Source organism: Parashewanella tropica (assembly GCF_004358445.1).
Classification (GTDB): domain Bacteria; phylum Pseudomonadota; class Gammaproteobacteria; order Enterobacterales; family Shewanellaceae; genus Parashewanella; species Parashewanella tropica.
This window is the reverse complement of sequence record NZ_CP037951.1, coordinates 2,488,801-2,546,471: the sequence shown is the minus strand read 5'-3', so window position 1 is coordinate 2,546,471 and position 57,671 is coordinate 2,488,801. Positions and strand designations below refer to the sequence as shown.

Annotated in this window: 49 protein-coding genes and 1 pseudogene (2 of these 50 only partly in view); 34 read left to right on the top strand and 16 right to left on the bottom strand. The window is 40.2% G+C overall.

Translation table 11 applies throughout. The features are described 5' to 3' along the window. On the bottom strand, positions 1-623 hold the 5' portion of the coding sequence (locus E2H97_RS11195; RefSeq protein ID WP_133407220.1) for an isopenicillin N synthase family dioxygenase. It extends 217 nt beyond the left edge of the window; the window shows 623 of its 840 coding nt (coding positions 1-623); it begins with the start codon at positions 621-623; its stop codon lies off the left edge, out of view. A 125-nt stretch (positions 624-748) separates the two neighbouring features. On the opposite strand from E2H97_RS11195, the gene E2H97_RS11190 reads away from it, so the two are divergent. Continuing rightward, positions 749-1,651 carry a bifunctional methionine sulfoxide reductase B/A protein gene (locus E2H97_RS11190; protein ID WP_133407219.1) on the top strand — a complete coding sequence of 301 codons (903 nt, stop codon included), beginning with the start codon at positions 749-751 and terminating at the stop codon, positions 1,649-1,651. 48 nt (positions 1,652-1,699) lie between these two features. Here E2H97_RS11190 and E2H97_RS11185 read toward each other — a convergent pair whose 3' ends face one another. From E2H97_RS11185 to rne, 3 genes are all read right to left on the bottom strand, one after another. Then, positions 1,700-2,761: a serine hydrolase domain-containing protein gene (locus tag E2H97_RS11185; RefSeq protein ID WP_133407218.1), complete on the bottom strand. Its 1,062-nt coding sequence runs from the start codon at positions 2,759-2,761 to the stop codon at positions 1,700-1,702. Between the two features lie 70 nt (positions 2,762-2,831). Further along, positions 2,832-4,388 (bottom strand): SulP family inorganic anion transporter, encoded by a 1,557-nt coding sequence (locus tag E2H97_RS11180; protein WP_133407217.1) that lies wholly within the window; start codon positions 4,386-4,388, stop codon positions 2,832-2,834. A 300-nt stretch (positions 4,389-4,688) separates the two neighbouring features. Then, a complete protein-coding gene (gene rne / locus E2H97_RS11175) occupies positions 4,689-7,880 on the bottom strand; it encodes a ribonuclease E (protein WP_133407216.1) in 3,192 nt (1,063 codons plus the stop codon). Between the two features lie 618 nt (positions 7,881-8,498). Here rne and rluC point away from each other — a divergent pair. After that, positions 8,499-9,454: pseudogene (rluC, locus tag E2H97_RS11170) on the top strand (23S rRNA pseudouridine(955/2504/2580) synthase RluC). A 100-nt stretch (positions 9,455-9,554) separates the two neighbouring features. Here rluC and E2H97_RS11165 read toward each other — a convergent pair. Continuing rightward, positions 9,555-10,136, bottom strand: coding sequence for a Maf family protein (locus E2H97_RS11165; protein ID WP_133407215.1), 582 nt, complete (start codon positions 10,134-10,136; stop codon positions 9,555-9,557). A 246-nt stretch (positions 10,137-10,382) separates the two neighbouring features. Between E2H97_RS11165 and yceD the strand changes: the two genes are divergently transcribed. The 8 genes from yceD to fabF all read left to right on the top strand — a co-directional run bounded on the left by yceD (position 10,383) and on the right by fabF (position 16,945). Then, positions 10,383-10,907, top strand: a complete 525-nt coding sequence (gene yceD / locus E2H97_RS11160; protein WP_133407214.1) for a 23S rRNA accumulation protein YceD — start codon at positions 10,383-10,385, stop codon at positions 10,905-10,907. A gap of 15 nt (positions 10,908-10,922) precedes the next feature. Further along, the gene (rpmF, locus tag E2H97_RS11155; protein ID WP_121839867.1) at positions 10,923-11,093 is read left to right on the top strand and encodes a 50S ribosomal protein L32; all 171 of its coding nucleotides are present in this window, start codon (positions 10,923-10,925) and stop codon (positions 11,091-11,093) included. A gap of 15 nt (positions 11,094-11,108) precedes the next feature. Continuing rightward, positions 11,109-12,134 carry a phosphate acyltransferase PlsX gene (plsX, locus tag E2H97_RS11150; protein WP_133407213.1) on the top strand — a complete coding sequence of 342 codons (1,026 nt, stop codon included), beginning with the start codon at positions 11,109-11,111 and terminating at the stop codon, positions 12,132-12,134. A gap of 150 nt (positions 12,135-12,284) precedes the next feature. Beyond that, positions 12,285-13,244 carry a beta-ketoacyl-ACP synthase III gene (locus tag E2H97_RS11145; protein ID WP_133407212.1) on the top strand — a complete coding sequence of 320 codons (960 nt, stop codon included), beginning with the start codon at positions 12,285-12,287 and terminating at the stop codon, positions 13,242-13,244. A 284-nt stretch (positions 13,245-13,528) separates the two neighbouring features. Beyond that, positions 13,529-14,455, top strand: a complete 927-nt coding sequence (gene fabD / locus E2H97_RS11140) for an ACP S-malonyltransferase (RefSeq protein WP_133407211.1) — start codon at positions 13,529-13,531, stop codon at positions 14,453-14,455. Between the two features lie 10 nt (positions 14,456-14,465). Further along, the gene (gene fabG, locus E2H97_RS11135) at positions 14,466-15,212 is read left to right on the top strand and encodes a 3-oxoacyl-ACP reductase FabG (RefSeq protein ID WP_133407210.1); all 747 of its coding nucleotides are present in this window, start codon (positions 14,466-14,468) and stop codon (positions 15,210-15,212) included. 168 nt (positions 15,213-15,380) lie between these two features. After that, a complete protein-coding gene (gene acpP, locus E2H97_RS11130) occupies positions 15,381-15,614 on the top strand; it encodes an acyl carrier protein (protein ID WP_121839872.1) in 234 nt (77 codons plus the stop codon). A gap of 92 nt (positions 15,615-15,706) precedes the next feature. Continuing rightward, complete coding sequence (gene fabF, locus E2H97_RS11125; protein ID WP_133407209.1) at positions 15,707-16,945, top strand: beta-ketoacyl-ACP synthase II; 1,239 nt, start codon at positions 15,707-15,709, stop codon at positions 16,943-16,945. On the opposite strand, the gene E2H97_RS11120 is transcribed toward fabF, so the two are convergent. From E2H97_RS11120 to E2H97_RS11100, 5 genes are all read right to left on the bottom strand, one after another. After that, a complete protein-coding gene (locus tag E2H97_RS11120; protein ID WP_133407208.1) occupies positions 16,942-17,790 on the bottom strand; it encodes a hypothetical protein in 849 nt (282 codons plus the stop codon). The two genes, fabF and E2H97_RS11120, sit on opposite strands and share 4 nt — an antisense overlap. A 135-nt stretch (positions 17,791-17,925) precedes the next feature. Then, complete coding sequence (locus E2H97_RS11115; RefSeq protein WP_133407207.1) at positions 17,926-19,161, bottom strand: ABC transporter permease; 1,236 nt, start codon at positions 19,159-19,161, stop codon at positions 17,926-17,928. Then, entirely contained in the window at positions 19,154-19,861 is a 708-nt protein-coding gene (locus E2H97_RS11110) for an ABC transporter ATP-binding protein (RefSeq protein ID WP_133407206.1), read from the bottom strand. Before E2H97_RS11110 ends, E2H97_RS11115 begins: the two co-directional genes overlap by 8 nt. Next, entirely contained in the window at positions 19,858-21,033 is a 1,176-nt protein-coding gene (locus tag E2H97_RS11105; protein WP_133407205.1) for an efflux RND transporter periplasmic adaptor subunit, read from the bottom strand. The genes E2H97_RS11110 and E2H97_RS11105 overlap by 4 nt, the downstream gene beginning before the upstream one ends. A gap of 51 nt (positions 21,034-21,084) precedes the next feature. Beyond that, positions 21,085-21,795 carry a YIP1 family protein gene (locus E2H97_RS11100; protein ID WP_170308292.1) on the bottom strand — a complete coding sequence of 237 codons (711 nt, stop codon included), beginning with the start codon at positions 21,793-21,795 and terminating at the stop codon, positions 21,085-21,087. A 277-nt stretch (positions 21,796-22,072) separates the two neighbouring features. On the opposite strand from E2H97_RS11100, the gene E2H97_RS11095 reads away from it, so the two are divergent. From E2H97_RS11095 to E2H97_RS11075, 5 genes are all read left to right on the top strand, one after another. Further along, the gene (locus E2H97_RS11095) at positions 22,073-23,449 is read left to right on the top strand and encodes a porin family protein (protein ID WP_133407203.1); all 1,377 of its coding nucleotides are present in this window, start codon (positions 22,073-22,075) and stop codon (positions 23,447-23,449) included. Between the two features lie 30 nt (positions 23,450-23,479). Further along, complete coding sequence (locus tag E2H97_RS11090; protein WP_133407202.1) at positions 23,480-24,625, top strand: imelysin family protein; 1,146 nt, start codon at positions 23,480-23,482, stop codon at positions 24,623-24,625. 97 nt (positions 24,626-24,722) lie between these two features. Next, a complete protein-coding gene (locus E2H97_RS11085; protein ID WP_133407201.1) occupies positions 24,723-26,324 on the top strand; it encodes a di-heme oxidoredictase family protein in 1,602 nt (533 codons plus the stop codon). 156 nt (positions 26,325-26,480) lie between these two features. Beyond that, on the top strand, positions 26,481-26,957 hold the full coding sequence (locus tag E2H97_RS11080; protein ID WP_133407200.1) for an acyl-CoA thioesterase: 477 nt from the start codon (positions 26,481-26,483) through the stop codon (positions 26,955-26,957). A gap of 12 nt (positions 26,958-26,969) precedes the next feature. Further along, positions 26,970-27,341, top strand: a complete 372-nt coding sequence (locus E2H97_RS11075; RefSeq protein ID WP_133407199.1) for a hypothetical protein — start codon at positions 26,970-26,972, stop codon at positions 27,339-27,341. Between the two features lie 31 nt (positions 27,342-27,372). On the opposite strand, the gene E2H97_RS11070 is transcribed toward E2H97_RS11075, so the two are convergent. Beyond that, entirely contained in the window at positions 27,373-27,678 is a 306-nt protein-coding gene (locus tag E2H97_RS11070; RefSeq protein ID WP_133407198.1) for a hypothetical protein, read from the bottom strand. A 107-nt stretch (positions 27,679-27,785) separates the two neighbouring features. Here E2H97_RS11070 and E2H97_RS11065 point away from each other — a divergent pair, with 107 nt between their 5' ends. After that, entirely contained in the window at positions 27,786-29,324 is a 1,539-nt protein-coding gene (locus E2H97_RS11065) for an FGGY-family carbohydrate kinase (protein WP_133407197.1), read from the top strand. An 11-nt stretch (positions 29,325-29,335) separates the two neighbouring features. Then, positions 29,336-30,217 (top strand): NAD(P)-dependent oxidoreductase, encoded by an 882-nt coding sequence (locus E2H97_RS11060; RefSeq protein WP_133407196.1) that lies wholly within the window; start codon positions 29,336-29,338, stop codon positions 30,215-30,217. Positions 30,218-30,292: 75 nt separating this feature from the next. Here the strand turns inward: E2H97_RS11060 and E2H97_RS11055 are convergent, their stop codons facing one another. From E2H97_RS11055 to E2H97_RS11035, 5 genes are all read right to left on the bottom strand, one after another. Then, on the bottom strand, positions 30,293-32,797 hold the full coding sequence (locus E2H97_RS11055) for an ankyrin repeat domain-containing protein (RefSeq protein ID WP_133407195.1): 2,505 nt from the start codon (positions 32,795-32,797) through the stop codon (positions 30,293-30,295). A gap of 144 nt (positions 32,798-32,941) precedes the next feature. Further along, complete coding sequence (gene cdd / locus E2H97_RS11050) at positions 32,942-33,844, bottom strand: cytidine deaminase (RefSeq protein ID WP_246029089.1); 903 nt, start codon at positions 33,842-33,844, stop codon at positions 32,942-32,944. Positions 33,845-34,436: 592 nt separating this feature from the next. Next, on the bottom strand, positions 34,437-35,327 hold the full coding sequence (gene cdd, locus E2H97_RS11045) for a cytidine deaminase (protein WP_133407194.1): 891 nt from the start codon (positions 35,325-35,327) through the stop codon (positions 34,437-34,439). Positions 35,328-35,461: 134 nt separating this feature from the next. Next, positions 35,462-36,877: an exodeoxyribonuclease I gene (gene sbcB / locus E2H97_RS11040; RefSeq protein ID WP_133407193.1), complete on the bottom strand. Its 1,416-nt coding sequence runs from the start codon at positions 36,875-36,877 to the stop codon at positions 35,462-35,464. A gap of 161 nt (positions 36,878-37,038) precedes the next feature. Beyond that, positions 37,039-37,809 carry an IclR family transcriptional regulator gene (locus tag E2H97_RS11035; RefSeq protein ID WP_133407192.1) on the bottom strand — a complete coding sequence of 257 codons (771 nt, stop codon included), beginning with the start codon at positions 37,807-37,809 and terminating at the stop codon, positions 37,039-37,041. Between the two features lie 241 nt (positions 37,810-38,050). Here E2H97_RS11035 and E2H97_RS11030 point away from each other — a divergent pair, with 241 nt between their 5' ends. From E2H97_RS11030 to E2H97_RS10950, 17 genes are all read left to right on the top strand, one after another. Continuing rightward, entirely contained in the window at positions 38,051-40,825 is a 2,775-nt protein-coding gene (locus E2H97_RS11030; RefSeq protein WP_133407191.1) for a TonB-dependent receptor, read from the top strand. A 138-nt stretch (positions 40,826-40,963) separates the two neighbouring features. Then, positions 40,964-42,103, top strand: a complete 1,140-nt coding sequence (locus E2H97_RS11025) for a Gfo/Idh/MocA family protein (RefSeq protein ID WP_133407190.1) — start codon at positions 40,964-40,966, stop codon at positions 42,101-42,103. A 71-nt stretch (positions 42,104-42,174) separates the two neighbouring features. Beyond that, the gene (locus E2H97_RS11020; RefSeq protein WP_133407189.1) at positions 42,175-43,944 is read left to right on the top strand and encodes a sodium:solute symporter family protein; all 1,770 of its coding nucleotides are present in this window, start codon (positions 42,175-42,177) and stop codon (positions 43,942-43,944) included. A gap of 180 nt (positions 43,945-44,124) precedes the next feature. Next, positions 44,125-44,664 (top strand): cytochrome b, encoded by a 540-nt coding sequence (locus E2H97_RS11015; protein WP_133407188.1) that lies wholly within the window; start codon positions 44,125-44,127, stop codon positions 44,662-44,664. Positions 44,665-45,141: 477 nt separating this feature from the next. Then, positions 45,142-46,449: an L-fuconate dehydratase gene (locus tag E2H97_RS11010; RefSeq protein ID WP_133407187.1), complete on the top strand. Its 1,308-nt coding sequence runs from the start codon at positions 45,142-45,144 to the stop codon at positions 46,447-46,449. A gap of 25 nt (positions 46,450-46,474) precedes the next feature. After that, the gene (locus tag E2H97_RS11005; RefSeq protein ID WP_133407186.1) at positions 46,475-47,638 is read left to right on the top strand and encodes an alpha-hydroxy acid oxidase; all 1,164 of its coding nucleotides are present in this window, start codon (positions 46,475-46,477) and stop codon (positions 47,636-47,638) included. Between the two features lie 9 nt (positions 47,639-47,647). Continuing rightward, positions 47,648-48,670, top strand: coding sequence for an aldo/keto reductase (locus E2H97_RS11000; protein ID WP_133407185.1), 1,023 nt, complete (start codon positions 47,648-47,650; stop codon positions 48,668-48,670). After that, positions 48,667-49,524 carry an amidohydrolase family protein gene (locus E2H97_RS10995; RefSeq protein ID WP_218938212.1) on the top strand — a complete coding sequence of 286 codons (858 nt, stop codon included), beginning with the start codon at positions 48,667-48,669 and terminating at the stop codon, positions 49,522-49,524. The genes E2H97_RS11000 and E2H97_RS10995 overlap by 4 nt, the downstream gene beginning before the upstream one ends. Next, positions 49,521-50,252 (top strand): SDR family oxidoreductase, encoded by a 732-nt coding sequence (locus E2H97_RS10990; protein WP_133407184.1) that lies wholly within the window; start codon positions 49,521-49,523, stop codon positions 50,250-50,252. Before E2H97_RS10995 ends, E2H97_RS10990 begins: the two co-directional genes overlap by 4 nt. A gap of 201 nt (positions 50,253-50,453) precedes the next feature. Continuing rightward, positions 50,454-51,299 (top strand): fumarylacetoacetate hydrolase family protein, encoded by an 846-nt coding sequence (locus E2H97_RS10985; RefSeq protein ID WP_133407183.1) that lies wholly within the window; start codon positions 50,454-50,456, stop codon positions 51,297-51,299. Between the two features lie 143 nt (positions 51,300-51,442). Then, on the top strand, positions 51,443-51,871 hold the full coding sequence (locus tag E2H97_RS10980) for an RbsD/FucU family protein (RefSeq protein ID WP_133407182.1): 429 nt from the start codon (positions 51,443-51,445) through the stop codon (positions 51,869-51,871). Between the two features lie 198 nt (positions 51,872-52,069). Further along, positions 52,070-52,849, top strand: coding sequence for a glucosamine-6-phosphate deaminase (gene nagB / locus E2H97_RS10975; protein WP_133407181.1), 780 nt, complete (start codon positions 52,070-52,072; stop codon positions 52,847-52,849). A gap of 61 nt (positions 52,850-52,910) precedes the next feature. After that, positions 52,911-53,822 carry an ROK family protein gene (locus E2H97_RS10970; RefSeq protein ID WP_133407180.1) on the top strand — a complete coding sequence of 304 codons (912 nt, stop codon included), beginning with the start codon at positions 52,911-52,913 and terminating at the stop codon, positions 53,820-53,822. Further along, positions 53,823-54,965: an N-acetylglucosamine-6-phosphate deacetylase gene (gene nagA, locus E2H97_RS10965; protein WP_133407179.1), complete on the top strand. Its 1,143-nt coding sequence runs from the start codon at positions 53,823-53,825 to the stop codon at positions 54,963-54,965. 45 nt (positions 54,966-55,010) lie between these two features. After that, positions 55,011-55,790, top strand: a complete 780-nt coding sequence (locus E2H97_RS10960) for an IclR family transcriptional regulator (protein WP_133407178.1) — start codon at positions 55,011-55,013, stop codon at positions 55,788-55,790. 212 nt (positions 55,791-56,002) lie between these two features. Further along, positions 56,003-57,133, top strand: a complete 1,131-nt coding sequence (locus tag E2H97_RS10955; protein WP_133407177.1) for a glycoside hydrolase family 172 protein — start codon at positions 56,003-56,005, stop codon at positions 57,131-57,133. A 171-nt stretch (positions 57,134-57,304) separates the two neighbouring features. Beyond that, positions 57,305-57,671 carry the 5' portion of an ion channel gene (locus E2H97_RS10950; protein ID WP_133407176.1) on the top strand. It continues 359 nt past the right edge of the window, so the window shows 367 of its 726 coding nt (coding positions 1-367); its start codon is at positions 57,305-57,307; the stop codon falls past the right edge of the window.

Below are 57,671 nucleotides of genomic sequence, written 5' to 3'. Positions count from 1 at the left end.
TTTCCAAAATCACTTGGTACATCTAACCATTCACCGCTCTTGTCTTTAACTTGTAAGCCTTTTTCGTTGGCCGCAGGCAAGATAGTGATTAAGTTAATGTCTTCATGTGCCGCTGCACGGATAGCACCAGACTCTTCATCACCTTTCATTGGTGGATAGTGAAGAACACGAAGCAGTGTTTGAGTGCTTTCATGAACCATCTTTGAAAGAGCAATAGAATAATGTTCAGCAACCTCTGGTGGAGAATACTTTTCAATCCAGCTTAGAAGTTCTTCCGCAAAAGCATTAGCTTTATTGTAATAAGCCATAATGTTTTCACGAAGTGAATCTGGGATCTGTCCCCAAGGATAAACATGGTAAAACTCTTTGATGTCTTTAACATCGTTACCTTTTGCTGTTTCAGATACTTCTGGAGGGAAAAAACCGTCTTGAGTATCTACATTAAAGCGAAAGTTATATTTTTCTTCGGTAGAGAAAAACGCATGCCATTCCTTATAAATGGTTTCTACTAAGTCTTGGCTAATTGGATGGTTTCTTAAAACACCGAAACCGATCTGGTGAAGTGATTCAACGAACTTTTCTGCTGCGTCCGGAGCAAGATAATCAATAGTTTCTAATTTCATTTTAATCTATATTGTAATTATGGATGACCCGGACGGGCATTCTACTTAAAACCTTATAAAACTGCAAAGAGTGTGTGGTTACTCACATTTATTAGTTATCACGGCTTGGAATATCGGAGCAAATCATGACGCCATTAACAGACTTCGAAAAATATGTAATAGAAGAAAAAGGTACCGAGCCACCCTTTAGTGGGGCGTTGGTAAATAATACGGCTCAGGGAGTGTATTTGTGTCGTAAGTGTCACGCTCCTTTGTATACTTCAGTACATAAATTTCACTCAAGCTGCGGTTGGCCGTCCTTTGATGATGAGATTGAGGGGGCAGTGAAACGTATGCCAGACGCCGATGGCATGAGAACCGAAATTGTTTGTAATGATTGTGGTGGGCATTTAGGGCATGTATTTGAAGGTGAGCATTTAACACCTAGAAATATTAGGCATTGTGTTAATTCGGTATCAATGGTTTTTGTACCTACTGAGGAAGAACTCGCTAGCAAAGTGAAACACGCAACCTTTGGGGCAGGGTGTTTCTGGTGCACAGAAGCAGTATTTAAACTGGTTAAAGGCGTTCAGAAAGTACAGTCTGGGTATAGCGGAGGGCTAGAGTCTGAGGCAAATTATAAAGCGGTTTGCTCAGGAAAAACAGGTCACGCAGAAGTCGCGCATATTGAATATGATCCTTCAGAGGTCGACTTCGTGACATTAGTTCAGGCTTTTTTCCAAAGTCACGACCCGACCACCTTAAATCAGCAAGGCCATGATATTGGACCGCAATACCGCAGTGTCATTTTTGCCCATGATTACGAGCAGATTCAAATTGCAAATAAAGTAATTGAGGAACTCAATAAAGCGTTAATTTATGAAAAACCAATTGTGACAGAAGTATCGATTTTTGATCAATTTTACCCAGCAGAAGATGTTCACAATGATTATTTTGAGCAAAATCCTGAGCAGAGATATTGTCAATTGGTTATCCAGCCTAAGGTAGATAAGTTTAAAGAGGTGTTTGAGGGTCTGATTACGAAGTGAGCAGCCCCTCAACAACCTCATCATTGAGTGAAGAGATTTACTATGAGCTTACTGTTCTGTTGTTCGTAAATGTTCACGTATACTCTTACGAATTTGATTATGTAATTGAAAAACGCGATCTATATCATCCAATCTTAGAGCAATATTTTCTAGCATCACCAAATCTAAATCGAATTGAGGGTAGTGGAGAGACATCGACATATACCCTGATACATAGCCAGTATGACTAAATTCCGTTAAACCGTTATCTTTGTTGACTCTTAACCCGTAACCATAATGCATGTTTGGCCAAAAGAATTTAATGTTGGTGTGAGGGGATGTCATAAGCTGATAGCTTTTATGGCTCAGAAGCTTCCCTGAATGTAATTGGTTCTGAAATGAAGCAAAAGTCTTTGCAGAGGCAATTATTCCACCACTAGGAAGCATTGGTTTACGAATATTCAAATTTGAAGGTGTGAGCTTATCCGTTTCATTATAACCCATCGCCAATAAAGGCAGCTTTTGCTGAATAGTATTAATTGTACCTACATCTGCGTGAAGGTCGGGTAACTGGTTATCTTTTGAAAATTGTTTAATCTGCTTCTCAAAAGGACGTTGATTAACTTTTTCAAGCACTTTTCCAAGTAGTGAGTAACCGAAATTAGAATATTTAAACTGGCTACCAGCTTTAAATAGGCTGGGTTTGCCTATCGGTTGAATACCTGAAGTATGGGTTAGAAGGTGATGAATGGTTATTGAATCATCATATCTGTTTCGATGTGAAGCTGTATCGTCATAAAGATAACTATTCAGTGAGCGATTTAACTCTATCTTTCCAGTATCAACAGCTTGTAATACTAAAGTGGTTGTAATTTGTTTAGACAGAGATGCTATAACGAATTTTGAATCTTTATTTATACCTTCGCCAACCGATAACTCAAGAACAGGCACCCCCCTTTTTTGTAAAATGACTGAGCCACTAAAGGGCTGTGGTGTATTGCTCACTATGGTTTTGATGGATGCAGTAAGCTCCTGTAGTTTAGGGCTAGAGCTCTCGTGTTTCCCAAAACTATTATTGCTTGTACAAAGCAAAAAAATGGCACAGATAAGAGAAAATATACGAATATACATGGTTATCCTTAACAACAATACCAATAAAAAGAGCGCGAAATCGCGCTCTTAAGTTACTAAAAAGATAACATTAATCCAGTTTATTATCAGCTACATGATAATGTGGATCTTCAATCAAGTTTACTTCAACCAAATCACCAGCTTTATTAAGTAGCTGTTTACAATCGCCGCTTAAGTGACGTAAATGCAGTTTTTTACCCGCTGCGATGTAACGCTCTGCAAGGGTATCGATTGCATCTAATGCTGAGTGATCCGCAACGCGTGAATTTTGGAAGTCGATAATCACGTCTTCAGGGTCATTTTTTGCGTCAAATAATTCAAGGAAGTGAGATACTGAACCGAAGAACAACGGACCATTTAGACGATATACTTTCCAACCATTAGCATCGGTTTCAGTGCTGACATTGATATGCTTAGCGTGCTCCCAAGCAAATACTAGAGCAGAAACAATGACACCAACAAATACTGCGAAAGCTAAGTCAGTAAATACAGTAACTGTGGTTACCAGTACAATTACAAAGGCATCATGCTTAGGTACTTTGCGCATTACTTTGAAACTTGCCCATTCGAAAGTGCCAAGTACAACCATGAACATCACACCAACAAGTGCTGCTAGTGGGATCATTTCGATAAAGCTTGCGCCAAATAGAATGAAAGCTAACAGAGCCAACGCTGCGGTAATACCTGACAGACGACCGCGACCACCAGAGTTAATGTTGATCATAGACTGACCAATCATGGCACAACCACCCATAGCACCAAAGAAGCCACTAGTGATGTTTGCAACACCTTGACCAACACATTCTTTATTACCTTTACCACGAGTCTCGGTCATTTCGTCGATAACAGTCAGTGTTAGTAGTGATTCAATCAAACCAACAGCCGCTAAGATGAACGAGTAAGGCAGGATGATCATCAAGGTTTCCATATTGAATGGAACCGATGGAATTGAGAATGTTGGTAGGCTACCTGCAATTGTCGCTGCTTCATCGCCACTCATTGAGCGCAAGAAGTCAAGAACAGTACGAGTATCTAGATTAAAACCAACTACGATAGCTGTTACCGTTAGAATCGCAGCCAATGACGATGGAATAGCCGTCGTTACCTTAGGAAGGAAGTGGATAATAAACATGGTCAATGCCACTAAACCTAGCATTAGGTAAAGTTGCTCACCTTGAAGCCACTGCATTACCCCATTGGCATCAGGCACTTGGAATTGACCTAGCTGAGCTAAGAAAATCACAATCGCAAGACCGTTCACAAAACCAATCATTACAGGGTAGGGAACGATACGAATAAACTTACCCAGTTTAAACACTCCCGCAAGCACTTGGATTAGACCAGCTAGAACCACAGCGGCAAATAAGTATTGAACACCGTGCTGAGCAACAAGAGCAACCATGACGACAGCCATCGCGCCTGTTGCACCAGAAATCATACCGGGGCGACCACCAATCACGGCAGTCACTAAGCCCATAATAAATGCAGCGTATAAACCTACCATAGGTTCTACACCGGCTACGAATGCGAATGCAACAGCTTCAGGGACTAAAGCAAGTGCGACAGTGAAACCAGAAAGCAAATCGGCTTTATGGCTAGCTGTTTTATGACGTATTAAGTCGAACATCTGACCTCTAAATTGAGTAGTTTTAACTTGATATTCCAGATATGTGACTAAATTAATAAAAGGAATAATAGTGTGAACAACAACTGAAGCGCACGTCCATGTGCTGACGACCGTGACATCCTGTCACGGACGGTTGTCTTATCACACTATTACTCCCATCTATATATACAGTTCAGTTATCACACATTTGGTAAATATGAATTTTTAGAAGCGGCGATTTTAGCAGAAAAAATCACCGCTGACACAAAAAAAGAAGCTGTCAAATGACAGCTCCTAATCATTGCATTGTTTATGAAGAACCTATGCTCTTGCAGTGTCCGAACCCGCTACGTTAGTCGGCTTCGTTTTGCTCGGCAGCTGTACTTCTACATCTGAGTAGTCACGGCCTTTAGGCGTTTCTACTGCGACGCGTTTAGTAACCGTTGGTTTAGTGGTTTGCGAACTTACCATGCCACCAAAACGACTTACCTTTTTTTCTATCGTTTGAGGTTTCACCTCAATGACAGCTTCTTCCTGAACTTCAGGTTCGTCAACATCAACAACAATCGGCGATGATAAGTCTGCAGCGACGGTTTCAGTTACCAAATCTTGAGAATCATCAGTTTGAGTAGATAGTTCTACCTCAACATTATCTTGTTGTGGTACAGAAGCCTCAACTTCAATATCGGTGCTTTCTGTCTCTACTTCAGCCACAGCATCTTCAGTATCGTCTGCTTGAGATTCTACACTTACTTGCTCAGTATCAGCTGGATTTTGTACCTCTGAAGCAGTAGGTGTTGTCTCAACTTGTTCAACAAACTCCATCACTTCTTGTTCAGGCTCTGAGTGTGTCTCAGTAACTTGTTCAGCTTGAACTTCAACAGCGACTTCAGCCTCAACGACATCAACAGTCGGTTCAGTTGATACAGTTGGAGCTTCTACATCAGCGGTAACTAAATCCAATTGTTCAGGAGCGGCTTCAGCATCGCTCTTTTTCTCGCCATCTTCCATTTGCGATAAGTCGTAAATCACAGGCATTTCATCATGTGATTCAAATGCTGGTGCAGCTTCAGACGCTGGCTTTTCATCGCGACGACGACGTTGACCTGCCGCGCGAAGGTGGCGAGGGCTACGACGACTGCGACGAGTACCAGACTCTTTATCATCAGCATTTACATCTGATTCAACAGCTTCAGTAGCGTCAATGATTTCCTTATCTTCAGTACTTTCAGCTTCAACTTTTTTAGCTTTAGCGTCTTTCTTAGGCGCTTTGGTGGTGTTTTGTTTGTCAGCTTCAGCAGAGTCTACAGCTTTTGCTTTTTTCTTAGTTTCAGCTTTTTCTTTCACTTCTTTTACTGGCTTTTCAGATTCAGAAGTTGAAGCTTCAACTTTTGCTCTTGGCTTACGTCGAGTTTGACGAGGTTTAGTTTCTTTGCTGTCTTTCTCTACTTTTACTTCAGGCGCTACTATTTGCTCAGCTTGTGCTTCAATTGCTGAAGTTTCTACAGTTTCTGCAACTTCAGTATTGATGCGCACTTTGCGTTGCATGTTACGACGCTGACGGCGCTCACGAACGACTTCTTGCTTAGGTTGCTCAGAAGCTTGTTTGTCAGACTTACGATTAGTGTTATCTGATTTATTGTTACGCTTATTGCGTTCTTTACGCTCTTGAGTTTCACCTGCAACAGAATCATTCTTATTGCGATTGTCACGGTCATTACGAGGGGTACGCTTGTCGTTTTTGCGGTTGCGGCGACGTTGAGCGTTACGTTCTTGATTAGAACGTTTTCTGTTTTGCTTTTTCTTCTCAGCTTCTTTTTCTTCTGGGCTAAATAACCCTTTGAAAGCCGAAACAATAGAAGCAATGATGCCTTTAGACTCTTTTTTAACTTCTTTGGCTTTGACAGGTGCTGGCGCTTTTTTCGGTGCGCTAAAACCTTTAAGCGCTGGCTGATCGTTTGTTGCTCGCTCAAGCTTACGCGGCTCGTATAATTGAGACTCTGGCTTTTCAGTGCGGTTATAGCTTGCTTCAACAGACTCTTCATCTTTGCGATGACGAACCACTTTGAAGTCTGGTGTTGTCATGTGAGCATCTGGGATCACATATACTTCTACGTCGTGGCGTTGTTCAGTAATGCGAATGGCTTTACGCTTTTCATTCAATAGGAAAGCCGCAACATCAACCGGAACAATCGCTTCAATTTGAGAGGTGTTTTCTTTGATAGCTTCCTCTTCCATCAAACGTAGAATAGAAAGTGCTAGCGATTCTGTGCCGCGGATTGTACCTTGACCATGACAGCGAGGACATAAGTTAGCGGCGGCTTCTTCAAGAGAAGGGCGCAGACGTTGGCGAGACATTTCCATCAGACCAAAGCGAGAAATACGACCCAATTGAACACGGGCGCGGTCATTAGCAACCGCTTCACGTAAGCGGTTTTCAACTTCACGTTGGTGCTTAGCTGGAGTCATATCGATGAAGTCGATAACGACTAGGCCACCTAAGTCACGTAGACGTAGTTGACGTGCAATTTCGTCAGCCGCTTCAAGGTTGGTATTCAGCGCTGTTTCTTCGATATCACCGCCTTTAGTGGCGCGAGAAGAGTTGATATCGATAGAAGTTAACGCTTCTGTTGGATCAATAACAATTGAGCCACCAGAAGGCAGACGTACTTCACGTTGGAAAGCCGATTCGATTTGCGATTCAATCTGGAAGTGAGTAAATAGTGGCACTTCAGATTTGTAGAATTTAACACGCTCAACAAAGTCAGGACGCACTAAAGCAATGTGCTGTTTAGCATCATCACAAATACGTTGATGATCGATTAGAATTTCACCTACATCACGGCGTAAATAGTCGCGAATTGCACGAACAATCACGTTGCTCTCTTGGTGAATTAAGAATGGTGCAGGCTTACTTGCTGCGGCTTCTTGAATTGCGGCCCAGTGATGTTGTAAAACTTGAAGATCCCATCTTAGTTCTTCCGCATCTTTACCCACACCAGCAGTACGAACAATTAGACCCATACCTTGAGGAACGCTTAATTGCGATAATGCCGCTTTGAGCTCAGTACGCTCATCACCTTCGATACGACGAGAAATACCGCCTGCACGAGGGTTATTTGGCATTAATACTAGGTAAGAACCAGCAAGACTAATGAAAGTCGTTAGAGCCGCACCTTTGTTACCACGTTCTTCTTTATCAATTTGGACAATAACTTCTTGGCCTTCAGAAACCACATCTTTGATGTTTGGACGACCTTGGAAGGTATAACCTTCAGGGAAGTAATCTCTGGCAATTTCTTTAAGGGGAAGGAAACCGTGACGTTCAGCACCGTAGTTTACGAATGCTGCTTCTAAAGAAGGCTCTACGCGGGTGATTGTACCTTTATAGATGTTGGCTTTTTTTTGTTCATGACCTGGGCTTTCAATGTCCAGATCATAAAGTTGCTGCCCGTCAACAAGGGCAACACGCAACTCTTCTGATTGAGTTGCATTAATTAACATGCGTTTCATGATTATTTGATTCTTCTTTATATCATCAAACAGCGTGTAGATTGCATTATGGGCCTGTTGATACAACGAACCTCACGGTTTGGTGCAGGCTAAATTATGTGGTACGCAAATTGTTAAGTATTTAATTTTACTTATTTTGTCAGACGCATTCACTGCGTGTCGTTACCGATTAATCATTGAATTTGCTTTTTTGTGCCAGCAAAAACGGCGATTAATTGTCAAAATTCTTTAGTATGTTTCCAATAATGCCAAATCGAACACAACTCTTTGATATTCAGTTAAAATAATGTTCTGTTTCTTTGTTTTTTCTCAAATAAAGCCAGCATTTCATGGCTTACGTCTTAGGTTTGGCTGTGAATCAATATTTTCTTAAGTTTGATTACTTTTCAGCTTGCAACTCAATGAATTGCTACCTTATCAATCGACTTCTTCTGTGGGAAAAACAAGCTTGGCTCAGCAACGAAATTAGTATTGTTACGATAATTTCTGCTTTCCAAAGATGAAATATAGCAATAATCAAAAACATCAGCAACGTTAAGTGAAAAAAGTTACATAAAACATCAATGAAACCCTTTCTCTGTTGTACAATGTGCGCAGATTAGATTGATAGAACGAACAATGAGTACGCAAGAAACAGCTGTTAAAGTCCAATTTGTTGAAATTGATGAAGGCAACGAAGGGCAACGTATTGATAATTTTTTGGTCACTAAATTAAAAGGTGTACCAAAAAGTATGATTTACCGAATTGTTCGCAAGGGCGAAGTTCGTGTAAATAAAAAACGCATTAAACCTGAGTATAAATTGCAGCATGGGGACTTGGTTCGTATTCCTCCTGTGAGGGTGTCTCAAAAAGAAACCGAAGCGCCATCACCCAAACTTGACAGAGTTGCTGTTTTAGAGCAGCGAATTGTTTACGAAGATAAGCATCTTATTGCGTTAAATAAGCCTTCTGGTATTGCTGTTCATGGTGGAAGTGGCGTTAACTATGGTGTCATTGAAGCGATGCGTAGTTTACGTCCACAGCAAAAGTTTATCGAGTTGGTTCATCGCTTGGATAAGGAAACTTCTGGTATCTTGCTGATTGCTAAAAAACGCAGTGCGTTAAAGCATCTGCAAGATCAGCTTCGTGAAAAGAAAATGCAAAAAGATTATCTTGCCCTTGTAAAAGGAGAGTGGGATAAAAAGATAAGCTCGTTAAAGCACCATTGTTAAAAATCACCCTTAAATCGGGTGAGCGTATTGTTCGAGTTAACGCTGAAGGTAAACCATCGCAAACTCGCTTTAAAATAGTGCAAAAGTATCAAGGTGCGACTTTAGTTAAAGCCAGCCCTCTGACAGGGCGTACTCACCAGATCCGTGTTCACTGCCAATATACAGGTCACCCGATTGCTTGTGATGAAAAGTACAGTGAGCAAGCGTTTGATGATTCAATGAGAAATCAGGGCTTGCGTCGCTTATTTTTACATGCTGCACAGCTTGAGTTTACTCACCCTGATTCAGAAGAACGCATGACAGTTGATGCGCCTTTAGATGATGATTTGCAGAAGTTGATTAGTAAGTTAAAAAGAGCCTAAATTTCGTCATGCCTGCGAAGGGCGGCATCCAGTGGCTTTTCAATTTTAACAACTCAAAGACGCTAGACACCTGCCTTTGCAGGTGTGACGATATTACTAATCAGATAACTTCAACACCATGCTCATTTAATAAGTCAATTAACTTAATCAATGGCAAACCAACCAAAGTATTTGGATCATCACCTTCTAGTCTCTCAAATAAAGCAATGCCTAACCCTTCACTCTTGAAGCTACCTGCGCACCAAAGTGGTTGCTCTTTTCGAACATAGTTTGTTATTTGTAGAGTCGTTAAGTCTCTAAAGTGAACGGTAAATGGCTCAACACAAGAGCTGAATTTTTGTAACTCACTGTCAAACACAGCTAATCCAGTATAGAAGGTAATACTTTTACCGCTGGCTGACTGTAACTGTTTTATGGCGTTCTCTTCAGTGTGGGGTTTTCCAATGATTTTACCTTCAATAACTGCTACTTGATCGGAACCAATGATTACAGGATTATCATTAACCAGCGCAGCCCCCGCTTTGGCTTTTTCTATAGCAAGACGTTCCACCAACTGAATAGCCGTTTCATTTTCCAATGGAGATTCATCAATATCAGGAGAAATACTGGTAAAAGGAATTTGAAGTTTACTGAGTAGTTGCTGACGGAATTCAGAGCTTGAAGCTAATACAAGAGATTTCATTGGAAGTATTTTTAAAAAATTATCGTAATATTTTGCAAGATAAACATTAATCTAGGTAGTCACAACAAAAAGAAATTGTTAATTGCAATTTATTTAAGCGTTGTTTGCTTGTTTAGAAGACAGTGCTTAGGTAAAATTCGCAGTCCGTTAATTTCAATGCGAAAGCTAAAGAACACTTACTTTTTGTGAAGTAGGTGATAAAATTTCTTTGACTCAAGCGTTTTCAAACTATAATATGCGCGCCTTATGCAAACAGTAAAGATACCGGTTTCAATCGATCCGTTACGCTCAGCTCAGAGTCGCCTTGATATTCAGGGTGTCGTACCGGGCAGGCAGTTAAAGCGATTGAATGAATTTTGTGCCGGCGACTGTTCCGATGTATCTGTGTCATTGGAATGTGGTGTCGATCTACAGGGGATAGTCTACCTGAAAGGGAAGGCTGTGACGGAGCTCACTCTGCTATGTCAACGCTGCATGACACAATTAAATACTGAGGTTACGGTCGACTTTTGTTTTAGTCCTTGTAAGACTCAAACAGAAATCGATGAGCTCCCGGAAGCGTATGATCCTATTGAGTGCAATGAAATTGGCGAAATACGTTTACATCAATTGATCGAAGATGAATTGATAACCGCCATACCTTTAATTCCGATGCATGATGATACATCTTGTCATCAGGGTTCAAAGGATGTGGTTGTAGGCGAGATTGAACCCGCTCAAGAGGAGCGTCCAAATCCGTTTGCTGTATTAGAAACACTAAAGAGCAAGTAATCTAGGAGACAGGCAATGGCTGTACAACAGAATAAAAAATCACGTTCAAAGCGCGGTATGCGCCGTTCACACGATGCATTAGGCACGGCTCAGTTATCAACTGACGCGTCTACTGGTGAACTACACCTACGTCACAACGTGACTGCTGACGGTTTCTACCGTGGCAAAAAGGTTATCAACAAGTAATAGGTTGATAAGCTTATGCAAAATCTGACGCTTGCGTTAGATGCAATGGGGGGCGATTTCGGTCCCCAAGCCTCAGTGCCTGCTGCAATGCAGGCGCTTAGGCAAAACCCTTTCTTAAAAATAATTTTGGTGGGCGACCAATCCAAAATTAAGCCTCTTATATCTTCTTCTCAAAATATTTCATCACGATTCGAGATTATTCATACTGACGAAGTTGTCACTATGTCTGATAGACCTGCTCAAGCTTTACGCAATCGAAAACACAGCTCGATGCGAAAGGCGATTGAGTTAGTGCGTGATAAACAAGCAAATGCCTGTTTAAGTGCTGGTAATACTGGTGCCTTAATGGCAATGTCGAAAGTACTACTTAAGACGCTCCCCGGTGTTGATAGACCTGCATTAATAGGGCGGTTGCCAACCACATCGTCTAAGCCTGTCTATGTCTTAGATTTAGGTGCCAATATTTCTTGTGACTCGGAAACTTTATTCCAATTTGCAGTAATGGGCTCGGTGGTTTGTGAAGTGGTTGAGAAAACAGTTTCGCCTTCAGTTTCATTACTGAATGTGGGCATCGAAGAAATTAAAGGTAATGATTTAGTCCAACAAGCAGGCTTATTATTACAACAGTCTCCACAAGTGAATTACCGTGGCTTTATTGAAGGTAACGAGATTTACTCTGGTTGTTCTGATGTGATTGTTTGTGATGGCTTTGTGGGTAACATTACGCTTAAAACTTCAGAAGGTATTGCTAAATTCCTCATTAACGACCTTAAGTCTCGCATGGCACAAGGTTGGTTTGCCAAAACACTTTCTAAGTTAATCGGCTCAAAAATCCAAACGGTTCTGACACAGATGAACCCCGACCAGTACAATGGTGCAAGTCTGGTAGGATTGCGTGGAATTGTTGTTAAAAGTCATGGAAATGCAGACGAACATGCATTTTTAAATGCCATTAATTTGGCTGTGACAGAAGCTCAACGACAATTACCTGAGTTGATTTGTGAGCGATTAGAATCAATTCTGCTTGATATTCGTTCATAACGACTATCATTATTCGCTTTAGGCCTTGAAAGATCCTATTTGGGTCACAATTTTGTCATTGGTTTAAAGCCAAAATACATGGCTATATAATTACAATCGGTCTTATTATCTACTCATAAGATTACTGACCCTTAAAAGCTGATTTCATATATGCATACAAAAATTCTCGGTACCGGAAGTTACTTACCGGTACAAGTACGTAGTAACCAAGATTTAGAACAAATGGTTGAAACGTCTGATCAATGGATTGTTGAGCGTACAGGTATTTCTGAACGCCGCATTGCTGCTACTGACGAAACTGTCGCAACCATGGGGTATCAAGCTGCTTTAAATGCATTAGAAATGGCAGGTGTGTCTGCCGATGAGCTTGATATGATCATTTGTGGCACCACAAGTGGTGAAAATGCGTTTCCAGCAGCAGCTTGTGAAATACAAGCTATGCTAGGCCTCGATACTATTCCTGCTTTTGATGTTGCCGCAGCGTGTTCTGGTTTTATTTATTCTCTTTCTATTGCAGATCAATTTGTTAAGGCTGGCGCTCATAAGAAAATCCTTGTGATAGGTGCTGATGTGCTGTCTCGTTTCTGCGAACCAGAAGATCGTTCAACCATTATTTTATTTGGTGATGGTGCAGGTGCAGCTGTAGTTGGCGCATCTGAAGAGGTGGGTATTATTAATACTCATATTTATGCTGATGGTCGCCAAGGTGATTTGCTTAAATGTGCGTTCCCTGCGCGTCCTCATGAAACCGAAAAAGCATTAAACTACATGACTATGAAAGGCAACGATGTCTTTAAAGTTGCTGTGACTAAGCTTTCTCATGTGGTTCAAGAAACATTGCGTTTGAATAATATCGAAAAAGAAGATATTGATTGGCTAGTACCGCACCAAGCCAACTTCCGCATCATTAATGCGACGGCTAAAAAGCTAGGCATGAGCTTAGATAAGGTTGTGCTGACACTGGCTAAACACGGCAATACTTCAGCGGCATCGGTACCGATTGCGTTAGATGAAGCAATACGTGATGGTCGTATTAAGCGTGGTCAAACACTATTACTCGAAGCGTTCGGGGCAGGTTTTGCTTGGGGCAGCGCTTTAGTGAAGTTTTAATAACTTTAAACACAAATTTTAGCGGGTTGCGTAAGAAAGAATTTTGCAAACGCCAACAGAAGCGCACGTCCATGTGCTGACGACCGTGACTTCCTGTCACGGACGGTTGTCTTATTGCAAAATCCTTTCTTTAAGCCGTATCGACTTTATCCTTGGGAACATTATTATTCTCTCTTAGTCATAAAAGTGATGCGGAGAATTCATTTAATACATTGTTTTCAGCGGGTAAGTTATTAAACTGAATAAGTTTTTTAGAATAGTTATAAAATTATAGGAATTGAATTATGTCTAAAATGGCATTTGTTTTTCCGGGGCAAGGCTCACAAGCGGTTGGCATGTTGGCTGATCTAGCTGAAAGCTCTTCAATCGTTACCGAAACGTTCGCAGAAGCGAGTGAAGCGTTAGGTTATGACCTATGGAAGCTAGTCCAAGAAGGTCCGGCAGAGTCTCTAAATCAAACTGATAAAACTCAGCCAGCTTTGTTGGCAGCAAGTGTAGCTATTTGGCGTGTGTATCAGGCGTCAGGTAAGCCTCAACCAGAAGTGGTTGCTGGTCACAGTTTGGGTGAATACTCTGCATTAGTTTGTGCTGGCGTGATTGACTTTAAAGATGCGATTAAGCTGGTTGAACTTCGTGGTCAACTAATGCAGCAAGCGGTTCCTGCTGGAACTGGTGCGATGTTCGCCATTATCGGTCTTGCTGATGACGCTATTGCTAAGGCGTGTGAAGACTCAGCTCAAGGTGACGTAGTAAGCCCTGTAAACTTCAATAGCCCTGGTCAAGTGGTTATTGCAGGTGAGAAGAATGCTGTTGAACGTGCAGCTGCAGCTTGTAAAGAGGCGGGTGCTAAAATGGCTGTTGCGCTTCCTGTAAGTGTGCCATCCCATTGCGCATTAATGAAACCTGCTGCTGACAAGTTAGCGGTAACATTAAATGACATTCAATTTAATCAGCCAGCAATTACATTGATCAACAATGTTGATGTTGCGGCTCCACAAGAACCAGAAGCAATAAAAGATGCACTTATTCGTCAATTGTACTGTCCAGTACGTTGGAGCGAGTCAGTAGCGGCAATGGCTGAAATGGGTGTTAGTGAATTATATGAGTTTGGTCCAGGTAAAGTGTTAACTGGTCTAACTAAGAGAATCAATAAGGCTCTGTCTGCAAAAGCAATCAATGACTCTGCGTCAGTTGCTGCCTTGACAGAATAAGGAAAAACAAATGAGCATTAGCATTAATTTAGAAGGTAAAGTTGCATTAGTTACTGGCGCCAGTCGTGGTATTGGTCGTGCAACGGCTGAAACACTTGCTCAAGCAGGTGCAACTGTTATTGGTACTGCAACTAGTGAACGTGGTGCAGCAGCGATTCAAGAGTATCTTGGTGACGCTGGTTTTGGTTTGGTGTTAAATGTGACCGATAAAGAGTCTGTTGCAAATTTGTTCACCCAGATCAAAGAAAAAGCGGGTGACATTGATATTCTAGTTAATAACGCTGGCATTACACGCGACAATCTAATGATGCGCATGAAAGATGATGAGTGGGACGATATCATTGATACCAACCTAAACTCATTATTCCGCTTAACTAAGCCTGTATTGCGTGCCATGATGAAAAAGCGCAATGGTCGTATCATCAACATTGGATCTGTTGTTGGTAGTAGCGGTAACCCTGGACAGGCCAACTATTGCGCTGCGAAAGCGGGTTTGATAGGTTTTACCAAGTCATTAGCTAAAGAAGTTGCGTCTAGAAACATCACTGTCAATGCTGTTGCGCCTGGATTTATCCAAACGGATATGACTGACGAGTTGACTGAAGAGCAGCAAAAAGCTATTTTGACTCAAGTTCCAAGTGAGCGTTTAGGTCAGGCTCAAGAAATTGCGAGTTCTGTACTGTTTTTAGCTTCAGATTCATCCGCTTATATCACAGGGCAAACGTTGCATGTGAATGGCGGAATGTATATGGTATAAAGGTTTTACTGTATTCAGCAGGGAACTGCGTTAACTGAGTGGCGATTAGCTGAGCAATTTCCAAAAATCGTGGTTAGACCACAAAATCCGGGGTTGCAATGTTGGCTAAATCGAATAAACTACTCCCAATCTTACGCAAGTGCGTAATTTGAATAGGAAAGAAAACTAATGAGCAACATCGAAGAACGTGTAAAGAAAATCATCATTGAGCAACTAGGCGTTAAAGAAGAAGACGTAAAGCCTGCAGCATCTTTTGTTGATGACTTAGGTGCAGATTCTCTAGACACAGTTGAGTTGGTTATGGCTCTAGAAGAAGAGTTTGACACCGAAATCCCTGATGAAGAAGCAGAGAAGATCACTACTGTTCAAGCAGCGATCGACTATGTGAACAACAATCAGTAATACTGAATTACTAGAGACAGGCGGCATTTATTGCCGCCTGTTTTGTTTTAGGGCTATGATAGCCTTGTTAGCTTAAGATTAAGGTAAGTATTGTGTCTAAACGTCGCGTAGTTGTTACTGGGTTAGGCCTGATCACCCCAGTAGGTAACACCGTTCAAAGCACTTGGGATGCGCTTGTTGCTGGTAAAAGTGGTATTGCACCAATTACTTCTTTTGATGCCAGTGAACTCACCACTCGCTTTAGCGGCTCAATCAAAGATTTTGATGTAGAGCAGTATCTTTCTAAGAAAGACGCTCGCAAAATGGATAAGTTTATCCAATATGGTATGGCTGCTAGTATTCAAGCCATCGAAGATTCAGGCTTAGATATGAGCCAAGAGAACCCTGGCCGTGTAGGTACTGCAATTGGTGCAGGCATGGGTGGTATGCCACTTATCGAGCAAAACCATGCTGCGTATCTGAAAAGCGGTGCCCGTAAAATTTCTCCTTTCTTTGTGCCAAGCACCATCATTAATATGATTGCGGGTCATGTGTCGATTAAGTATGGCATGAAAGGACCTAACTTTGCTGTGACTACAGCCTGTACTACAGGCGTGCATAACATCGGCTTTGCAGCTCGTACAATCGCTTATGGTGATGCAGATGTCATGATTGCAGGTGGTGCTGAAGATGTTACATGCCCAATGGGCGTAGGTGGTTTTGCCGCCGCTAAAGCACTTTCTACTCGCAATGATGATCCGCAAGCTGCAAGTCGCCCTTGGGATAAAGACCGTGACGGTTTTGTTATTGGTGACGGTGCAGGTATGATCGTAATGGAAGAATACGAACATGCTAAAGCTCGTGGTGCCAAGATCTACGGTGAATTAGTTGGCTTTGGTATGAGTGGCGATGCGTTCCACATGACGTCACCTCCAGCGGATGGTGAAGGTGCAGCTGCTGCGATGCAAAATGCTATCAATGACGCACAGCTTCCATTAGATATGATTGGTTATATCAATGCTCACGGTACTTCAACGCCAGCCGGTGATAAAGCTGAAGCTGCAGCAGTTAAGTCAGTGTTTGGTGAACATGCTTACAATCTGATGGTGAGCTCGACTAAGTCAATGACAGGCCACTTGCTTGGTGCAGCAGGCGCAATTGAAGCTATTTTCACCTTATTGGCACTGCAAAACCAAGCTGTACCGCCTACCATCAACTTAGATAACCCTGATGAAGGCTGTGATTTGGATTTTGTTCCACATACAGCACGTGATGTGAACCTTGAGTATGCATTATGTAACTCGTTTGGCTTTGGTGGCACTAACGGTTCTTTGCTGTTTAAAAAAGGTTAAGACATACCTAGTTTAGTTTTGACATCAGGTGGCATAATGGCTTCAATCATTTGCCACCTTTGTTGACCTTCTTTACTTTTAAGCTCGCAGCACCACATTTTCCATTCTCCGTCTTCACCCTCAATCCCAAATATGTCGGGTTTTAAACTAAACATCATCCATTCCCCCCCAGATCTATTCCGATAAAAGTAACTGATGCCGTTTTGTTGTAGTGAAAGTTCAGGTAATTGTATTTCTTTCACAAACACTTTTGGTTTATTTAAATTAGTTTTAAATTGAGTGTCTAAAAGTTGTGCACTATCCCTTTTTATTATGCTTGGAGCATCACTAGTGTTCACAAAGTCAGAGTGATAAATTATGTGATAAGGCACACTTAAGCGATCAACACTTGCTAACGCGACCAGCATAGATTTTCTAGTACATGTGATTCTAGATACAGTGTCTATTTGAGTTTGGTCAGTCTCTTGTGATAATAATTTTCGTACAGCTTCATGTTCAGTCGGTTCATCAAGATATAAACATAACTCCAATGGAGGGTTATGGGTATGAGAGACACAGACGGTTTCTATTTTATTTGCATTTAAATCACTGACTAATTGCTCCTCAACACAACAAAGTAAATCCAAACTCAAAGGCATTCCGCTTGAAAATCCTGTATTGGATAACGAAGCGTATCCATCACGTTGTAAAGACTTACAAACAGTTTTGCAATCTGCTTGTTCATCAGTTCTTAATGAAAGAGTAAAAGTCGTTGTTTTTTGTAAGTCTTGAAGTAATTGAGGGGGCTGATCTATATTCCGAAAATGGGTTTGGTTATCAGTGGTGGCTGGAGGAGTAACGGCCATAATTGTGATTCCAATGAGCTAGATTTACATACACTAATTTATTGAGTTAAATATACAAATAGCTAAACATTAAGAAACATTAACGCTGAATTAAAAAAGAGTTGAAGGCTAATTCAACTCTTTGTCTTGATATGATTATTCGTAACGCAAAGCATCAATCGGGTTCAACCTTGCTGCTTTAATCGCTGGCGCTAAGCCAAAGATGATACCAATGGCAGAAGTAAAGCCAAAAGACAGTAAAATCGCCCATGTTGGGATGTAAGTGTCAGATAGATTCGGTATTAGTATTGAGATTAATTCAGATAAACCAAAGCCAATTGCAAGCCCAATCATTCCACCAAATAATGATAACACCACAGCTTCAACCAAAAATTGCAACATGATAAATCCAGGTGTTGCACCTAGGGCCTTTAGCGTTCCGATAACACGTGTTCTTTCTGTTACCGATACCAGCATGATATTCATGACGCCAATCCCACCAACAATTAGGCTTATTCCTACTATCCCAGCGGTAACTCCAGTAATACTGGTCGTCAGTTCTTTTGTTCTCTCTTTTGCTTTTTGCGCCGTTTCAAATTCAAAATCGTCTGGTTGACCTGACGAAATTTTATGGCGTTGTCTTAATATATTGGAAATTTGTTGCTTAACTTGTTTTTCATCAAGCTCATCTTTCAGGCGGTATGTGAGGCTGATGAAGCCTGTATTCCCGCCTTCTAGGGTGTTCATCGTGCTGATTGGAATATAAATATTGTTGTTTCTATCAATTCCTAGAAAGGTATCTTGAGTTTCAGTAACTCCAATAATATGGAACCATTTTCCAGCCAGCTTTATATACTCTCCAACAGGATTTTTTGGCAGGTGAAGCTTTTCGATTACAGTTTTTCCTACCAATGCCACTCGTCTTCTTTTTTCTCCGTCACTTTCTCTTATATAACGTCCTTTTTCTGGAAAGGTTTTAAAAAGTTTCTGAAAATCTTTATCTGTACCGACTACTTGAGCACTGTGAGTGTAATTTTTATATTGAGCGCCATTTGCAAAGTTCAAACTGATCATATTTGCAGTCATAACATCAATTTGTTTGATTTTATTTTTCAAATATAAAAAATCATCGTAATTGAGTTTACTTTGTTTTCCAACCATCTGGTCTTCTAATGACACATAGGGTTTGATCGTTGTTACATCTGGTGAAAGATCAGAAAGCTGATCATTAATCTGTTTGGTAAAGCCTTGCATCACGGCTACCACTGTTACAACTGAAGCCACACCAATAATTATCCCTAGACAGGTTAGGGCAGAGCGCATTGCGTTTGCTCTAATTGCTTGTAGAGCAGCTTTAATTCCTTCAATAATTGCGATTGCCGACTTAAACATGTAATCGCTCCTTGGTTTGTTTGCGCGTATCCGCAACGACTTTTCCATCAACTAAGCGAATGACACGTTCACAATGATCAGCAATTTCTTGTTCATGAGTCACGAGAATAATGGTATGCCCTTCTTGGTGTAGCTCATCAAACAGTTTCATAATGTCTTTCGTGGTTTTACTGTCGAGATTTCCGGTTGGTTCATCTCCAAGCAAAATATGCGGTTTAGTGACTAATGCACGCGCAATTGCCACCCTTTGCCTTTGTCCCCCAGAAAGTTGGCTGGATAAGTGATTGATTTTATCTTCCAATCCAACGCGTTTAAGGGACTCCATTGCTTGAACTCTGCGCTCCGACTGCGGAATAAAACGGTAAACTAATGGCTGCATTACGTTTTCTAAGGCGCTGGCTCTTGGTAATAAATTGAAACTTTGAAAAATAAAACCGACACTCTTGTTCCGTTGTTGTGCTAGCTCGGTTTCACTCATTTTTTTAACAAGCTTATCTTTTAAATGGTATTCACCTGAAGTCGGGGTATCTAGACAGCCGATGATATTCATTAAGGTAGATTTACCCGATCCAGAAGGCCCAATAATGGCAACATATTCATTTTCGTCTATATCGACATTGATCCCGTCCAATGCTTTAAAGGTTTGATCGCCCATTTGGTAATGTTTGGTTATTTCACTTAGCCGTATAACCTTACTCATACAGCATTACCTTTTTCTTTAGCCGTTGCCTGCTCTGGAGTGATGATATCGCCATCTTTCAATTTACTCACAGGTCGGGCTGGACCAATAACCACTCTGTCTTTTGTTGATAAACCCGAGTTGATGGCTTGCTCGATATCTGAAGCAATCCCCACTGTTACAGTATGCTTTGTTACTTTATTATCAGCACCAACGAGCCAAACATAGTATTCATCATCTTGCTGATGAATGGCTTCAATAGGAAGTTTTACTGCGTGCTTTGATGTTGAAGTAGAAATTTCGGCACGACAACTCATTCCTGCATACAAGTGACGTTTAGTTTGATCGAGTAGAACTTTTACTTTGAATGACAAGCCATTTGAACCCTGCTGAACTTTTGCAGAAGTGCCAATATTGATCACTTTACCTGTGAAAGGTTTTTCAGGATAAGCCGCTGCAAAAATATCCGTTTTTTGGTTGAGCTTAATACTAGCAATATCCGTTTCATCGACTCTAAGCTCTGCTAAAATGGCACTTGGATCAGCGATGACCATAAGATCAGAGCCGATAATATTAGTGGTTCCTGCAATAACCGTTTCACCTTCTTTAATGTCGACTGAAACCAGTAACCCTGTCATCGGTGCTTTAAAAACACTTTTACTTAACCTGTCTTTAGAGATAGATAGTGACGCTTTTGCTTGTTCTAATTGAGCCTTAGCTGATTGAATATCAATTTTTGCCAGTTCTTTCTGATTTTTTAAATTATCAAAAGTTTCAGCATCCGACATTCCGATATCAAATAATTTGCGCTGACGTTCGAGTTGAGTTTCAATGTTATCAAGACTGACTTTGGCACGTTGTACTGCAATTTTACTGGCTTTAACAATGGCATCTGTACGTTCTACTTCAGCTTCAAACGCTCTTGTATCCAGCTTCATTAAAATTTGACCTTTTGTTACAGTCTGACCTTCTTCAACTAAGACTTTTGCGACACGTCCAGTCACCTCTGAACGCAGTTGCACTTGAGTATCAAAAACCAAATTTCCAGAAGCGAGAATTGAATCAGAGATTGCACCTGTTACAGGGTGTTGTACCTCTAGTTTTGGTTGCTCAGCACCAAAATTGGAACGGCTTTTAATCAGTATGCCTGCAAAAACTGCAATGGCAACAATGATGATTACGACTTTTTTCATAGTATAAACTCAAGATGAACAGCACCTGTGGTTGGTGCTGCTGAATAAGAATTAAAGTGCAGCAATAATGAACCAAATTCCCCAAATTAATACTGAAGGAAGAGCACCAAAAAGAATCGCTTTCGAAGTCGAGAAGTTAGTCCAGCTTTTTAAGCCGAGTACAGAGAGAGCAACTCCCCATAGTGCAAAAATAGTAATGTTCTCAGTCAATCCGTAAAACGGAGACTGCATATCTAATCCTAGTACTAACTGATTCAGCGAAGCAAAATTAAAGATGGTGAGGGAAAGTTGATCGGTACCTGCGATAGCAACCAAAATAATCACTCCTATCCAATTGAATAGTGCTGGCATTTGTACCCACAAGTTAAATGCAAACCAATCACCAAATGATTGGTTATTCTCTGGATCAAGCTTGCTAATGAGTAAGAAGTAAAGGGCAAAAATTGCAGTAAATACGACGATTGCTACGGCGCCGCCCCCAATAGCAAACCATTGCATCATACCCGACACCATCTCAATGCCTTTGATTGCACCATCTCGTTCTTGTGCGGTCATATCATTAGGTAGAGCTGCGATTTGCTGGTCAATTAAATACTGAGGATCGGCAGAAGCATAAAATAGTGACATGGCAACCAGCATTGAGCCAAAAATAAAAGCGAAAGCCGTCCAAGACCATCCTTTTGCTTCTTTCAAACCATTAAATGCTTTGGTAGGTGAGAGGTAGATATCGGTAATTGCACCGAAAACAGTGGCAGATTTCATTTTCAAGTCCTTTTTCATTTCAAGTGACTGGATGTTACCAGTTTTTTATTATTTGTTGTTATGAAAATGTAAGGTAATTGTTTGGACATATTATGTCAAGTTAGTACTGATGGATCTTGAATGTGATGTAAAACTCACAAAAGAAACGAAAACCTCGAATAGATCAAGGAAAATTTAATTAACTGTTAATGTTGTTAAAATAACAAATGCAAATCATTCTCATTTAAAGTAAGATCTGCGCCCATAATTGTAAATGGTATGTTGGAGTATTGCTTAAATGAGAAAATCATTGGTTGCAGCAGGGATTCTGCTTGGGCTTTCTGGAACAGTGAATGCCGCTGATACGGGTAAGTTAGAGCAAATGATCCTAGCTCAAGAAGCTCAATTAAAAGCGCTGAAGGCTGAATTGGAGCAAATTAAGCTACAACAAGCTCAGCAAACGGTTGAAAAAAAATCCGTGACAGGCACGACAGACGTTGCGGTCGCACAAAAAGCGAAAAGCTTGGATGAGTTTGTATTTAAATCTTATGGTTCTGCAATTTATACCAATGATGAAGTCTTTGAAAATGTTCAAGATACCACTCCAACACGTCGTGGTCGCTTTGATTTAGAGCGAATTGTCACTGAGTTTGGCTACCGTTTTAACAATGAGTGGGACTTTGAAGTTGAAGTTGAGTTTGAACATGGTGGTACTGGCGCAACGCTAGAATACGATGGCTTTGAAGAAGCGGGTGAGTTTGAGTCAGAAATTGAAGCTGGTGGTGAAGTTGTCATTGAAAAGGCACAGTTCCGTTATCGCCCTTCTGATAGCTTCGGAATAAAGTTTGGTAATATTCATGTCCCAGTGGGTTTAGGAACCATTCTTCATAAGCCCAATCAACACCTAACCGTAATGCGTCACAAAAGTGAAGCGACGTTGATCCCGACAACATGGAATGAGTTTGGTATTGGGGTTTTTGGCCAATTAGGCGATTTTAATTATCAAGCTCAAATCATTAACGGCTTAAACTCAGAATACTTTCGAAGTTACGGATGGGTAAGTACTGGCCATCAAACTCGATTTGAACATGTAAACGCTGATGACTTTGCTGGTGTAGTTCGTCTGGATTACGGTAACTTTAAAAAAGATGGTTTGGCAGTAGGTGCTGCATATTATTACGGTTTCTCTGCGGGTAATCGCCATAATGATGGTCGTATTACAGGAGATGGCACTGTTCAAATTGGCGCTGTATCTGGAGCTTATGTTGAAGGACCTTGGATTTTAAGAGGTCAATACCTTTACGGCACACTTTCTGATGCTGATGAAATTACCTTAGCGAATAAAACTACTCCAGGTTTAAGACCAGGCGGATTCTCACAAGTAGGTTCAAAGGCCGTCGCTTACTTTGTTGAAGCAGGCGTTGACTTAAAGGAATATTTTGATGTTCCAGTCACCGTTTTTGCCAATATTGATTACTCGAACCCAGTAAAAGAAGTGGAGTCAGGCGTTGCTACGAAACGCTTTGAACAAACCTGGACGAGCTTAGGCGTCAATTACTTCCCAATTCCTCAAATTGTGCTTAAAGCCGAAGCGGGTAGAAAACAAATCGCAGTTCACGAAATACCAGATACCTACTTTTTCAACCTAGGTGTTGGCTATCAATTTTCTTTATAAATAATCTTAACGATGAATGGAAATCAAGTAATGAAAAAAACAATTATTGCAGTGTCATTAGTTACCCTATTAGCAGCTTGTGGTGGTTCTGGTAAAAAGGATGATACCCCAACTCCAACCCCTGACTCTGGTAAGTTTAGCTACAAAGCTCAAGATATGATCGTGAACCTTACTGACGACGTTATCGTTGCTGGTTACTCGAATTTAGCGATGAAAGGTTCTGAGTTATTCCAGTTAACTGAGACACTACAAGCAACCCCAAACGCTGAAAACTGGAAAAAAGTTCAAGACGCTTGGAAAGCTGCTCGTCAGCCTTGGGAGCAAGGTGAGTCACATATTTTTGGTCCAATTGAAGCGCTAGAAATTGATCCACATTTAGATTCATGGCCTCTAAATACCGTTGATTTGAAAAAACAGCTTGATGGTAATGCTTCTTTCGATGCCAAGACGATTAAAACTTGGGAAGACGGTGTTCAAGGTTTCCACGCAATGGAGTACCTATTGTTTGGTGATGGTAAAGATGACAATGAAAAAGCATTCTCAGAAGCAACGCCTAGAGAAATAGAGTATTTAAAAGCACTTGCAGAAGTGTTACGTGATTATACTTCAGATCTTGAAAAAGCGTGGAAAGACAAGTTTAAAGATGCTAATGGCGAAACTCCGTACGCTGAACGTTTAAAGAACGTTTCTTCAAGCCCAACTTATTCCTCACAAGTTGGTGTGATTGAAGAACTTGTTCAAGGCATGGCTGGAATCGCGAAAGAAGTAGGTGAAGCGAAAATTGCTGAGCCATTCGGTGGATCTATCGATAACGTTGATACTTCAAAAGTTGAATCTCAATACTCTTGGAACTCTTTAATTGACTTCGCAAACAACATCAAAGGTGTAAAAAATGTTTGGGAAGGCGAGTTCGCTGGTAGTAAAGACAAGCCTGGTATCGTTGATTTTGTGAAGGCGGGTGACTCTGCTCTTGCTGATAAGGTGACTAAGCAGATCAATGATTCTATCACCAATATTGAAAAAATTGCGGGTAATAACAATATGCCTTTCCGCCAAGCGATTAAAGATGTTGAAGGTCGTAAGCGTGTTAAAACCGCTGTTGACTCATTAGCGGCTTTAAAAGCGAGTTTAGAAAATGATGTCGTACCGCTAATTAAGAAGTGGGATGCTAAATAACACTTAGCGAAATAAATGGAATAAAACAGGGACAGTTATTTTTTAACTTGTCTCTGTTTTTGTTTAGAGCAGATGTAGATGTGGAGCGATGTGACAGATGGATGTAAACAAAAATAAAAAAAACATATCTATCGCACTTGCTGTAGCAATGGGGCTAGCAGCATGTGGTGGAAGTGGTAGTAAAGATAATGGGAATGAGAAATCATACCCATCATATACAGATGTTGAGTTGTTAGGTGGTGATACAACCACAACTGAAGCATCAAATTCTGGGCATGGTTTTTCTACACCAGCGCCTAATTTAACAGAAACAGAGGTTAAGCATCACGAAGAAGGGGATGCTAATTTTGAAACCGCCTTTATTACAGCACCAAGCCAAGAACACCCTGAGTTGGATGGTTTAGGCCCAGTATTTAACAATATCAACTGTAATGCCTGTCATCAAAGAGATGGAAGAAACTCGACCATATTAATTCCAGACGGTGAAAAGCGTGTGTTATTAGGCAGTGGTGCAGGCATTTTTTTACGCATTTCTAAAAAGCCTGATGAGGTGTGTACAAAAGGGACTAAAGAAAATAATTATTGCGCGCCGATTCCCGTCCCTAATTTTGGTGGTCAATTATTCCATCGTGGGGTTTTACAAGCTCGCCCTGATTGGGAGCAAAACAATTTTAAAGGTCAAGCAGACGTTTATCTTTCATACGAATATTCAGAAGTAACATATGATGATGGCACAAAGGTTAAGCTGAAAAAGCCATTATTCGAGGTCGAAAATGCTTATGACTCTCCGGCTAACTTTGCTGCTTCAGAGTTAGGTCAAGCTGACGTGCTTATGGGCTGGCGTAATGGCATGCCGGTATTTGGCTTGGGCTTACTAGAAGCGATCCCTGAATCAGCAATTTTGGCGAATGTTGATGTAGATGATAAAAACAAAGACGGGATCAGTGGTAAAGCAAACTATGTATTTGATCCAGTAAAAGCCAAAGCTGGTGATGATAATCCAGTGTCTTTAGGACGCTTTGGCTGGAAAGCGAATACCCCGAGTGTGCGTGTTCAGTCTTTGGGAGCGTTGCGTGGTGACATCGGTATTACCAATCCATTATTCCCAGACGAAAGCGTAAAAGGGACGGATTTACACGAAAAATATTTGTCACGAACAGGTCACTTAGATACGGGTAAAGGGCCGAATGGTGAGCCAGAAGTTGATGATAAGTTTAGCGATTCGTTAGTCTTTTACTCTGAAACATTAGCCGTACCAGCACGTCGAAATGTCAAAGATCCAGATGTAAGAGAGGGCGCGCGCTTATTCGAACAAGTTAATTGTACAGGTTGTCATACGCCTAAATTTGTGACCAAGGCAGAAGGAAAAGTCGGTGGCAAAGACATGTCTAAGGCTTTGAAGTTACAAACTATCTACCCGTTTACTGATATGTTACTGCACGATATGGGAGAAGATTTAGCTGATGGTCGCCCTGATTTTCTTGCTGATGGTAATGAATGGCGAACACGTCCATTATGGGGAATAGGCTTAACTAAAGCGGTAAATCCAAGAGCTGGTTTTTTACACGATGGTCGTGCAGCCACAATTGAAGAAGCCATTCTTTGGCACGGCGGAGAGGCTAAAAAGTCGAAGAAAGATTTTATGGCGCTTTCTACAAAAGAACGTGCTCAGCTAGTTAAGTTCGTTAATTCATTGTAATACCTTAAATTACTTACCTCTTTGTAACAGCTTGAAGCTTATATTTTACTTCAAGCTGTTATCTCATTCCATTATTTATGGTTTAGCTTTTTGTGTGCTTTTTATTCAATCTCATGCTAGCTTGTTTTAAAGGGAAACAACTAATAGAGCATAACCATGTCTGAAAACAATCGTGAAATAACCTTACGTTTTTTAGCTGAACCTGCGGATGTGAACTTTGGCGGTAAAGTTCATGGTGGCGCAGTAATGAAGTGGATTGATTTAGCAGCCTATGCATGTGGTGCTCAATGGAGCGGTAAATATTGTATTACGGCTTATGCTGGTGGAATTCGGTTCGTCAAACCTATTCGAGTTGGCAATATGATCGAAGTAGTCGCTAAAATTTTATACACCGGTAAAACGTCAATGCATATTGGAATTGAAGTAAATGCGGGTGATCCTAAATACTCCAAAAAAGAACTCAAAACGCATTGTCTTGTGATCATGGTTGCGGCGGACGATGATGGTCATCCTTCTGATGTACCTGAGTGGAAACCAGAAACGCCTAAAGACATAAAATTGAGAGAAAGTGCAATAACGCTGATGGAAATGCGTAAAGAAATCTATAAGGAAATGACGGCGTTTATCGAATAGAGCAGCATTTCTATGACTTCTTCTCACCGCTTCGATGCTACGACCCGTTCCAGATCATCAACTGGGGTGTTGTACAGTGAAAATAAAATAAGGTCTACACCGCCCAAAAACACCTTCGCGCTAAAAGTAAATAGAAGTGAGCACGCTACCTTCAAGCAATGGGCAGTTGAAAAACAAATGTATCAAAGCTTAAAAGAAGGCTGGTTACTTCAATTTGAAAGGCTGCAGCTTTTTGAAGAGCGCCACAAGTTACTTGAAGATTACGCATTGCACAAAAAGTTACCTATTAATAGATGTAAGCAACTTCGCCTAAAGCAGGTATCTTTTCGCAGAAGATTTTTTTCAAAATCAACGGCAAATAAAATTTTTAGACCGTCTCGTTAAGTTCCATTGTTCTTAGAATGATAGTTTTACACTAAGAGTGCTTAGCTTGAGCACAATAACAAGTGTTCGTTCCTAAATAGCAGCCATCAATTAATCCTGCTCTATCGGCAGGGATATCCAATCTGTGACTGGCACACATTTGCGCCGCTTCTTTCTTTCTTTTCTTTTGACAGAATATGGGTGATCTACAGCTGGATATGAAACCAGTTTTACAAAGACCATTACTATCAGGCTGATAGAGACATTCAGGGTTACCAATGTTTGCAGAAGCATAAGTGAGTGGCGTGAACAGTAAACCAAGAATACATAGTCCACGAGTTTTTGAAAATGCGTTCATTCTTTGTGTCTAATCTTTGAGGTCATAGTTTAAATTTGGCATCATACATCATATAAAAAAGTGATCTTCTTCAAAGTTTTTTGGCTTATAAAACAAAAATAACAATTATGGATAAACCCTATATTCTGGCTTTAGACTATGGAACACAAAGTGTAAGAGCCATTATTTTCGATAAAAGAGGTCGACTTGTTGATAAAGTTCAACATAAGGTTGAGCCATATATCGCTAATGAGACTGGTGCTGCCGAGCAATCGCCTGAGTACTGTTATCAAGAGTTAGTTGATGTCATTCGAGCTTTACTTGCACAATCTAATATTTCTCCCGATCTCATTGACGGATTGTCGTTAACTACCCAACGGGCTTGTACCTTATTACTGGATGAGCAACATCAACCACTTACTCCTATATTCATGTGGTCAGATTCGCGCTTAGCCAGTGTTGAACAATTACCTCCAATGAGCTGGGCTTTACGATTGGGTTTTAAAGCCATAGGCTTTCATCAGCGCATCCAATTTATGCGCCAAGCGGCAAAGGTAAATTTTTTAGCTGAACATCAATCGGATTTGCTCGCATCAGCTGATAAAGTGGCACTTCTCAGCGGTTATTTATTACAGAAGATCACAGGAAAACTTACCGATAGCGTTGCTTCTCAAGTCGCATATTTACCCTTTGAATATAAAAAATTAGGTTGGGCAGCTAAGAATAGTTGGCGTTGGCAAGCCTTAGCCTGCACTCCTGAGCAGATGGTTCCATTAATTCCAGCAGCCAAGTTACTGGGCAATATTAGTGAATCATTTGCAAATGATACGGGGTTGAATATTAACACTTCAGTGGCTACCGCAGGCGGTGATAAAGCTTGTGAAATGTTTGCCACAGGTTCTGGTGAGCAGGGCATTGCTAATATCAGTTTAGGCAGCGCTTCTTGCATTAGTATTGGACTTAAAACGTATCAAGAAACCATAAGATATTTACCGGCTTTTCCTTCTTTGATAGAAAATCAATTCATGAATGAAATCCAGTTAGAACGTGGCTTTTGGCTGCTAACTTGGCTAATTAATGAATTTGGAAGTAAAGATGCTCAACAAGCGGCAGAAGAGGGTATGTCTGTCGAAGAGTATATCTGTCATAAAATCACAGAAATTAGTCCCGGTTGCGATGGTTTACTTCTTAGTCCAACGTGGTCACAAGGGGTTATTTTCCCTGGTCCAGAAGCAAGAGGAAGTATTATTGGCTTTCGTCCAAGTCATACTCGTTTCCATCTTTACCGTGCGGCGATTGAAGGCATTTTATTCACCTTAAAAGCGGCACTAAAAAGGTTAGAGCAAAGCCATAAACATTCGATTAGATTGATCAGAATCAGCGGTGGTGGCAGTCAAAGTCCTACAGTGCTGCAAATGGCAGCAGATATATTGGGTAAACCGGTTGAAACCATTGATATTGGTGAAGCTTCTGCTTTAGGCGCGGCAATGTGCAGTGCTGTTGCGATTGGAGAATATACAGATATTGTGTCTGCGCGAAACGCTATGATGCGTATAGAAAAAAGATATTTACCTCAAAGCTCTAACAGCAAAATATATCAAAAGTTATTTAGTTCTCATTACAAAATTTATGATCGGTTAACCCCGATATTCAAACAATTATCTTAATGGAGTCAACCATGGCAAAAGTAACATTTATCGGATTAGGTGTGATGGGATATCCGATGGCGGGTCACCTTCAAAATCAAGGTCATCAAGTTACCGTTTATAACCGTACTTCTTCGAAAGCAGAAGCATGGGTAAAACAATTTGAAGGAAAGCAAGCGTCAACGCCAGAGCAAGCTGCAACGGGTGCAGAAATCGTATTTGTTTGTGTGGGTAATGATGACGATCTTCGCCAAGTTGTCGTGGGTGAGCAAGGTGCATTAGCTGGTATGGCTACGGGTACGGTTCTGGTGGATCACACCACGGCATCAGCGGAAGTTGCTAGAGAGTTAGCTGAAACATTAGTAAATAAGAATATCGATTTTATTGATGCTCCGGTTTCTGGCGGACAAGCGGGTGCAGAAAATGGTGCGCTCACCGTAATGGCTGGTGGTTCTGAGACTGTTTTTAACAAAGTTAAACCTGTAATGATGGCTTATGCACGTTGTGCCGAATTAATAGGTGATACTGGTGCAGGTCAATTAGCCAAAATGGTCAACCAAATTTGTATTGCTGGCGTGGTTCAAGGCTTAGCTGAAGGTCTTAATTTTGCAAAGCGAGCTGGTCTTGACGGTGAAAAAGTGGTCGAGGTGATCAGTAAAGGTGCCGCACAAAGCTGGCAGATGGAAAACCGTTATCAGACCATGCTTAAAGGTGAGTATGACTTTGGTTTTGCCGTTGACTGGATGCGTAAAGACTTACGCATTGCACTTGATGAAGCTAGAAAAAATGGCAGCGCTTTGCCATTAACGGCAATGGTGGATCAATATTATTCTGATGTACAAAATATTGGTGGTAACCGATGGGATACCTCAAGCCTGATGGCTAGGTTAGAGCATTTTAATCGAGCTCAATAAAGCTAAATTAACCTTTGCTTAGGTTGAATGAATCATTTTGCGGTAGTGGGCGAGTTAGTGATATCTAGTGTGAGATCACTGCTCACTGTCTGAATCTAAGTCTTTATGTAAGACTTTAACGAGTTGCCACTTTTCGTCTTCTACTTGTGCTGATGTGTTTTGCTTCACAATGATTTTTTGAGGGACTACACTCGGATATAATGCTGAAGCTAAGCGAGCATCCTTTCTGATTAATATTTGAGTAACCAAAACGTCTATTTCCGCTATATCCCATTTATGAGTGTTCTGATTGAGAGAATGCAATCTTTGAATGACGTTTTCTCTTTTAGTCATTTTTGTTTCTAAAACGGCAGTTAAATCAATCTGGCAATCTTCTAATAGATTCAGCAATGTGATAAATAGCTTAGGTTTTTGTTGGCTCACGGCATGCATAGCAAGTTCTTGGAATAAAAGCTGTTGCTTATTAAGGCATAGAGGGCATTGCTCTAGGATAGCTAATGGCAAATCCGATGCAGAGTATGAAGCCTTAATAAAATCGGTTAATTGTCCCCCTACTTCAGCAGGAAGTACACCATGATGCTCATTGAGAATAATTGTAAGCAAAGTGGATATACTTCTTAATGCGGTTTGTTGGTTGATATAAATAAGCTCAGTTGAAGTTAACTGTTTTTGTAAATCAACGAGCATTTTGCAAAGAAGTGCTTCAAGATTACATTTGGTTAAACTTTGAGACTCAATGTGATTGACTAGTGCCTCTATGTGGTACCAATCAATGTGCATTCGATCAGTGGTCATATACTCAATACATTGGTTAAGCAAGCCAGTAAAGTCTACAGGTATATCAACATAGCGCTCATTAGCGAGTTGTACTAGCTGATTTAAATGATTAGTCTGCCAAGAGGTGATTAAACGACGATATAAATTTTCGAGCTGTACACGGATCTTTGGATTAATACGCACAAAATCATCATCTGTAAATTTGAAGCATTTGACCCAAGTAGCGTAGTATTGGGGTTGGTTTTCATCAGTCAATATGGCGACGACACGGCCATGATATTCCCGAGCAAGAAACTGATTTTTTTCTCTTAAATACTTCATTGTTAAACCGACAATGTCACTTGAAGCGCTTTGTAGAATAGTATCGAGTAGGCTATTTTTCTGATATTCGTCGCTTTTTATCTCTGGATTAAAACTCAATAAAATTTCGAACAAATCTATATTGTTCTCCACAATTGCCTTGTGGAGTAGGGCTGAAAGAGTCTCTTGTGGTAACAAGAGAGTATTACATGCTTTTCGCATCTTAGAACCCATTAATGGTTCAAGATTATCTTGTTCAATCATTATGCTAAGAGGGCTTTCTTTGTCGTTATTGAGTACAACTAAGCGCTCAGGTTTTTCACTTATTAGCTTTACAAATATTTTGGTTACATCTCCATCCCATGAATCTGGTTTTAGTCTTGCCAATAAGTGTAATGCCGTATCACCTTCAAGTTGCTCTGATACGGCATCAACATCTGCTCCTTTTTGCAATAACAAGTTGATCGCATCAATTGAAAGGGCCCCAAAAGCACTCATGATAGGCGTTACCCCAAGTGCACTCGGGTAATTAACATCGTATTGATGATTTTCAACTAGTGAGTGAACGATCGGGAGTAATTGACGAGAACATGCCCAATGTAAGAGTGGTAAAGAATCTTCTATAACGGTTTGTAAAGGCAGGCCATGTTCAATTAATTGTTCAATAATTTCCTCAAGATTGTTGGGTCCTTTGAGGTTTAAACGAAATGCAATTCCAAAATTAACCGAATCCAAATCAATATCCTGTTCAAGCATAATCTCTAAACTGATCGTTTTTCCGGTTACTATTGCGATATCTACTACGCCAAGTTTGCCTGATTTCAACAAAGTGTCACATAAAGGCTCAAGCCCACTATATAAGATGCAGCTTTTATGTTCAGGGCAGTCTCTAAAGTTTGGATTTTCAAGTGTGCTTTTTTGAGAGGCACTAAAAAAGCCTAAAAAAGTTGCGGTTAAAGGATTTGCTGGACCTAGTTTACCAATACTGAGATTTACACCTTCTTTTAGTAATAAACTTAGTTGCTGGCAACGGGGGTCTTCTGGCTCGGTGATACTTACAACCAATTCAATCAATTGACGCTGTTTTCTATGGGTTCCATTTAATGTTTCCTCTAGTTCCGTTAAGGTCTCTTTGGCTTTAGGTGAAATGACAGATATATGTTGTAAATATTGCCTAATGGGTGTGTTAAAACCTCGAACGATCTTCCAACCCCTAGTATCAGAGTATGTTAAACGTGCATCTGTAATGGCAAAGAGTTCTTGGTGATGGAAAAAACGGATATTTAAAGGGAGGCCATTTGCTTGTTTTGCTAAGCGTGCATTCTGGGTGATCTCTTTTACTGTCCATGTGTGCTTACATCTCGTAAATCCAGTTACACCCACTTCATAGATCTGAAGCTCTAATTGAGTTTCTTCACCCCTTTCATTTATAACACATACCGATGCATGAGGCTGGTCTTGGGTGAATAATTTTAATCCAATGGGTTGAGTTTCTGCAGACATAATGACATAGGTTATTGATAGCTATAACAACACTGGAGGGAAACAAGTTGAATATCAATAAAGATGAGAAAAGCTTAATTAGAGTTTAATCATAAAGAGAAAAGCACAATCTAGTTAATTGCGCTTAAATTCAGAAAATCGTAATTATTCAGGCTCTACCGTTACATGTTCAAGCTGGATATTGGCTACATCATGAAGTGCATTTATCGATACATTGGCTAGACTGATTTTTCCAGCTGATGATTCTACTAAAACGGCACGTTTGATCTCGGAAAAGTCTTTATTCATTCTTTTTAACCCACATAAAGCGACTTGCATTGGAGGTAAAGATGGGTTGAATGCGACATTCTCAATATAGCGGCCATAAATTACTTTATCATCATGAAGCTCTAGTGAAACCGCTGCATGACAGCCAGTATAAGGCGCATAACTTTTACAAGCTTGAAGAGTAGTTTCGGCTATTAACGGGTCTTTATTTTCGATTTTGAGTTTTACTGCCTCGGATGAGAACAATGGCATTGTTATACCCAAATGACTTGGGGAAAAGGCGTCAGGTAAATAATAGCTAAGCGGATTCACCTTTTGTTCAGGTAGGTGGAATAAAACATTTGAACCATTAGCCATTTCATTAATAAATTGTCGACAGTGTCCACATGGGGGGTAGTTGAGAAACACATCCGTAATTTGATTTTCACCTAACATCCAAGCGTGACTAATGGCACTCTGCTCCGCGTGTATGCTTTGACTGAGAGATGCTTTTGAAAATTCAAAGTTAGCACCCATGTATATGTCACCACTTATTCCTTTAACAATTGCGCCCACTTTGAAATTACTTATTGGTGTTTGGGAGAAAATCTCAGCGATAGGGAGCATAGAAAAAATAAGGGTATTTGCAGGAAGCCCTGATACTGTTTGTAAATGCTTGATTTGTTTAGCGGTAATATGACCTGTAAAGCGTTCATTAATAATTGGAAGTAATGCTAGTCCGAGTTGTGGTGGTAGTTTGCTGATGCTTTGTGCGAATTTATCCTGTGTTTGATGTACCAAATGTTGAAGAGAATTCGTGGCCGTATTTAATGCAAGCTCTAGATCAATAACTGTACGCTTCACTTTTAAAGATACTTCGTGAATACCATCTAAATATTGTTTGATTGGTGTTCCATCACCTCGAGTAAGCATCCAGCCGTCGCTTTCTGAATGGGTTAATCTAGCATCAAAAGAGGTTGATGTTTGTTGTTGATGAAAAACGCAGATTGTAAACGGAAGGCAAGAGCCTTGAGCCGTTAGGCATAAGTATTGTGATGCTTCAAGAACTGACCAGGTATGCTGAAATTGCGTGGAGCCAGTTAAATTGACCTGATGGATCTGAAGTTCTAGTTGAGAAGCTTCATTATCCTTGTTTAAAACCAAGCCGAAAATATCATTATTACTTGATAAGTCAGGAGTTAATTCGGGATGAGAATCGCTGGCTCTAAATGATTCAGTTTCTGGCAGCATGGTGATATAGATTTTGAATGACTGCGGTAACACTGAAGAGAAAGTTGACGAAGATCAATTAAGATGAATAAAACTTAATAAAGAGGGAATTTAAAACCATAAGCGCAATAACAGGAGAAATTGCGCTTATCAACATTCGTGGTTATTCAGGCTCTACCGTTAAATGTTCAAGTTCGATATTGGCGACATCATGAAGTGCATTCATCGATACATTGGCTAGACTGATTTTTCCCGCTGATGATTCTACTAAAACGGCACGTTTGATCTCGGAAAAGTCTTTATTCTTTCTGACTAAATCACATAAAGCGACTTGCATTGGCAGCATTGAAGGGTTGAACGCTGCGTTTTCGGCATAACGACCAGAGACGATACTGCCATCACTGAGTTCCAATGAAACGGCTGCATGATTGTTGCTATATGGAGAGTAACTTTTAGAGGCTTGATGTGTGGCTTCAAGGATCAATGGGTCTTCACTAATTAGCTTTAGCTGTACGGCATCCGAAGTGAGTAGTGGTGTAGTAACATTTAAATCCTTCGGACCAAACGCATAAGGAAGGTAATGACTCAATGGTTGGGTCGTTTGCTCTGGTAAATGTATCTGAATATTAGAGCTGTTTACTAGCTCATTGATAAATTGACGACAATGACCACAAGGGCTGTAGTTAATGAAAATATCTGTGATCTGTTTTTCATTAGACATCCAAGCATGTGATATAGCACTTTGCTCTGCATGAACGCTTTGACCCAGTGTTTCACCAGGGAATTCTAAATTAGCCCCCATGTATATATCGCCACTGATCCCTTTAGCGATGGCACCAACGTAAAACTGGCTGATTGGCGGCTTAGCTAGTGCCGCAGCAACTGGCAGTAGAGAAAAGATAAGTTCATTTTCAGATAAACCTGACATCCTTTTCAATTGCTCGATTTGCTTAGCTTCAATCTGACCAGAAAAACTATCATTTAAAACAGGCACTAATGCTTGCGCTAATAAAGGTGGTAGCTGGGCGATGCTCTGTACAAATCTATCCTGCATTCCCGTATCCTCATTTGATATCTTATTTTGAGTTCTTGATTCTAGATAACTTATCTAGAACTTAATGAGACAACACTCTCATTTAGAACCTATTTCTTTGAATAGATTCTATATTTATTACATTTTTATTAAAATTATAGTGATTGTAAATATTTACAAAGCGCTTGAAGCAATTTCTGCTTTTGTTCGTCGTCTGACGTTTCATGTAGCAGGTTTTCTAAGCGAACTATGTATTCAGGATCATTTAACCTTTCTTGGCAGAAATCACGCCATTGCTCACTTTCAGCAACTGAAAGCGTTTCTGGATAGTTTCTCGCACGGTAACGAAATAGCATTTCAGGTAAACGCTCGTCTTCAAAATGAAGCTCTAGCGCGGCTAAATTTTCAGGTTTAGTTTGCTGAACCATAGCAATTTTGTTTTTATCAGCATGACTGAAAAAGCCACCAGAATAAAGCATTCGATCAGGATCAGAAGTGCTTGGGCGGTCGTCTTCTAGACTAAATAACTCAGTAAGCTTGCGTCGAATGTCTTTTGATTGCTTTAGGCGTTTATATTGCTCCCTCGCAAATTCTAAGTCGAAATCGAGTCGCTGAGCGTGACTATCCGTTAATGCTTTTGCAGTGGTGATGAAAGGACATTTATTTACGTGGATTTCTTTAAGAGGTACGGGCAGTTCATCAGGTGCAAGATCTTGTCTTTTGGTGAACATTCGTTGCTTGATTTCTTCAACACTTAAGTCAAATAGTGGGGAGAGATCCATTGCGAGATTGACACAAACAATGCTGTTTTTATTACTTGGGTGATGGATCACTGGCGCGATTAATGTCGCGCAACCATTTATAGCAGGAATTTTTGATGAAACATGTAATAACGGTTGTATGTTCACCACGTCAATTAGATCATTTACCGCTTGTTTACGCCTTAAATTAAAATAATATTCGTAAAGCTTGGGTTGCTTTTCTTTTATTAACTTAGCTAAAGCAATCGTTGCTTTTACATCAGATACCGCATCATGTGCATTTTCGTGTGCAAGGCCATTAGCGACTGTCAAGCGTTCTAATTTGAAGCTAGGACTACCATCTTCATTTTCAGGCCAATTAATTCCATCAGGACGCAGGGCATAGCAGGCTCGGACGAGATCGATAATATCCCATCGTGAATTATTGTTTTGCCACTCACGAGCGTATGGGTCGATAAAATTACGATAAAACCCGTAACGAGTGACTTCATCATCAAATCGTAATGAGTTATACCCAACAACACAGGTATTCGGTTGGCTGAAAACCTGATGAATTCTAGCCATGAATTCCGCTTCCGGCATACCGCGAGTATTAGCGATTTGTGGAGTGATATGGGTGACGAGAATGGCTTCAGGTTGCGGCAAATAATCAGGAGATTGCTTGCAATAAAAGCTAATGGGTTCTTCAATGATATTAAGATCAAAATCAGTGCGAATGCCTGCAAACTGAGAAGGACGATCTTTGGCTGGACTTGCACCAAACGTCTCGAAGTCATACCAAAGTAAAGTTGGCTGTTCGTTATTGTTCATGTATGTCCTTTATTATTGATAATTTATATACCCATCTATTAATGTTTGATTATCGCTACTGATGGTGCGTTAAGCAATACTGAGTAAGAATTGAAAGACAGCCTGATGTTTTATTCTTCAACTGCCGTAATGAGGTTTGATATTTTGAATACAGGTTTGTATTAATTGTATGCTTCGGTATAATTTTTAGTAATTATTTCAGCTGCTATTTCTATTTTTCTTTTTAATTCATCTAAATTCGCGTTCATTTCAGGATCTTTGTAAGTTAGAGTGGATGTCACTAAAACAGCGATCACTTCTTCATCACTACTGAAAATTGGAAAACCAATATCAAACCCACTTAAAAAGACAGGGCTTTCCATTGCTTCATATCCTTGTGACTTTATTTTCTCAATATGCTTACGAAGTTTTTGGAAGTTAATATCTGCTTTACTATTTGCTTTGAAGGATTCAAGCATAGACTGACGTTTATTATAAGAAGCAAAAGAAAGTAGCACGTGTCCTCCGCAGCTATTTATAAGGGGCAGTTTACTTCCTACGCTATAAGTCAGTTGATGACCATTCTTTTCGCTAGCTCTGTAAGCAGTAACAATTCCATAACCCTCTGAGTAACATACAAGATAGCAAGGGTGTTTACATTGATTAGAAAGGAGTGTCATTTGAGGCAAGGCAATATCTAACAGTCGATTCATAGGTGATATTGTTTGTGATAAACGAAATAGCTTGAGTGAAAGTCGATATATTTTCCCTTCCTGTGCGTATTCGATATAGCCCTGCTCCTTGAGTACCGACACCATCCGAAATAATTCAGCATTAGTTCGTGCTAGGCGAGTTGATATTTCTGTCAAGCTAAGACCGTTAGGGAACCTTGAAAGCAGCTCTATTATCTCTAACCCTTTTTCTAGTGCAGGAGCCGTATACTTTTTGTTCATGCGTTCTGTGCTCCCTCTTATTTCATTACTTTTATGTTACGTTAACGTTAACGTGTGTGTGATTATGATTTTATGTTTCGCATATAAAATAAAACAGTTTGTATATTGTGTATATGAAATAATTTGATTTATGGTCAATCAATGTTTGATTATTTGTGAATTAAATGTCAAAAAAGCCATGTCGTTTCAAAATTGAATTGGTGTTTAATATTTGAATCAGTCACAACCATGGAAGAAAATAATGAATAAAAAGTTTAGCCGATCAGTGCTTTCGACTGTAATCTGCGCAGCTATTGCAAGTAGCGTATCGATTTCAGCCCAAGCAGCTGAAGAAGAAGCAAGCAAAAGTAAGAAAAATGAAGACATCGAAAAAATTGTGGTTTCAGGCATTCGTGGCTCTGTTGCTGAATCTCTGAACACTAAAAGGTTTGATGATAATTTTGTCGATGCCATTACCGCTGAAGATGTGGGTAAATTACCCGATCGCAACGTGGCAGAGGCCCTACAACGTGTGCCAGGTGTAGCGATTCAGCGTGATAGAGGTGAAGGTGACTTCGTATCTATTCGTGGTTTAGGCCCAGATTTTGTTCGTGGTACGGTAAATGGGCGTACTTTGGTCAGTGGTACTGAATCGTTTGACTCTACATTAAACGGTGGTGCAGCAAGTACGACAGGGCGTGCGACAAACTTTGATGTACTACCTGCCGAAGTTATTAATAAGCTAGAAGTTTATAAAACAAGCTCTGCCTCTCAAGTAGAAGGTGGTATTGGTGGTGTGGTAAATATTAAAACTGCACGTCCTCTTCAGCTTGGAACAACAACTGCTGCAACGGTTCGTGGTCAGTACGGTGAATTTAACAAAAAGACTAAACCTTCATTTAGTGGCTTACATAGTTGGGTAAATGATGATGAAACCTTTGGTGCAATGGCGGCTGTAAGTTACTCAGATCGTTTTATTCGTGAAGATATTGCGAATACTTTTGGTTATTTAAAAGCGCCTGCAATTGACACTAATGGTGATAAAAAAGGTGATTTAAAGGGAACTTTCTTGCCATTTTCGGCTAACCCAGAGTCTTTTACAGAAGAGCGTAAACGTACAACGGTTAATGGAACGCTGCAGTGGTTATTAGGCGAGGATACTCAGCTGATTGCCGATGTGCTTGTTTCTAAACGAGATATTGATTCTAACCAATATGGTGCGATTTACTCTCTGGCTCCTGGTAGTCATGCTGGTGTTAAGTTTTGTAATACTGAGCCAAATGCTGATAAAAGTGTCACATGTAACCCTGAAGTAAATAGCGGAACATTAACTCGTTTCCCTACAACGGCTAACATCGAGAGTTTTACTGATATTCGCTCGGGTTCAGACAAAAGCGTTAACTTTGGTTTGAATTTCCAACACAATACAGATAACTGGTTATTTGAAGCCGATTATTCTTATGCCGATGCAAGTGGCGAATTGGATTTTGGTCGTTCGGTTATCTCTTTAGTTGATGGATTAGATAAAGATGGTAAGAATATTGTTCGTACCATTAAAGGTATCGCTTCTACTCATGGTGGCGCGGTAAGTTTCACTCCTGATGCCAAGGATGCCGCTTTCCTTAATGCTGCAAATTATGCTGTTCAGCAAACAGAATTAAGAAAGCGTAAGAACAACGATAGTGAGCATGCGTTCAAATTTGATGCGACTTATAGTTTCGACAGTGACATTTTTTCGGAATTTAAAGTCGGTGTGCGTTGGCGCTCTCGTGAGAAACAGTTTGATGTTTACTTCGGACAAGACGGAGGTCGTAAAAATCCAGCGCTTGCAACCAGCATTTCAAACTCAACAATGCGAGGTCCAAGTAATTTCTTAGATGGTGATTTAGCAGGTTTGACACCTTCACAATTACTATTCCCTAATCATTACGCAATTCTAAAGGCTCGTGGCAAAGATATCGATCTTGCTAAACTTTCAATTGAAAGTTTTGTGGCTGAAGAAGAAACCTTGGCCGGTTATGCTCAGTTAAATGTTAATACCTATGTTGGTGATATGAAGCTTTCTGGTAATGCAGGTGTTCGCGTGGTTCGTACGAATACTGATGTAACTGGTCAGTCTCAAAAATTAACGCTTGAGCAGCAAGGTTCAATTAATGTTCCTGTTTTATCTGGTCCTGTTGAAGATTTTCCATTTAGTAATAGCTATACCAATGTATTACCTAGCATGAATGTAAAATTGGATATTACAGAAGATTTATTAGCTCGTTTTTCTTACTCTAAGTCGTTAACTCGTCCAGAGTTTGAGCAATTAGCCCCCTCTCTTAAAATCATAAACGCTACTCAGCGCATTGCTGGTTTTGGTAATCCCAAGCTTAAGCCGTATTTAGCTGATAACTTTGACCTTGGGTTAGAGTGGTACTTTAACGAGTCAAGCGCCATAACTGTTGCTGGATTCCATAAAGATATTGATGATTATATCGTTGGTTCAGTTAACAAAGATGAAACGATTGCAGGTGTTAAGTTTAACTCTGTAAGACAGCCTGATAACCAAGGTAATGCAAAAATTAAAGGCTTTGAAATCGGTTATAGCCAAGCCTTTACTTTCTTGCCAGAGCCGTTTGATGGTTTAGGTGCCATTGTTAACTTAACTAAGGTAAGTGCAGATCTTAAGTTGAATAACGGTGACAAGGTACCATTCCCTGGCGTATCAGATACCAGTATCAATACCGCACTTTACTATGATAAAGACGCACTACAAGCACGTTTGGCTTACTCTTGGAGAGACGATTTCCTAATCGACCCAACTGATGTATTCGGGGCTAGCCAATTGTATGCTAATGCCTATGGACAGTTTGACTTATCCGTTAGTTATGAATTTGCAGATGGTCTAACAGGTTTCTTTGAAGTGGTTAATCTAACTGACGAACAAGAAAAGCGTTATGTAACAGCTGTTGACTCACCAGCGAATGGCACACGCCCATTATCGCTTGGTCAGACAGGCCGTAAGATAAACCTAGGTGTTAGCTACAAATTTTAACTTCCTGAAATCGTACCGTCACTTTTAAGTGGCGGTATGATTTTTTCAGCATAAAACTTTATTTTTTTGGCAGGAGAGTTGTATGGATCTGTCATTCTTTTATTCTCATCACTCTCGCGTATTTAAAGGATTTCATTCATGAAAGTAGGTTTATGTGGTCTTGGTGACCGTCTGAGCTATGTAGCTAAGGTAATGCACGAGTTGATACCTAATTTTGAATTAGTCGCTTATGCCGATCCCTCTTCAGTTAAATTGGATTACATGGAAGAGCATAATATCAAGATGAAAGGCTACGATGAATTATCGAAACTGTTAGCAAATGAACAACTGGATTTGTTAATGATTGGTTCTCCTAACCACTTACATCTTGAGCACATTCGTATGGGGTTAGAAGCGGGAGTAAAAATTTTTACTGAAAAGCCAGTAGTTATTTCAGAACAGCAAACCTTTGAATTGCTATCTCTAATTAAAAAGTATGATGCCGTAGATAGCATTATGGTTGGCATGGTACTTCGTTACTCTCCTTTATATAAAGATTTGAAAAAGAGTCTTAATGCTGGTGACATTGGCGAAATTATGAGTATTGAAGCCAGTGAACATATTGCCCCTGAGCACGGTGCGTTCTTTATGCGTGACTGGCGCCGAAACTCAGAAGTTTCAGGCGGTTTTATGTTAGAAAAGTGCTGCCATGATATCGATATTTACCAAGGTGCAATCGGTTCAAGACCAAGTCGAATCGCGAGTTTTGGTAGTCGTAGATTCTTCAATACCCAACATTCAGACTTAGAGCAACATGATGTTTACCACGAAAGAAAGTCACGCTGGCAGGGGGTTGACGATGTGTTTTCTGAACAGGGTGATTTGATTGACAACCAAACCGCCATTATTGAATATGAAAACGGCACTAACCTTTGCTTTCACACTAACCTGAATACTCCAGATGAGTATCGCCGATTTTGTGTGATTGGTACAAAAGGAATGGCAGAAGGAGACTTTGTTCGTAACTTCTATCAAGTTCATGATGCGGTAAGTTCAGAGAAAGTGACAGATATTACATATCAGCATGATGACAGCATCTCAATGCATTATGGGGCAGAAGAGCAAATGGCTGCAGACTGGACGGCTTATTTCGAAAATGGGGCTAAACTGCCAGTTTCGATTATTGATGCGCTAGAAGCTGGATTGACTGCAATTAAAATCGATGAGGCTAGAACGAAAGGTCAGGTTATAGATATGACCGAAACTTGGAAAAAATTTGATAGCTACGGATTACGCTAGTCATCATTTTCAAATTATGAGCTGTGCATTATGCACAGCTCAATGTGTCTTAGAATAACAGAATAATAATTATGACTTTAATTGACTGGTTAATTGTTGCTTTATATGTGGTTGCCACCATCGCTATTGGGATGTATTTCACTAAAAAAGCCAGTGAAAGTACCGCTGATTTTTTTGTGGCAGGTCGCTCACTTCCTTGGTTTATTGCTGGTACTTCTATGGTTGCCACGACCTTTTCTTCTGATACGCCTCTTTTTGTTGCTGGCGTGGTGCGTGAGCAAGGGATTTACGCCAACTGGATTTGGTGGGTTTCGGTTATTGGTGTTTTGGTTTCGGTGTTTTTCTTTGCCAATTTATGGCGCCGAAGTGAAGCGATAACTGAAATCGAATTTATTTCACAACGCTATGATAAAAGTAAGGCAACGGATGGTTTAAGGATATTCAAAGCCTTGTTCGACGGTGTATTTATTAATTGCATTATTATTGCTTCTGTTACCTTGGCGATGTCGGACATCATTAGCGTTATTCTTGGTTTCTCTAATGATGCTTTATTTACCTTACCCGTATTTGGCGGTATTACGTCAACAGACTTAGTATTAGTGGGTTTAGCCCTTGCTGCGGTTGGTTATACGGCTTTATCTGGCTTATATGGTGTGGTCTATACCGATTTAATTCAGTTTGGTTTAGCGATCATAGGCTCAATAGCACTCGCCTTTTTGGTTTATGTTGATCTTGGCGACCAAGGTGGAATTGTTACAGCCTTACAAGCAACACCTAACTTTAATAGTGAAACCTTAAGATTCTTTCCTGAGTTTGGTTGGGATTTAAAAACGGCTACTTTCTTTATTTTACTAGCGATTGGCTGGTGGAATTATGCACCAGGATTTGGCTTCTTTTTACAAAGAACTCTAGCGTCTAAAAGTGAGAAAGATGCAGTGCTGTCATTGTATTGGTTTGCTTTTTGTCATTTGGTGGTAAGAAGTTGGCCTTGGATTGTCGTCGGGGTTGCCTCAATAATCTATTTCCCGAATTTAGCTGATTCAGAGCAAGCTTACCCAAAAATGATTGACTCTTTCTTACCCGTTGGCTTGAAAGGTGTAATGGTTGCATCATTGTTGGCTGCGTTTATGAGTACTTTAGATACTCAGTTGAACTGGGGCTCTTCATACTTAGTTAATGACATCTATTCGCCCTATTTGGTTAAAAACAAACCGAAAGAACATTATGTGAAAGCGGCTCGTATCAGCATGTTATTGCTGACTATTGTGGCACTTATAGTAACGACTAAAGTGACCAGTATTATACAAGCTTATGAGTATATTGCTGTGGTCGTAATTCCTTTGGCTTTTGTTCAAGTGCTCCGCTGGTATTGGTGGAGAATTAATGTCTATTCAGAAATTACCGCATTAGTTACGGCGGCTGTTGTGGGTAACGCATTACTCTTTATTCTTCCAGATGTAGGTGAGGAGCGTTGGTTTGCTGTCAGGATGTTATGTACTGCATTAGCTACCGTAGTGTTAACAACAATTGTTACCTTACTCACTTCAGCTAAAGAGCCGACAGATCAAACCATAAAGTTCTATGGGCGTTTGAGAGTACATGGGCCAGGTTGGAAGAAAGTACGTGAAATGACAGGAATTACACCGCTGTCTTCTGGGTTGAAAGATAACTCTATTGCGTGCTTAGCGAGTATCGGAATGATTTATTCGCTTCTGTTAGGCATTGGTCATTTATTGTTTGAACAATGGCAACAAGCCGTTCCTTATTGCATTGCGATAGTTATTTCAGGCTTAATCCTTCATAAGAAAATGCCACAAGTGATCAGAAACCTACGAGGTTAGCTTAATAGTTTTTATTCCAGCAGGGCTTTCATGTTTTATTCGAAAGCCCTTTTTTCTGTTTCTCTCTTCATATTCTAAAATAAGCCAAACAAGTGAGTTAACGTTTAGTAAGCATTGGTTCATTGACTTATTTTCCAGTCTAACTTACAACAAACAAATCGCTTCTCTACAGATATCGTTATGTCTCAAAGACTCAGTAAAGTATCGATTATTATGCATTGGGTTGTTGGTATCGGCATGCTTGGAATGCTTGTGCTCGGATGGTCTATGCATAAATTTAAACTTCATTCTCTTTACCCTTGGCATAAATCAATTGGAGTGCTGATTGTTTGTTTAGCAGTCATTAGAGTTCTTTGGCGATTAAAAGAAGGGTGGTTTCCTCCAGCTACGCCAATGGGCAACTATGAAAAGCTGTTGAGTCGTAGTGTGCATCTGATGCTACTCATTATAACTGTGCTTTTTCCTATTTCGGGAATGTTGATGTCTGGGGCTGGTGGTCATGGTATCGCCTTTTTTGGGCATGTACTTTTGGCAGAAAATATTGACCCTATCACTCATAAAGTTATTCCTCTAAGTCACATACTTGCAGCTTTAGGGGAAGATACGCATAAATTTTTAATGTGGGCGCTGGCGATTATCTTTTTGGTGCATATATCTGCTGTTATAAAACATCATTTTTATAGCAAAGATGAAACGCTAAATCGAATGCTTGGGAAGTAAGGAGTGTCATACTGAGAATGGAAAATGAGGATAGTTTAAGATAAACAGCCCATAACCTTCTTCAGGCTTTATTTATACTGAACACCATCAACAAGCATATGCTAAAGCCTTTCATAGCCATAAATGTGTGAGTGATGGGGTTAGCTCCAGTTTGTCAAAAAGTTGTTTGATTTAGCTAAAGTTGTTTACATTTCAGGTCTATTTTTCTTCCTTTTCAATACCTAACGTTCCTATTTCAATATTACGATATATAAATCAATTGCTTATGATATGCGTCATTGTTTCATATTTAAGTTGTTGTGGCGTTTTTTCTGATTTTTCTATGAACGTAACTTGACGATGAATCTTGAAAGTTAGTCCAGTGTTATGGCTTATGAATGAAATAAATTGAAATTATGTAGTGGAAAGGTTGCCCTTAGTTATTTAGTTTGGTAGTTTTGCATGTGAAATGTGATTTTATATTTAAATGGGGGCGAGGTGGCAAATAAAATAAGCTCGATTTCGACAACGGATGTTCGATTTCCCACGTCCGAAAATTTAGATGGCTCAGATGCCATCAATAAAGACCCAGACTACTCTGCGGCGTATGTTGTACTTGAAACTGAACAAGGTGATAAAGGCTACGGTTTAGTATTCACTATTGGTCGCGGGAATGACTTATGTTGCAAAGCTATTCAGGCAATGGAGCATCTTGTTGTTGGTTACGATTTTGATGAAATCATTGCAAATATTGGTCAGTTCTATGACGAATTAAGATCGGATAGTCAGTTACGTTGGTTAGGTCCCGAAAAAGGGGTAATTCATATGGCTGCGGGTGCCATTATGAATGCCATTTGGGATATGTGGGCGCGTAAAGAAGGTAAACCCGTTTGGCGTTTACTTGCTGATATGTCAGCAGAACAGTTTGTTGATTGCCTTGATTTTAGATATGTAACAGATGCAATCACAAAAGATGAAGCGCTAGAAATAGTAAAAGCGAATGCTTCGACGAAACAAGAACGTATCCGTGAGATCGAACAGAACGGTTATCCTTCTTATACTACTTCAGCAGGCTGGCTTGGTTATAGCGATGAAAAACTTGCTAACCTTTGTCAGCAAGCGGTTGATCAAGGTTTTAAACACATCAAGCTAAAAGTCGGTGTTTCACTTGAAGATGACATTCGTCGTTGCCGAATTGCCAGAGAAGTCATTGGTGATAACGTTAAATTGATGATTGACGCAAACCAAATTTGGGAAGTTAAACAAGCTATTGATTGGGTAAATGAGTTAGCACCCTATAAGCCTTGGTTTATTGAGGAACCCACCAGTCCTGATGATGTTTTTGGTCACCAAAAGATCAGAGAAGGTATTAATGACATTCAAGTTGCAACGGGCGAACATTGTCAAAACCGAGTGCTCTTTAAGCAGTTTATTCAAAATGATGCACTAGATGTTGTGCAAATTGATGCTTGTCGCCTATCCAGTATCAACGAAATCCTAACCGTTTATTTGATCGCAGCTAAATATGGTAAGCCTGTATGTCCACATGCTGGTGGTGTTGGTTTGTGTGAATATGTTCAACATTTATCGATGATTGACTATGTACACATTTCTGCCGACTTAACCGATAGGGTTGTTGAATTTGTGGATCATCTTCACGAGCATTTTGAAGACCCTTGCAGAATCGACAATGGCAATTACGTTGCACCAAAACTACCTGGATACAGCATCAAAATGTTTGATGAATCTGTTGAAAAATACACGTATCCTACTGGTTCTGAATGGAAAAAAAGACTTCAGTCGTAATGGCTTGTAACGAGGTGTCTTCGTAATGGATTTAAACTACTTTAACCCTAAATATCCCAGTGTGGCTGACTTAAAGGTTGCAGCTAAAAAAAGAATGCCTAGTTTTGCTTTTGATTACTTAGAAGGTGGATGTAATCAGGAAGTTGGGCTGCAAACGAACAGAAAAGCAATCGAATCGGTTCAATTGCGAAGTGAGTTAATGAAACCATTTAGCTCATCCTCTCTTGAAGTTGAGTTATTCGGGCATACCTATTCTGCACCTTTCGGAATCGCTCCTGTTGGATTGCAAGGTTTAATGTGGCCAAAGACACCTGAAATTCTTGCCGAATCTGCTGCTAAGTTAAATATTCCATTTGTTCTCAGTACAGTTTCTTCTGCTAGCTTAGAAAGCATTGCTGAAATTTCAGAAGGTAAGGCTTGGTTCCAACTTTACAATCCTACCGATGCCGATATCCGTAAAAGCCTTCTAAAGAGAGTAGAGCAAGCGCATTATCCAGTACTTGTCGTTACAGTTGATGTTCCAACTTTTGGTTTTCGTCATCGTGATATTCGCAATGGACTGTCGATACCACCGAAAATGACTATCAAAAATGTTATTCAAATGTTGGCTAATCCGACATGGCTACTTGAAACCGCATTAGTGGGTAAGCCCGAAATGCAAACGTTAAAGCCGTACATGCCTAAAAACATGCCTGTAGATCAACTGGCTGAGTTTATGAATAACACTGTAATGGGGCGAGTTGATTTAGAAGGTCTAAAACCGATTCGAGATCTTTGGAAAGGCCCGTTGATCATCAAAGGTTTGATTAACGAAAAAGACGTTGAAGCTTCGATTTCATTAGGCGCTGACGCTGTCGTTATTTCAAACCACGGAGCGAGACAATTAGACCGTGGTGAAGCGCCCATCAAGCCATTGTTCAACATTTCGAAAAAATACGGTAAGCAAATTAAAGTGTTTGTTGATAGTGGCTTAAGAAACGGCCCTGATATTGCCAGCGCACTAGCTTGTGGAGCAGATTTTACCTTCCTAGGTCGCCCATTTGTCTATGGCGTTGGTGCTTTAGGTAAGCAAGGTGGTGTTCACACTATCAATAGCTTAAGTAGCCAATTTGAACAAGTCATGAGACAACTGCGTTGTCATTCTGTTTCGGAATTGCCCCAACATCTAATTGTTGACTCAGTTAAATAGGAAATTACTGTGCTAGAAAAACGTAAGATCGGTAATACATCCTTGCATGTTGACAGTCTCGGCTTTGGTTGTGCATCGGTTGGTAATTTATATAAAGCCATCAGTGAGCAAGATGCTAGCGATGTATTACATCAAGCATGGGATAAAGGCTTTCGACACTTTGATACCGCACCGCATTATGGTCAGGGGCTGAGCGAGCGTCGAGTCGGAGATATGCTTCGTTCAAAAACTGAACGTAACTATGTACTTTCTACCAAAGTTGGTCGAATCCTAACCCCTGCTGGTTATACAAAAGAGCGCCATGGCTTTCGATCAGCCATGCCTTTTGATATCCAATATGATTACAGTTATGACGGTGTAATGCGTTCATTCGAACATAGCTTGCAGCGCTTAGGGCTTGACCGAATTGATATTCTTTACATGCATGATATTGGTAGCGTGACCCATGGTGATGATCACGAAACGCTATTTCAAAAAGCCATGGCAGGTGGCTACAAGGCGATGGATGAATTACGCCAACAAGGTGTCATTAAAGCCATTGGTTTAGGTGTTAACGAATATCAAGTCTGCGAACAAGCGTTAGATCACGGTGATTGGGATTGTTTCTTATTAGCTGGCCGATACACTTTGCTCGAGCAAGATGCCCTACATTCATTTTTGCCCAAGTGTCAGCAGAGAAATTGCTCAATCATAATTGGTGGTCCATACAATTCTGGGATTTTAGCAACGGGAACGCGTGGTGTTAGCGAACCTTATTACAATTACGCGCCTGCTTCAAAAGAAGTGATTGAACGAGTCTCTAGGATTGAAGCTGTTTGTGATGAATTTAATGTCCCGCTTCCAGCAGCTGCGTTGCAATTTCCATTGGCTCATCCTTCTATCGTTAGTGTAATACCTGGTGTTGGCAAAGCTGACATGATCCAATCGACTTTGGACTTGTTTAACCAAGAGATACCCGTTGAGTTTTGGATTGCTATGCAGCAACAAGGCTTAGTGTCAGACTCTGCTCCAATTCCAAAGGCGAAATCATGACAAAAACAATAAGAATCGACAGTCATCAGCACTTTTGGAAAAGAAGTCGTGGTGATTATGGTTGGTTAACACCTGAGTTGAATTCCATTTATCGAGATTTCATGCCTACCGATCTCACTTCGATTCTTTCGCAAAATGAAATCGATAAGACGATTTTGGTGCAAGCAGCTCCAACGCTAGCAGAAACTGCATTTTTATTAGAAATCGCAGAGAAAACTGCATTTGTTGCTGGTGTGGTTGGTTGGGTTGATTTTGAAAATCCAGCAGCTACTGAGCATTTAAGAAAACTTAGTGCTAATCCTTATTTTAAAGGCGTGCGTCCTATGATTCAGGATATTGATGATCCTGATTGGATGTTAAATCCTGAGCTTGACCTTGTTTTCAAAACGCTTATAGATTTGGATTTAACCTTTGATGCTCTGGTACTGCCAAAACATCTTTCTAACTTATTGGTTTTACTTAAACGGTACCCTGAGTTGAAAGTGGTTATTGACCATTGTGCGAAGCCAAATATTACTGAAAAAGAATTCACTGCTTGGGCTGAAAATATGACTCGACTTGCTGAAAAAACATCAGCTTATTGCAAGCTTTCGGGTCTTGTTACTGAAGCGCCAAGATACTCAGAGATAAGTGTATTCCAGCCTTATGTTGATTTACTTTGCACTCGTTTTGGTGCTCAGAGATTAATGTGGGGAAGTGATTGGCCTGTAATTAATTTATCAAGCACAAGTTACGAACAGTGGAACACAATGAGTGTTTCAATGCTAAAACGTTCAGGATTTAACAAACAGCAAATAGAACAAGTTATGGGCGCAAATGCGGCTAAGTTTTATCAGTTAGAAGGTTTAAAATGAATAATCGTTTAGAAGGTAAAGTTGCACTTATTACCGCAGCTGCTCAGGGGATTGGGCGCTCCACGGCATTGTTATTCGCAGAGCAAGGGGCGAAGGTCATCGCCACTGATATCAATGAATCGCTATTGGTGGAGCACCCAAATATCACTAATTTTAAACTTGATGTAACTGACTTAGATTGCATTCAAACATTAGCGAATGAAATTCCAACACCAGATATTTTATTTAACTGTGCTGGTGTTGTACCCAATGGTTCGATTTTAGATTGCGATGAAAAACAGTGGGATTTTGCATTCGATTTAAACGCCAAAGCCATGTATCAAATAATCCGTACATTTCTTCCTAAAATGCTAGAAAATAAAGGCGGCTCAATTATCAATATGTCTTCTGTTGCCAGTTCTATTAAAGGTGTGCCAAATAGATTTGCTTATAGTGCATCAAAATCAGCTGTTATTGGTCTGACAAAGTCGGTTGCAGCTGACTTTATTACTCAAGGTATTCGCTGTAATGCGATTTGCCCTGGAACTGTTGATTCGCCGTCTTTACATGAGCGCCTTGCCAGTACAGGTGATTACGACAAAGCGTTATCTGAATTTATTGCACGTCAACCGATGGGGCGTATTGGTAAAGCTGAAGAAATTGCGCAACTGGCACTTTATTTAGCCAGTGATGATTCAGCTTATACCACAGGTCAATGCCATGTGATTGATGGTGGTTGGGCGAATTAAAAATATGCATTTTCGATTAGCCGAAAGGGGGCTGCTTATTATAGCAGCAAACAATAATGCGAACGCCAACAGGAGCGTACGTCCATGTACTGACGACCGTTACATCCTGTAACGGACGGTTGTCTTATCGCATTATTGTTTACCTTGATACTGACAAGGGGTTTGGAAAATCAAAAGTTAAGCTAGAAAGGAATTATCATAATGAAGCTATTAAGGTTTGGTGAGAAAGGGCAAGAAAAGCCGGGTATATTAGATGCACAAGGAAATGTTCGTAGTTTGGAAGGTGTAGTTGATGATATTGATGGAAAATTACTCTCTGATTTAAGCGTGCTTGATGGAGTCGATTTTGATTCTCTACCCAAAGTTTATTCAAATGCGAGATTTGCTCCTTGTGTGGCTAATCCAAGCAAGTTCTTATGCATTGGCTTGAACTATGCCGATCATGCAGCAGAATCTGGTATGCCACTGCCACCAGAGCCAGAAGTTTTCACCAAAGCAGTAAGTGCAGTTTCAGGCGCCAATGATGCCATTGAAAAACCTCGTAATAGCGAGAAGTTAGATTGGGAAGTTGAATTGGCTATTGTTATCGGAAAAGAATGTAAGTACGTCGATGAAGCGAACGCGATGGATTACATTGCCGGTTATTGTGTTTGCAATGATGTGTCTGAGCGTAACTTCCAGCTTGAACGTGGCAGTCAATGGGATAAAGGAAAAGGTTGCGATACCTTTGGCCCAATCGGCCCATACTTAGTGACTAAAGATGAAGTGACTGACCCTTGTAATCTGCCAATGTGGTTAGAAGTGAACGGTAAGCGTTATCAAAACGGCAATACGAATACCATGGTATTTAAACCGGCGTTTCTTGTGAGTTATTTAAGCCAGTTTATGAGTTTGAAAGCGGGTGATGTGATTTCAACTGGTACTCCACCAGGGGTTGGCTTAGGTCAAACACCACCAGTTTATCTGAATGAAGGCGATATGATTGAGCTTGGTATAGAAGGTTTAGGTCAACAAAAGCAAGTCGTTGTTGCGGCAAAGTCGGCTTAAATACAGGATAGAAAACGTCGACACGCTGTGAACCCATCCGTGGGCGCTTGACCTCGACATCCATGCCTCGGACAGTCGACCTATTTCTAACCTTTTATTCATCATTTTGATTTATATTAATTATTTAATGATATGGGATAACAATGCTATATAACTTTAACCCTCTATTGTCTCCTGAATTGCTTCACATTTTGCGGAGCATGGGGCATGGTGATCAAATTGTCATTGTCGATGCAAATTTTCCCGCCGATAGCCATGCCCAGCGATTAGTACGACTTGACGGTGCCAGTGCAACTCAAGTACTAGAAGCCATAGTGTCATTGTTGCCTTTAGATACTTATGTTGAAGCGCCAGTTCATACTATGCAAGTGGTTGGTGATCCTACTGCAGTTCCGGAAATTGTCTCCGAGTTTTATCAAATCGCCTCAAATGGTCCGGGTGGAGAAGTTGCGCATCAGAGCATTGAACGTTTTGCTTTTTATGAACAAGTGAAAAGCGCCTATGCTGTAGTAGTGACCAATGAGACTCGCCTGTATGGTAATGTGATATTGACTAAAGGCGTAATTGGTTAGTTGTAGATTAGTAAGGTGAGTTGACTGATGTCAGTGAGGAAAAAATAGTGCGATAAGACAACCGTCCGTTACAGGATGTAACGGTCGTCAGTACATGGATGTACGCTTCTGTTGGCGTTCGCACTATTTTTCCTTTAGATAGCATTAACTTAATGAAAAGTTCACCTATAAGATATTGAAGAGCTCAATAGGAAAAAGATGGAAGTCATCATTTTTGAAAATGAATCATTAGTAGCAAAACGTGCAGCAAGCATGTTTGTAGACTTATTGACGGCAAAGCCATCAGCGGTTTTGGGTTTAGCTACGGGTTCTACACCTATTAAAACGTATCAAGAGCTAATCGCTAAATTTAACGATGGTGAAGTTAGCTTTAAAGATGTCTCTACCTTCAACCTCGATGAATATGTTGGTTTGAAATCAAAGGATAAACAAAGCTATCAATACTTTATGCGTGAACAGCTATTCGACTCTATTGATGTTCAAATTGAAAATACGCACTTTCCAGTGTGTGTAGATGCGAAAAATAATCAAGAAATGGCAGAAGATTACGAAGCCAAAATTGCAGAAAAAAAAGGCATTGATCTTCAGTTGCTGGGTATTGGACATAACGGGCATATTGGGTTTAACGAACCATCGTCCAGTCTTTCATCTCGAACACGCTTAAAAACCCTGACTCATTCTACCTTAAAGGCGAATAGCCGATTGTTTAAAGAGGGTGAAGTTCAACCCACCATGGCAATGACTATGGGTATTGGCACTATTATGGATGCTAAAGAAATACTATTGGTTGCAACTGGTAAGGATAAAGCTCAGGCGGTGAGAGACACGATAGAAGGTGCTGTATCAGCATCATGCCCAGCTTCTATTTTACAAATGCACCCAAGTGTTACAGTGTTGCTTGATAAGCATTCAGCATCTAATTTGGAAAACACAGAGTACTATCAAAGAGTTGCTGACCAAGTTAAGCAATTGAGATAAGTTTCTTAATCGTGATATTGTTTTTAATTATCTAATTAATTCTTAGTAAGGCGAGCCCATTATGTTGATGTATGGCTTTGATATTGGTGGTACAAAAATTGAGATCGCTATATTCGATTCCAATATAAATATATTAGATAGTTGGCGCGTACCAACACCCACTAATGATTATTCTGCCTTTGTATCAACAGTGCTGGAAATGGTCAAACAAGCAGATGAAAAGTTTTCGTCTCAAGGTTCGGTTGGAATAGGGCTGCCAGGAGTTATCGATAGAGACGGGCGAGTCACAACGGTTAATATTCCTTGCTTATGCGGTAAACAATTACTTGAAGACTTAGAACGAAAACTTAATAGAAAAGTAGGGATTGTTAATGATGTTCGAGCTTTTGCGTTGTCAGAAGCCATTACTCGAAAAAATCATGAATCTGAAACTGTACTTGGTGTGGTGCTAGGTACAGGTGTGGCGGCTGGGTTATGTATTAACGGAACCATTCATCTCGGGAAGTCAGCAGTTGCTGGTGAAATAGGTCACTCTTGTATTCACGCTAATCTTCAACAAAAGTATCAATTCCCTATTAAGCAATGCAATTGTGGATTATCAGGTTGTTATGAAAAGTATCTATCAGGCTCTGGTTTACTGTTTGTCAGTCAACATTTGGGATTCGATTATGCTGATACACATGAAATTGTGACTGATCTTAACCTTGGTAACTCTAATGCAAAAACCGTCATCAACTGTTACTTAGACTGCTTAGGGCAGTTCCTTGCTCAACAAGTATTAGCTTTTGATCCCGATGTGATTATTCTTGGTGGTGGGCTATCAAATATTGAATATTTATATCAAGAATTACCGAATTACGTTGAAGAATATTTATTTGGTGATCTCAAATCACCACATATTTTGGCACCAAGTTTTGGTGATTCAAGTGGGGTTCGTGGTGCAGCGTTAGCAGGAAGAATAGAGACTCATTAAATGAAAGCAATTATAAATGCAAACGTATTCGATGGACATCAACTTTATGAGGATCATGCAGTTGTTTTTAACGCTGACCGCATTGTATCTGTGACATCTATGGATACACTAGATGGAAATATTGAAGTTGATACAGATCTTCAAAATAGCTTAATAATACCAAGTTTCATTGACTTGCAAGTCAATGGTGGCGGTGGGGTTATGTTCAATGACGCACCAAGTGTTGAAACACTAACAACGATGGCACAAGGACATCGCTTATTTGGTACAGGCGCAATGATGCCTACTTTGATCACCGATGATTATGAGGTGATGGAGCAAGCGATTGTTGCCACTGATGAAGCGATAGAAGAAGGCGTTGATGGCATTATAGGTATTCATTTAGAAGGCCCATTTCTTAATGTAGAAAAAAAGGGCGCACATGATGCTAACAAAATTTGTTTACTGGATGATAAAGGTTTTGATCTGGTTTGTTCGTTGAAAAAAGGTAAAACCATTGTCACCCTAGCACCTGAGCAAACGTCACCAGAAATGATAATAAGACTTTGTGAAAAAGGGATTATTGTCTGCGCTGGACATACAAACGCTAATTACAAGCAAGCTATGGATGGTTTTAGAGCGGGTGTTTCTGGCGTTACCCATCTATTTAATGCTATGACACAATTTAATAGCCGAGAGCCAGGAATGGTTGGGGCGGCTTTAGCGCATGATGATTCATGGTTTGGCATTATTGCTGATGGCTATCACATGCATCCTGATTCGTTAAAAGTTGCAGTGAGAAGTAAAAAGCAGGGTGGTGCTATTTTAGTGACGGACGCTATGGCGACCGTTGGTTCTGACAGAGATTATTTCTATTTAAACGGTGAGAAGATTTATTCAAAAAATGGTAAATGTGTCAATGCGGCGGGTTCTCTTGCCGGTTCAGATCTCGATATGATTTCAGCGGTGAACAATGCTGCAAAATTTGCGAACATAGATTGGTTTGAAGCTGTTAGAATGGCGAGTTTATATCCAGCGAAAGCATTAGGTTTAAATGACCTTGGGCAAATTACTCCTAATCGTAAAGCGAATTTTGTAGCGGTCGATGCCAATAAAAAATCCTTCACACATGGGTTAACGGTAAGCGATCGTAAATTTATTTAGTATTTGTTTTAAGTCAAAATTACAAAAAATAAAAACGGAAAAAACATGTCGGAATCAGAAACCAAAAAACGACAATATTCAGCTCCTGCGCTAAGTAAAGGATTAGATATTTTAGAGTTGATGGCGAGTCAATCAGAAGGGTTGAGCCTAAGACAAATCAGCGATCTTTTAGGTAGGCAAAAATCTGAACTTTTCAGAATGTTAGTTGTACTAGAGGAACGTGGTTACATTAGTACTATTCCAGATTCAGATAAATACATCATCTCGATGAAGCTATTTGGGCTTGCTCATCAATTGCCTGATATCAAGCGTATTACTGCGATTGCAGAACCACTTATGAGAGAGTTCTCTAATCGTTCAGAACAATCATGCCATTTAGTAGTTGAGCGGAGTTCTGAAGGTGTGGTGATCATGCAAAAAGACAGCCCAAGTGACCAAAGGTTCGGGATTCGAATTGGGGCTAAAGTGCCTTTGCAAAATACTTGCTCAGGTCACGTATTACTGGCTTTTGCCGACGAAGATAGCCGTACAGTAATGATGGATGGCATTCCCGCATCTAAGCATTTACCTGAAAATGTACTTACTGAAATTTGTGACAGAGTGAAAGCCCAAGGTTTTGAAAATGTTGAGAGCCAACAAATCGCTGGGGTTAAAGACATTGGATTCCCAATCTTTAATTATTCTGGGAATGTAATCGCAGCTCTTGTCGTGCCTTATTTATCTCACCTTGATAATACTAACGCCATGGATTTTGAATCAGTCAAAGTCTTATTGGGGGAAATTGCTGCGCGTATGTCAGAGCAATTGGGATATGATGCTAAATAACCTGAGCTCTGCATAAGCAAACCTCTACAGCACAGCTACTTATGCGTATTTCTGCGTTAGAACAGCCCAAAATAGGCTGGCTATTGCGGACTGCTCTGTCTTGAACTACACCGAATTAGCAGCACTGTAGATTGAATTTATTTCTTATTTATAAAAACAGAACTTTTGTGATTTCTTTATACAGAGATCAGGTTAAATAACAGAGAATAATCATGCATGAGTTTAACGGATTAGGGATGAACCTAGGCAATCTCTCTCGACTTTCGTTTGCTAAATCACGTTCAATTTCTCCTGAAAACATGACTGGTGAAGCGGGAAAAGGTGGAATGGCAACCGAAGGTATGGGAGCCATACCTGCTAGAGATTTAGGGCAAGGATGGAAAATCTCTCCTAGTCTTGAGATTGATTGTAATGACACTCTAACACTTGCTGATATCAATGGCTCAGGTGCGATTCAGCAAATCTGGCTTGCTTGTATCGGACCTAAAAAACGTGACTTAATTTTAAGAATGTATTGGGATGACCAGTCGCATCCTTCTGTTGAAGTCCCGTTAGGTGATTTCTTCTGTTGTGGGTTAGAAAATTATGCCCATGTTAACTCTTTGCCTGTTTGCGTGAATCCGGGAATGGCGTTGAACTGCTTTTGGGAAATGCCGTTTCGTAAAAATGCTCGTATTACGCTTGAAAATAGAGACCCGCTACAAAAAGCTGTAGTGTATTTTCAAATAAACTACACCGAGACTCAAGTACCGTCTGATTGTGCTTATTTTCACGCTCAATTCCGTCGTACCAACCCTGTTCCATATAAAGGTTTGCACACCATTCTTGATGGTGTTGAAGGGCAAGGGCAGTATGTAGGTACTTACATGACTTGGGGCTGTAACAGTAATGGTTGGTGGGGTGAGGGAGAAGTCAAATTCTTTATGGATGAAGATAAAGACTTCCCAACCATTTGTGGTACGGGGACGGAAGACTATTTTCTTGGTTCACACAATTACGATATCGGTACTGCTGTTCCCAGTCGCGAAAATGCCTATACCGAATACTCAACGGCTTATGCTGGAGTCCCTGAAGTACAACGCCCTGACGGTGTTTATCGCTCTCAACATAGATTTGGAATGTACCGTTGGCACATCCACGATCCCATTAGGTTTGAAAAACAACTCAAAGTAAACGTTCAAGCTTTAGGTTGGCGTGACTTTGGAAACTGGGGGGGCGATGTTGAGCAACGTAGATATCTTCCATTGCAAGACGATATATCGTCCGTGGCTTTCTGGTATCAAACCTTGCCAAGTAAACCTTTTCCAAAATTGCCTCATAGAGATTTTCTAGAAATAAATTAATTATAAAATCTTTATAATTAGTCAGATTTTGATGACTCTAACTTATTTAATATAAAGGGTTTTACGTTTGTTACACCCAAAAATACGATCTACCTCACATTCGATTAAAGGTTTAATTTGTATACTTAGACACATCTATCAAAAATTTGTTTTATGAGTCATTAATCAGCTATGACTAGAGGCAATCTCAGTTCTAATTACACTTATCAACAAAAATTCACTAGAGTAGGCTTACGAGGATTATTAGCAACAATTTTAATGATGATTGCGTTGTTTCCTTTCTCTATATACATGCCATTTGCTGGTTACTTCTTAAGTTTTAGTATGAGTATATTCTTGCTGTTTTCTGTTTATACAGTGAGCCAGAATAAACGAACTTTATGGATAGGGATTTTTCTTGCCGTACCGACATTTATTAGTAGTTGGTCAATCGGATTTTCGGGTTTTAAATCAAGTCTTTTTATTGACATGTTTACCAATATTCTATTTATCGGATTCATAACGCTAGTGTTAATGGAAGCTGTATTTAAAGCGAAGA

What these genes read in the sequence shown, in the direction of transcription:
- E2H97_RS11070 (WP_133407198.1), bottom strand. Translation starts at nt 27,678, where the DNA reads ATGAACGCATTTTCAAAAACTCGTGGACTATGTATTCTTGGTTTACTG.
- E2H97_RS11120 (WP_133407208.1), bottom strand. Translation starts at nt 17,790, where the DNA reads ATGGCCGTTACTCCTCCAGCCACCACTGATAACCAAACCCATTTTCGG.
- E2H97_RS11065 (WP_133407197.1), top strand. Translation starts at nt 27,786, where the DNA reads ATGGATAAACCCTATATTCTGGCTTTAGACTATGGAACACAAAGTGTA.
- E2H97_RS11060 (WP_133407196.1), top strand. Translation starts at nt 29,336, where the DNA reads ATGGCAAAAGTAACATTTATCGGATTAGGTGTGATGGGATATCCGATG.
- E2H97_RS11110 (WP_133407206.1), bottom strand. Translation starts at nt 19,861, where the DNA reads ATGAGTAAGGTTATACGGCTAAGTGAAATAACCAAACATTACCAAATG.
- E2H97_RS11080 (WP_133407200.1), top strand. Translation starts at nt 26,481, where the DNA reads ATGTCTGAAAACAATCGTGAAATAACCTTACGTTTTTTAGCTGAACCT.
- E2H97_RS11015 (WP_133407188.1), top strand. Translation starts at nt 44,125, where the DNA reads ATGTCTCAAAGACTCAGTAAAGTATCGATTATTATGCATTGGGTTGTT.
- E2H97_RS10960 (WP_133407178.1), top strand. Translation starts at nt 55,011, where the DNA reads ATGTCGGAATCAGAAACCAAAAAACGACAATATTCAGCTCCTGCGCTA.
- E2H97_RS11185 (WP_133407218.1), bottom strand. Translation starts at nt 2,761, where the DNA reads ATGTATATTCGTATATTTTCTCTTATCTGTGCCATTTTTTTGCTTTGT.
- E2H97_RS11145 (WP_133407212.1), top strand. Translation starts at nt 12,285, where the DNA reads ATGCATACAAAAATTCTCGGTACCGGAAGTTACTTACCGGTACAAGTA.
- E2H97_RS11005 (WP_133407186.1), top strand. Translation starts at nt 46,475, where the DNA reads ATGGATTTAAACTACTTTAACCCTAAATATCCCAGTGTGGCTGACTTA.
- fabG (WP_133407210.1), top strand. Translation starts at nt 14,466, where the DNA reads ATGAGCATTAGCATTAATTTAGAAGGTAAAGTTGCATTAGTTACTGGC.
- E2H97_RS11115 (WP_133407207.1), bottom strand. Translation starts at nt 19,161, where the DNA reads ATGTTTAAGTCGGCAATCGCAATTATTGAAGGAATTAAAGCTGCTCTA.
- E2H97_RS10990 (WP_133407184.1), top strand. Translation starts at nt 49,521, where the DNA reads ATGAATAATCGTTTAGAAGGTAAAGTTGCACTTATTACCGCAGCTGCT.
- plsX (WP_133407213.1), top strand. Translation starts at nt 11,109, where the DNA reads ATGCAAAATCTGACGCTTGCGTTAGATGCAATGGGGGGCGATTTCGGT.
- E2H97_RS11165 (WP_133407215.1), bottom strand. Translation starts at nt 10,136, where the DNA reads ATGAAATCTCTTGTATTAGCTTCAAGCTCTGAATTCCGTCAGCAACTA.
- E2H97_RS11090 (WP_133407202.1), top strand. Translation starts at nt 23,480, where the DNA reads ATGAAAAAAACAATTATTGCAGTGTCATTAGTTACCCTATTAGCAGCT.
- E2H97_RS11055 (WP_133407195.1), bottom strand. Translation starts at nt 32,797, where the DNA reads ATGTCTGCAGAAACTCAACCCATTGGATTAAAATTATTCACCCAAGAC.
- E2H97_RS11020 (WP_133407189.1), top strand. Translation starts at nt 42,175, where the DNA reads ATGACTTTAATTGACTGGTTAATTGTTGCTTTATATGTGGTTGCCACC.
- E2H97_RS11075 (WP_133407199.1), top strand. Translation starts at nt 26,970, where the DNA reads ATGACTTCTTCTCACCGCTTCGATGCTACGACCCGTTCCAGATCATCA.
- fabD (WP_133407211.1), top strand. Translation starts at nt 13,529, where the DNA reads ATGTCTAAAATGGCATTTGTTTTTCCGGGGCAAGGCTCACAAGCGGTT.
- E2H97_RS10980 (WP_133407182.1), top strand. Translation starts at nt 51,443, where the DNA reads ATGCTATATAACTTTAACCCTCTATTGTCTCCTGAATTGCTTCACATT.
- E2H97_RS10955 (WP_133407177.1), top strand. Translation starts at nt 56,003, where the DNA reads ATGCATGAGTTTAACGGATTAGGGATGAACCTAGGCAATCTCTCTCGA.
- nagB (WP_133407181.1), top strand. Translation starts at nt 52,070, where the DNA reads ATGGAAGTCATCATTTTTGAAAATGAATCATTAGTAGCAAAACGTGCA.
- E2H97_RS11180 (WP_133407217.1), bottom strand. Translation starts at nt 4,388, where the DNA reads ATGTTCGACTTAATACGTCATAAAACAGCTAGCCATAAAGCCGATTTG.
- E2H97_RS11105 (WP_133407205.1), bottom strand. Translation starts at nt 21,033, where the DNA reads ATGAAAAAAGTCGTAATCATCATTGTTGCCATTGCAGTTTTTGCAGGC.
- sbcB (WP_133407193.1), bottom strand. Translation starts at nt 36,877, where the DNA reads ATGAACAATAACGAACAGCCAACTTTACTTTGGTATGACTTCGAGACG.
- E2H97_RS10985 (WP_133407183.1), top strand. Translation starts at nt 50,454, where the DNA reads ATGAAGCTATTAAGGTTTGGTGAGAAAGGGCAAGAAAAGCCGGGTATA.
- E2H97_RS10995 (WP_218938212.1), top strand. Translation starts at nt 48,667, where the DNA reads ATGACAAAAACAATAAGAATCGACAGTCATCAGCACTTTTGGAAAAGA.
- rne (WP_133407216.1), bottom strand. Translation starts at nt 7,880, where the DNA reads ATGAAACGCATGTTAATTAATGCAACTCAATCAGAAGAGTTGCGTGTT.
- rpmF (WP_121839867.1), top strand. Translation starts at nt 10,923, where the DNA reads ATGGCTGTACAACAGAATAAAAAATCACGTTCAAAGCGCGGTATGCGC.
- yceD (WP_133407214.1), top strand. Translation starts at nt 10,383, where the DNA reads ATGCAAACAGTAAAGATACCGGTTTCAATCGATCCGTTACGCTCAGCT.
- E2H97_RS11085 (WP_133407201.1), top strand. Translation starts at nt 24,723, where the DNA reads ATGGATGTAAACAAAAATAAAAAAAACATATCTATCGCACTTGCTGTA.
- nagA (WP_133407179.1), top strand. Translation starts at nt 53,823, where the DNA reads ATGAAAGCAATTATAAATGCAAACGTATTCGATGGACATCAACTTTAT.
- E2H97_RS10970 (WP_133407180.1), top strand. Translation starts at nt 52,911, where the DNA reads ATGTTGATGTATGGCTTTGATATTGGTGGTACAAAAATTGAGATCGCT.
- E2H97_RS11095 (WP_133407203.1), top strand. Translation starts at nt 22,073, where the DNA reads ATGAGAAAATCATTGGTTGCAGCAGGGATTCTGCTTGGGCTTTCTGGA.
- E2H97_RS11030 (WP_133407191.1), top strand. Translation starts at nt 38,051, where the DNA reads ATGAATAAAAAGTTTAGCCGATCAGTGCTTTCGACTGTAATCTGCGCA.
- cdd (WP_133407194.1), bottom strand. Translation starts at nt 35,327, where the DNA reads ATGCAGGATAGATTTGTACAGAGCATCGCCCAGCTACCACCTTTATTA.
- E2H97_RS11035 (WP_133407192.1), bottom strand. Translation starts at nt 37,809, where the DNA reads ATGAACAAAAAGTATACGGCTCCTGCACTAGAAAAAGGGTTAGAGATA.
- E2H97_RS11100 (WP_170308292.1), bottom strand. Translation starts at nt 21,795, where the DNA reads ATGAAATCTGCCACTGTTTTCGGTGCAATTACCGATATCTACCTCTCA.
- acpP (WP_121839872.1), top strand. Translation starts at nt 15,381, where the DNA reads ATGAGCAACATCGAAGAACGTGTAAAGAAAATCATCATTGAGCAACTA.
- E2H97_RS11190 (WP_133407219.1), top strand. Translation starts at nt 749, where the DNA reads ATGACGCCATTAACAGACTTCGAAAAATATGTAATAGAAGAAAAAGGT.
- E2H97_RS11025 (WP_133407190.1), top strand. Translation starts at nt 40,964, where the DNA reads ATGAAAGTAGGTTTATGTGGTCTTGGTGACCGTCTGAGCTATGTAGCT.